The following is a 57,671-nucleotide window of genomic DNA, read 5'->3' as shown; positions in this document are numbered from 1 at the left end:
TGGGAATACATCTTTTGAACTCCCCGTTCCTGCTGTATATGTTGTCAATAAAGAGCTGGAAATTGTCTTTGTACACTTTGAAGAAGATTATATGACACGGTTAGAACCTAAAAAATTAGTAAACATACTTAAAAACAACACAAAATAATATCATATGAAAACAACAAGAATCATCTACTGGATTACAACGGGTTTACTATGTGCCTTATTTTTTATGGGCGCAATGATGTATATTTTTAATTACCCAAGAGCAGAAAGTTTTTTTATCAATTTAGGATTTCCAACTTGGATCATATACCCTCTAGCAACGCTTAAAATTTTAGGAGTACTTACCATATTGACTAGAAAATCAATCTTTCTAAAAGAAATGGCCTATGCAGGATTCTTATTTGATGCCATTCTCGCGTTATTTGCACACATTATAGTCATAGATGGAGAGCATATGCCTGCAGTTTTCGCTATTATATTCACGATTCTTTCATGGGTATATGATCGCAAGTATTTTGGAGCATATACCCAAAATAGCAAACCTATTTCTAACTAATTGTATATTGCTTCTTTATACGCTTTCGCGAAATCGAACCTATGAGACCTGCCGGCAGGCAGGTTTACGACCGTAGGGAGGTCGAAGCGTTAAAGCGTGTAAAGCAATAAATTCATTTAAAATGAACAAACGCATTCATCATAAGAATCCGTAAGGAATCACACACCTAAACTACTAAGGCTTTTATAACGTTAAATATTCCATCTATGAATACCTCAACAGAAACACCTATAAAAATAGATATCGTATCAGACGTAGCCTGTCCTTGGTGTTATGTAGGGAAACGCAGACTTGAAAAAGCACTTGCACAATGGGATGGTGCTCCTGTAGAAATAGAATGGCATCCGTATCAACTAGATCCCAATATGCCTAAAGACGGCCTTACAAGGGATACGTATCTAGGGAATAAATTTGGGGATATAGCACGTGCAAAACAAATGACAGATCATTTGACTAATGTAGGGAAAGAAGAAGGTATTGATTTTGATTTTGGCGATACATGGCTTGCTGTAAACACATTACCTTTACATCAAATGCTAGCGATTGCAGGGCAAGAAGGTTTTAAAAACGAACTCAAGGAACGTTTCTTAAAAGCTTATTTTGTAGAAACACTACATCTTAATGATGTCACAGTATTGGAAGCTATCGGAGCAGAATTTGGCTGGTCTACAGAAAAAGTACAACATATCATCCAAAATAAGGAATTAGGAAAAGTAATACAGCAAAAAATTGCACAATACCAAGAACGTGGTGTGTCTGGAGTTCCATTTTTTATTATCAATAATACATATGGAATTAGTGGTGCACAACCAGCAGAAGTATTTCTAAATGCTTTTAAGCAAATCACTACTTTAGAAAACACACCAGAAGGAGAAAGCTGTGATATAAACGGAGAGAACTGTTAAGTTCAAAAGATTCAATGTATACTATATATAGAACCACTTCTTTTTAGGAGTGGTTTTTTTATACGCTTATGTAGGCAGGCAGGTTTGTAAAATCGAGCCTGTGAGATACACGGTCATTAGGAGAGCGAAGCATTAATGCAAAAAATAAAGAGTTTCATGCTAAGTTAAGTAAGTCGCAAAAATATATTGAAATCATAAAACAATCTCATAAAATAACAACAGCCTCTTTATGTATAATTCCTGCTTTTGAAAAAAATTAATTTAAATTTGAAAAGAAGATAGATTACATTTAAGCTATAATGATGCTATTAAAAAATATCCATTAGTACAGTATACACTCATGATGCGATTATTACCGCTATATACATCTTATAAATTTCATGTGATGATAGGAGCCATCATAAGCCTATGGCTAGTCGTTTTTTTAGTTCTTATTGCACCTTTTGATGCCTCAGACCTATCTTTTATGATTAGACTACAAATACTACCATTTTATGGAGTGATCTCATTTATAGGCTATATGATGCTCATTCCTTTGCAAAATTGGGTGTTTAGAACCAAGAATCGTTGGACGCTTATTTCTGAAATCCTTTTTATTTTCACTTTTAATATCCTTGTCCTTATAGGAAGTTTCTGGTATTATAAGACTGGAATCATTAATGGCGATTATTCTTTTTCAAAATTTTCTTTGGAAGTCTATAACCCTATCTGTTTTATCTTATTATCCATTTTAATCTTTTCAAGATGGTTTCTCAATAGAAAAGCCCCGACAAAACCCATTTCAAAAATCACATTAACAGGCGATAATAAATTAGATATTTTACAAATCTACCCTGCTGATCTTATCAGTATTTCTAGTGCCGATAATTATATTGAGGTGAGTTACCTCAAAGGAAATGTACTTCAAAAAAAACTATTGAGGAATACCTTAAAAAATATACAAGAAGAAATCCCTAGTTTAGTGAGAGTACACCGATCACATCTAATGAACCCTATTCATTTTAAAGAATGGAAGAGTGCTTCTGTAGTAGGATTGACTCAAAGTGAAATTCCCGTTTCAAAAAAATACAAACAAGCCGTTTTAGATCTAAATCATTCATCCCTAAAAACAGATCATTCGCCCCAAACCCTTTAGAATAGGAAGTTTTGCTGATTTTCGTTACTACTTTTGAGGCATCGTTTAATTCTTAAAAATTCAGACCATGCAAAAATATTTTATACTTATAAGCGCTTTGTTTATGTTAAATAATGTCGCTGCACAAACTCAAAGTGAAAAAGCAGATACGATACTTTCATCTCTCATCTCAGAAAACACCGTAGTAGGAGTTGTCGCTGGATATTCCATAAATGGAACTGTAAAATGGCAATCAGCTTTAGGATATTCAGATCTTGAGAATACTAAAAAGATGGAATTAACTACCGTCACAAGACCTGCCTCTATTGCAAAGTCAATGACTGCAATTGCTGTCATGCAATTGGTAGAACAAGGCCTCATAGATCTTGACAAACCTATACAAACCTATATTCCTGATTTTCCAACACAAAAAAACACTCAAATTACGACCAGACATTTATTATCACATACCTCTGGAATAGCAGGTTATAAAAATGGAAAAGAAGCACAGACCACAAAAGAGTATGCTACGATGGCAGCCGCTGTAGATCTTTTTAAAAATAGAAAGCTACTTTTTGAACCAGGTACACGGTTTAGTTATACAACCTATGGGTATACTGTTTTAGGATTGCTTATCGAAAACGTTTCTGGAAGTACGTATGAACAATACATGCAAAAGAATATTTGGGATAAAGCAGGAATGAAACATACAGGCATCGAAAAATATGGTGTGACTATGCCTAATAAATCAGAACTATATCATCGTAGAAAAGGAAAAATAAAAAAATCTACACCAAACAATTTGAGTAATAGAATCCCTGGAGGTGGTTTTTATATCACTTTAGAAGACATGTTTCTTTTTGGAAATGCTGTTTTAGAAAATAAACTTGTTTCTGAAAGCACTTTAGACTTGATGAGGCAGCATCATAGCTTAGAAAAAGAAGCAAACGCCTATGGCTTTGGTTGGTATTTATACAATCCTAAGCCAGATGAAGGTGCCATTATTGGTCATAGTGGGGAGCAATCAGGATCTGCATCGCAACTCTTTATCATTCCAAGTACAAAAACAGTGGTCGTCACCTTATCTAATACAGCCTTATCATGGAAAGATGTATTTGTTGTTACCGCAAAATTGATGAAGTTATCACAAAAAGAAGTTACTAATGAGTAGGTATTGTGATTATTTTGAATGGTATAACCACTTCTTTATAGGGAATAGTTTTTTTACGCTTTCGCGAAAGCGTAAAAAATCACCTCCCCTATTGTAACGATATTCGATAAACATGGCCATTGAATAAATCTTCTTTAAAGAAACATGGCACATTGCCTTAGAAAAGATCAAAGAGATGTGCGAATAATTGATTTACTACTTATCGCCTATTCTAAATCAGTAATCCATTTAATACCTCTGGAGGTAAGTTGATAATCTTTAAGTGTCTTTGCTTTTGTTTGTATCCATAAGGTGTCTTCAAAATGAATTCCTTCAAAAACATACGCCTTATCTGCTAGCGTTTTATAGGTAAACTGATATACATCATTTGTATCTCCTCGCATTGGGTGAAATCGCAGAGTTTTAGCAAGCGTATCTGCTTCAAAAGAATAATTGGCACCATATCCACCTCCCTTTGTAATCATTAAGGTTTCAGGAATATAAGAAGATCCATTAATAGATATTGTTTTCCATACACGATCACTTGTATCCAAAGGAATGGTATCTCCATTTTTGACAAAGAGTTGAACGGTATGATAGCTTGTTAAAGAAGGATACCTATTGGTTGTTTGGTTCTCCAAACGGTCTGAAAAATGAGTAGTACATGACACTACATAATAGGTAAGCAATACTCCTTTTAACACATAGCCAATTTTCTTAGATTTCTTAGTGGTAAATAAAGAAGCTAATTCGCTAGGTTTCGTAGCCCTATTACTTATAAAAAAGCGTAATATTCGTCTATAATCATATGCTAATAGTAAGAGTGTCATTAAGAACAGATGTATGGCAAACATCTTCACACGCACATCATACCCTATATCTATAAGTACCACATTAGCCATGGCTATAAACAAAATAAAAGCACCTATAAAGGTAGTCTTTCTAAACAATAAAAACACACCACCTATCACTTCTATCCAACCACTAGTCTTGGTATAAAATTCAGAATAACTCATAAATGTCCATAAGTAACGCATCCCATTTTGATTCCCTATCGTACCTTCCAATCTGTTTAAATCCATTTCGCCAAACTGAAGCATAAACACTTTTGAAAGTCCATAAATAATAAGAGTGAGCGCTACATGGTATCGCAGTATGGTATACAAAAGCACTTTCAGTTTTTGCGTATACGATACGTTGATTTTAGTATCTATAAATAACCAAATCGCTGTTCCTATAACAGATAGTACTGCTATCAAAGTAAAACGACTATAATCATACTTAGAATCAAAACCGTTCATGAGATTAGACGTATTAAACTCCCATCCAAAAACTGTCTCGCCAAACCATATAGTCATCCCTTTCCAAAAAGAAATATCACTCGTGGTTAATTCCTGAATATATTCAAATCCATACGGATATATATACAACACAATGTATAGAAATAAGAACCTATAACCTGCTTTCTTAAAAAATGTAACTTTGTGAGACGCCTTTGAATCAATCATATATAGATTTTAGTATTACGAATGTACTAAATGATTTTATGTGAAAAAGTTAATGTTTTATACGCTTTCGCAAAAAAATGGAAGAAAGATATTCTTAGAAACGACAGGAAAATAAAAAAATTAAATGATCAAAAATATACTTAAAACATCATTCCTAATTCATTTCGGAATCCCATCAGATAGGTTAATACATATACTGAGAAACTGAAACAAGTTCAGTTTGACGAATATTCTATTCTACATAACCTATTCTACATTTTGAAAAAACAGCTATTATATATTCTGATTATCTTCATTATTTTTCTCAAACCTTAAAACGCTTTCGCGAAAGCGTATAAAGTATATGCGCATTTCTTATAAAACCATATTCTAACGATAGTAATCTTTAAGAAGATAACTCTATAGATTATCAAAAGTTAACGTTGTATTATTCAATATAATTACATTTAATTTTCAATAAAACGATTCAAAGAGCCAAAACGCTATTAATCACACTTATGAAGCCATCTATAACACATATGATAAGTTTGCTTACACTTTTACATGTGTCCTCATTTTATGATTTTAATACCCTAAGTTAGGTACTTATTAATCATGAAATTAGATCATATGTTAAAGAACATTTCTAACTTAGGTAGTATCTTAAGTAACGCTCAATTAAAAAATATTCAAGGAAGTAGTGCTAATTCTTTTGCTAATACGGGAGGTGCATGTTCTGCAGGCAATTGGTGTCCTGTAGGAGAAATATGTCGTTGTGATGACAATGAATGTTCATCTGGAACGTGTGAATATGCAAGAGAAAGGTAATTGATTATTATCTAAAGTATACTGTATAATGACGATGACTGTAGCTACAGCAATTGTCAGTTAACATGATTAAGTAAAAGTCGTCTACTTTTAAGGCGACTTTCTTTTTTAAGAAGATGTGTTTTAATCAAAAAATGAGTACTCAACCCTAAAATCAAGTACTTATACGGTAGTACTAATACTATCAAGCTATTATATTGAACCTCTTAATGATAAACCCACTATAATAGATATATCATGGCAAGTAATACAGACATCTTTAAAAGCATATCAACCCTACACGGAGAGACCTTAGAAATACAACTTAATGAAAATTTTCAATGTTCTTTAGACGGATTTCGCAAGGCAACCTCTCGAATCAGATATATCAATAATGAAGCATATCCCGCTATATATTTATTGGCGAGTGATTTTGGAGGATTGACAATTACATTTGGAGACAACAAAAAATTACAACTCATTATCAATTTAGAGTTCTATTATGTCTATGGCTTCTTGATAGGTAATGATGTATACGGATTTCAAGGAGAAGGGATTTCTGGTTTAGAAAAATTAGGATTTGATGTAACGCCTATTTCATATGGAGATGGCTATTCAGACATTAGACGGCAATCTCAAAAAGAACACTTACCAGATGTTACAACGATGAATGTGCGTTTAAGTACTTTACTCACAAGTATGGAAAACATTATCAATCCAGATATCTCTTTTGATCAAAAAAGCAATGATATTCTAGTTACTTTTTGGTCACTCGTAGAAGGGATTCGTTTTGCAAAAATATCAAATACCATAGAAGACCTTATAGAAAATCAACCTGTATCTGCTATTTATGACGATTTCTATAAATTAGCTGTTATATGGGCAAAACTATCGGTTACGGCTGCAGATAAAGGGGTGTTAAATCCTGATATTGCCGTATATGAGTTACACAGAATACATCGTCATACTGGAGAATTAAAGAGCTAATTATCTTCACATATAAAATCAGGTAGATTTACGGGTATTTCGATAGTTAGAAAATAAGTATTTTAAGGGTGTATAATTAATCAATTGATTTTAGCAGGCATATGGATACTACAGCTACACAGACAAAAGACAGAATAAAACTTCCTTTTACTTTTGATACAGCAAAAATGCTGGAAGAATTTAAAAATTTACAGTTTGGGCAGTTTGAGTATTATAATGTAATTCCTTTACGTGCACCTGCTCATGAAGTAGATACGACACTTCCTTTTCCACCTCCAGCAATGGATTATGCAGATGGCTCATGGACTGACTGGATGGATACGCCTGCTTTAAATGCATCTCCGTACTTTCAAAGTATTATTAATACTTTTAAGGAACATACGAAAGTTACTTTAGTACGCTTACTAAGACTGGCACCCAATTCTAATGTGAGAGAACATACCGATCCTACATTAGGATTAGAAGTAGAACGCTCAGTCATTAGACTCACCATCCCTATTTTGAACAATGATGATGTTGTCTTTTTCCTGAATGGAACACCAGTGCCTATGATACCTGGTGAATGTTGGTACTTACGCCTTACTGATCCGCATAAAGTAGTTAATGCAGGTGCCGAAGAGCGCATCAACCTAACCATTGATATGATTCCAAATGATTGGATCAGAAAAGTGATTGCAGATAGCGAAAACGCTTAGTATATAACACCAGAAGCCCAACACTCCCTATCATTAAATAATTTACAGTAGATTATAAGTATATCTAAGCAATAACAGCTACTTATAAAACACCTAAAATAAAAAGGAGTATGAGTTCCATTACACAAATAGATGCATATCAAAAAGAATCATTTACCAGTAGATTACGCAACGGAAAAGTAGTAACCAATACCATCTACACACAAGGCAGTGGTTCTAAAGTAGTCATCATCATTCAAGAGTTGCCCGGTATAGGACAAGAAACACTTGCTTTATCCGATCGTTTTGTAAATGAAGGATATACTGTTGTACTCCCGCACCTTTTTGGTAAAATTGGAAAAACAGCCACCTTTGCAAATTTTGGAAAGGTTCTTTTCTGTATGCGCCGTCAATTTAGTGCTCTTGCAAGAAATCATTCAAGTCCCATCGTAGACTTCTTATCAGACCTCTGCACGTATACAAAAGAAAAACACCAGGTACAAGGTGTTGCGGTGATTGGGATGTGTCTCACAGGCAATTTTGCAATTTCACTCATGGCAAATCAAGCTGTGCTTGCTGGATTTGCAAGTCAACCATCTCTTCCATTTAAAAGAAGAGGTATACATATGAGTCCCGAAGAAATAACACAAGTCAAAAATAGATTGGATGATATAGGTCCAATGCATTGTGCGCGTTTTAAAGAAGATGGAATGTGTCCTGCATCACGTTTTGACCTTTACAAAAAAACATTTAATACAGATCGAGAACGCATCATACTTCATGAACTACCAGGAGATGGGCATGCGATATTAACTTTAGATTTTGTAGACGAAGAAGGACATGCCACTAAAGATGCACTTAATGATGTAATTACATATTTTGATAGTCAGTTAAACTAATGTTCTTATTTCGGAATTCTACGTTTCATTTCCTCTACAATATTGAATGCAGCTGGACACATCGCTACATTTTTAAGCGTAAGATTAGAAATTTGCTGAAATTTTTTACGATCCGTATGTGGAAACTCTCTACATGCTTTAGGACGTACCTCATAAATAGAACAGTAATTATCGGCGCCTAAAAAAGTACAAGGCACACTTTGCAATACATAATCATTATCTTCATCAATACGCAAATACGTATCTATAAATGCTTGTTCTTTCATTCTGAAATGCTTCGCAATACGTGTAATATCCTTATCTGTAAACAGTGGGCCTGTTGTTTTACAACAATTGGCGCATGATAAACAATCAGTACGTTCAAACTCTTCTTCATGCAATTCTTGCATTAAGTAATCTAACTTCTTAGGTGTTTTTTTGCGCAACTTTGCAAAGAACTTTTTGTTCTCGTTATGTTTATCTTTGGCAAGTTGTGGTAAAGATTTGAGCAAGTCTTCCATAACACAAATGTAAGTACTATTTTATGGATATAGATATATTCGGTCAGGCCGTTAATGATTACTTTGATAAACAGTATACAGAAGATATCATTGTACATTCTTCTATCGCTGAAGATGATCATATACCAATCCCTTATCTGTTCCGCACTTACGATGAGATGCCAGCAATAGAGCAAAAAGCATTGCAATTATGCAAAGGGAAAACGTTAGATATAGGTAGTGGTGCTGGAAGTCACAGTCTTTGGTTACAAGAACATGATATTGAGGTAACTGCTCTGGATATTTCAAAGGGCTGTGGTACGCTTTCGCGAAAGCGTACACTGAAACATGCTATTACATCATCTATATTAGATCATAACGACACTTACGACACCTTACTTTTACTGATGAACGGTACTGGAATTTTTGAAGAAATATCAAAAATTGATACTTATTTACAACACCTAAAAAAGCTACTACGGCCAGCAGGTCAAATCCTAATAGATGGATCTGATATAAAATACATGTTTGAAACTGATGATGGAGGCTATTGGATAGATCTACACAGCACATATTATGGTGAAGTTGTTATGGGAATGAGTTATAAAGGACAACGCTCTGAAGACTTTAAATGGCTATACTTAGACTTTGAGACTCTAGCACACTACGCAAAAAAAAATGAGCTCAATTGTGAACTCATTTTAGAAGGTGATCATTATGATTATTTAGCGCAACTTACTGTTGCATGACATATCCTTTTTCTGCAAGTTTATCAACTAAGCTTCTATATAAATCACGACTCCAAATTTCAGATACTTCGCCTACACGACTTGATATCTGTTGCTCTGACGTCAAGATTTTTTGACCTGTTGGCGAGTTATAAAATACAGATGCTTCCTTTTGTTGTTCATAATTTAAAGCTGTTTTATCTGCTATGAGTTGTTTACCTGTTGAGGTTTCATAAAACGCAATCATGTTCTTAATATCTTCATGTTCATATGTACCTCTATAGGCAGAAACCAGCATATTTAAAATCTTATTTAATTCAGGTGTTGTCTCTTTTCTAAGTTCACTCCAAACATCACTCGGCACATTATATTCTTGATATTGCTTACCAAGAAGTTCAAATAATTGATCAATAGCTGCACTATATTGATTGGCAGTTCCATTCATTGTAAGATATCGCATAACATCGCCATGATAGGTAGATTCTTGCGCATTGAAATGTAATGAACTTAAAAAAAATAGTACAAAAAGTAATTTTTTCATCATTTTTACGATTAAATTAGAGGTTTAAATATATAAAAAATGATATTGAAAAGATTAAGATTCCCTTTTTTAGTGCTTTTATGTGTTGCTTTTACCGTTGTAAGTTGTGGAAATGACGATGAAGAGACACCTCCTGATACAAATCCAAATGCTAGTGCAAACCAACAACCGTTAGGTTCTTCTGCAAATGAATTACTTTCTGCAACAGATTTTAAAAGTTTGCGATTAGAACTTGCCTATGTAGAAGGTTTTAGACCTACACAAACCACCATAGATCTTATCCAAAGTTTTCTTGAAGAACGTTTAGATAAACCAGATGGAATTACTATTGTTGAGAGTATGATTACTCCTACTGAAACAGCTCCATATGATATTAATGAGATTGTTGCTATTGAAGATGATAATCGTACGGTATTTAATGATGGGGATGAAATAGGAGTTTGGATGTTTTTCTCTGATGGAATCTCAGCATCCAATTCTGGTAATTCATTTGTCTTAGGTACAGCCTATCGCAACACTTCTATGGTGATTTATGAAAAAACATTTATAGATCTTGCAAATACCTCTCCTACTCCAATCAATAGAACATTACTTGAGACGTCTACACTACGTCATGAGTTTGGACATATATTTGGCCTTGTAAACTCAGGAACGCCACTTACATCAGATCATGAAGATGAAAATAATGAAAGACATTGTAATGTAGATGGATGTTTAATGTTTTTCCAAACAGTGACAAGTATATTTAATACCAGTGATATTGCTACTATTCCAGAGTTTGATCCGTTATGTATAGCAGATTTACAAGCAAATGGAGGTTTATAATACCTATTTAAAAATAAACACATAAAAAAAGCAGTAACAAAGGTTACTGCTTTTTTTATGTGTTACAATGGGTTGTTTTCTCTAATCTTCTACTTCTTCTAGAGGTTCTTGAGAAATCTCTTCTAGCATCAGCCCTTCTGAATATTTTATAAGATATATCGCATTATTATAAAAACCGCCTGAGCTCTTTTGATCATATCGAAATTTATTTTCTATATAACTTGTTTCTAAACCAGAACTAGCGGCATCATACAAGTTTTCAGCAAATGCTAAACGAAGTAAGGTATCATACATAATATCATACCCACGTATTGCTTCTTTACTAGGCGTAATATCATACCGATCTTCATACATATCTACAAACTCTTTTGTGACGCTATATGTATATTCTTTATTCATAGAAGGGTAATGAAAATGAAGATGCATTAAATCCATATGCTGTATTGCATCACTGTCATAAGCTCTTCCTTTTTTAGTAGTAAATAATGTTATTTTACTGGTTATTAACGATGTATTAAGTCTCGTGGTAGCTGAACTTATAAGTGGTACATCATCTGTTTCTATAATGACCCAATTTTCAATAGTTTCTGATAGTTTATCAGTAATATCATACCGCCCTAAATATGGCCCATCATCACCTTCTGTAACCTTTACTATTTTAGCGTTAGGAAAAAGAGATTGTAATCTCGTTTTTATCTTAGCATTCTTTTGGTCAGCTATAATGATGATATTTTTTCCAGCTGCTCTAGGTTTTAAATAATCTATCATGACCTCACGCATTTGAGCTTCACTAGGTCTAGATTGGAAGACATTAGATCTAAAATCAACATGTTGTGTTATAGGAGATATTAAAGGAACTCTCTGACGTGCCAATAACGTAGATGCTCTATTAAAATTACTTGCTAATAAAGGTCCTATCACCACATCTACATCAGAAAAATCATTAGATGAGATAAGACGTTCTACTTTTCTAGCATTGGTAGCATCACCATCTGCCTTTATATACTCTGTATCATATATTTTTAAATCTGTAGAAATTCCTTTTTGCTTTGCATGATCTAATGCGATTAATACACCGCTATAAAAATCTAATGAAACTCTAAGGGCTCTATCATTTTTAATGATTTCCTCTCCATTAGATAGTGAATCTGCTGTGGTACGATTGACTCCAAAAGGTAGCATTAATACTACTTTCTTTGTCGAGAAATTAGATAAACTATCTAATAAGCTTGCTTTCGCTGTATCTGTATTAATAGCAATGATAGCTCCTGCATCTGCCGTTGTTTCTGAAATGGTTCCTGAAACACCCTTAGGAACTTTAAGGATCATTCCTTCTTTAAGTCCTTCGGCTACAGTTGGGTTTAATTCTACAAGTTTATCTGCATTGATATTAAACTCTTTTAGAAGACTATAAATTGTATTTCCTTTCTTTACTTCATAAAAGGCATATACTTCTTCGTTTATAACGGCAGTATCATTCTTTTCTAAGGTAGTATTAGGCACTTTAATAGTCTGTCCTACTTTCAGCCCATCTTTCATTTCTGGATTGATAGCTTCTAGTTCTGAAATGGTAATTCCATATAGACGTGCAATACCGTATTTAGTTTCTTTTGCTTTTACTACATAAGGAACAAAAGCAGGTCCTCCATCTCTTGGTCCTTCTTCTTGAGAAACACCCCCACCTGTATTTGTAATGGTTACTTTTTCTTCTACAACACCTACATAATTTAAAGGAATTCTAATTTTATCACCTTTACGTAATGTCTCGCTATACAAACGCTTATTATATTTCTTGATAGCATCTTGCGTTACATCGTATTTTTTAGAAATACTATATAACGTTTCTTTACGCTTTACTTTATGTGTTTTAAAACGAACATCTTCTTGAGGAGTAGCTGTTGTTTCTTTTGAAGTTGCCGCAGTAGCTGGAAGGATCAATACCAATCCTTCGTACACTCTTTCTTTTGCATCAGGATTTAATTTAATAATATCCTTTTCCTTCAGTTTATACTTTCGGGCGATACTATATAAAGTTTCTCCTTCGGTAACTTGATGTGAAATAAATTCTTGAAAATATACGGATGCTTCAGATTCCGCTTTCGCGAAAGCAAAAGACAACACACATATACAAATTAAAAAAAGATGTTTCAATTTCATAATCTTGGTTTATTCCCACTCTATAGTGGCTGGCGGTTTAGAGCTAATATCGTACACTACTCTATTAACGCCTTTTACTTTGTTTATTATATCATTAGACACTTTCTGCATAAAATCATAAGGTAAATGTACCCAATCTGCAGTCATGCCATCTGTACTTTCTACAGCTCTTAAAGCCACACATTTTTCATAGGTACGCTCATCTCCCATAACGCCTACAGAGTTTACAGGTAGTAACATTGCACCTGCTTGCCATATTTTATCATACAGTCCCCATTCTCTAAGGCTACTAATAAAAATATGGTCTACCTCCTGTAATATACGTACTTTTTCTGGAGTGATATCTCCAAGAATTCGTATCGCCAATCCAGGGCCTGGAAATGGGTGTCTACCGAGTAATGTTGCCGATAATCCCATACTTGCACCTACTCTACGCACCTCATCCTTAAAAATCATACGAAGCGGTTCTACAACTTTAAGTTTCATATAATCAGGTAATCCTCCTACATTGTGATGTGATTTTATTGTAGCGCTTGGTCCTCCAGTGGCGCTAACAGATTCTATCACATCTGGATAAATAGTTCCTTGTGCAAGCCACGTTGCATTTTCAACTAATTTACTTTCATCATCAAAGACCTCTACAAAAACACGTCCAATTGCTTTGCGTTTGGTCTCTGGATCACTTTCTCCTTCTAAGGCATCCAAGAAGCGTGCCGAAGCATCTACCCCTTTTACATTAAGCCCTAAACCTTCATATTGTTTGAGTACATCTGTATACTCATTTTTACGGAGTAAACCGTTATTTACAAAAATACAGTGTAGATTTTTTCCAATTGCTTTATGTAATAATGTTGCTGCCACTGTACTATCTACGCCGCCAGAGAGTCCAAGGATCACACGATCATCACCTATTTTTGATTTTAAGTCGGCTACTGTCGTCTCTACAAACGCGTCAGGCGTCCATGTCTGGGCAACGCCAGCGATTTTAACTAAGAAATTTTCTAGTATTTTTTTTCCATCAGTAGAGTGATATACTTCAGGATGAAACTGTATTGCATAAGTATCTTCTCCTTCTATTCGGTAGCCTGCATTTTCTACGTCATGTGTAGATGCTATACGAACAGCGCCTTCTGGAAGCTTCTTTATCGTATCACTATGACTCATCCATACTTGACTATTCATAGATACACCTTCAAGAAAAGTTTCTCCTTCTTTTACCATAGAAAGATTTGCTCTTCCATACTCACGTGTATTAGACTGCCCAACTTCACCGCCATGAAAATGCGCTAAATATTGAGCTCCATAACATACACCTAATAAGGGTTTTTTACCTTTAATCTCAGAGAGATCTGGATGTGGCGGGGTTTCTCCTCTTACTGAATGCGGTGATCCAGATAAAATAACAGCTTTGTAGCTAGATAAGTCTTTAGGAGGGTTGTTATAAGGTTTAATTTCTGAGTAAATGTTAAGCTCACGTACACGACGCGCTATTAACTGTGTATACTGAGACCCGAAGTCTAAAATAAGGACGTTGTTTTGCATAGGCAAAAATACCAATTTTAACATCAGTATTTCAAAATTATAAACCACAAAATGAAGGAGTTTTTAACATCTTTTTATAGCAGTATTTGTAACATTTTAAAGATTAAATCTTCTACTATTCATATACAGTAAACTAACCATACGTATGAAAGCCAAAATCTCTCTTATTCCTCTTTATATCTTTGTTATACTACTTATTCTTATCATAGTTAGTAGGGAGTGGACTACTAACTTACTTATAGGTCAGGGGATTACTTCTTATAGAAGTCACACTTTATTTTCAACAGGAGTGAATGTGCTTATGAGTCTTATAGCCTATCTCTTTATAAAGAAATATCACTTACAAACGCTGGCTGGGATTCATACGGAAAAAGTACAGCATCAATGGTTATTACTATATCCGCTCTATTTGATTCTTATAAATGTTTTATTTATGGATGAGATGGTCACAGATAATTTATTAATGAATAGCATTTTATTACTTATCTATTGTATTAGTATTGGCTATTCTGAAGAATTGAGTTTACGTGGATTTATGCAATCGTATCTTATAAAAGCATATGGTCATTCTAAAAAAGGTATTGTTTTTTCAGTGTTTGGCGCAGGGTTCATTTTTGGATTATTACACCTTCTTAAATTTGATAAGGGAATTTATGGAGAAGTGTCTCAAGTATTTTTCGCCTTGTTTATAGGAGTCCTTTTTGGTGCTTTATTACTACGTACCAAACGACTTTATCCTCTTATCATCATTCATGCACTTATTGACTTTTTTGCAAAACTAGATAGTATGGGAATTTCAGAAACAACTACTGAAGCAACAAAACAAGCAACGTCACTAACAAGCGCTATCGTAATAACTCTTGTCGTATTACCATGTCTCATTTTTGGGATGATTATGTTACGAAAAGTAACTGTCGAAGAAGTGCAATAGCTTCTTATATTTCACTCAATGTGAACGATAAATCTTGCGTATCTAAGGTATTGCATTCATCATCAAGACGTCCTACAGTAATGGCATCTGTAACCACTGTTTGAAAACCATCTAATTCAACCACAAGTACATAAGAACCTTCTCTTTCTAAAACCCCTTGATAAGTTCCTGGAATAGTAGATACTTCCATAAGTACTTCTTCAAAGATGTTACCTTCTCTAGCAGTAATGGTTACTCCAGATAAAGGACCACTTGTTGTTCCATTAATTACGCGAATTTCAAAACCTGCAAGATCAACTGTTGGACATACTACTTCTGGATCTACAGTTTCTCCTCCATCATCACTTCCACAAGACATTAAAAAAGCACAACATAAAATGGCAAACAAGATTCTCATAACTTTTGATTTTTTGCTAATATAATAGATTAGAGATATAAAAATAGTAACTTTAGTTGCTATTGTACTTCTATTAAACATTATTTTATGAAATCTATTTTATATGTCTTTAGTTTTCTGGCAATTGTATCTTGTCAAAAAAACAAAGAAAAATTGCCCAAAGGAGATTTCGACTACCTCATTGGAAATTGGGAACGTACCAATGAACAAGATGGAAAAGAAACTTTTGAAGTATGGGAACAAACTGCTCAAAATAGTTATAAAGGCATGGGATATACGTTACAAGAAAAAGATACCACTTGGAAAGAACAAATGCGACTTGTACAACGAGATACTATGTGGATCTTAGAAATTAACAATGGTGTTGAACCTATGGTTCCATTTACAGTACTAAAAAAAACAGCAACTAGTTTTGTTGCTCATAATCCTTCTAATGAATTTCCTACCCACATACAGTATCGTTATTTTGATGATACGATCACTGCCGTCGTTTCTTCTGAAGACATGGAAATTCCTTTTGTTTTTTGGAAAGTAGAAGAGTAATACTACTCGCATCTTTTAAGATAAAGCTCCATTATCTATTGGGATACCTCTAAAAGTACATTATTTTTGAGAATCCTTTTTTTAAATAATAATAATGATCATCATGCGCTATATCATCCTTTTTTTATGTATTCTTATGACTACCATTTCTTGCAAAAAGCAACCAGACTATATTCCTGAAGTACATGAATCTTATACTGATTATCAAGGGCCTGATGACAAAAATTTATGGTTAACGTATAGCAAGGAAGCAACTACTTTTAAAATGTGGTCACCTGTAGCAACAAAGGTACAAGTACATTTATATAAAAACGGTCACGAAGGAAAACCCTTTGAAACACATCCATTAGAGCCATCTACAGATGGTAAATGGTCAAAAACACTTACTGGGGATTATGATGGCACCTATTATACGTATCAGATACAGGTAGATAGTACATGGTTAAAAGAAACACCTGGTATTTATGCTCAAGCTGTTGGGGTAAATGGTCATAGAGCGATGGTTTTAGATTTGGAACGTACCAATCCTGAAGGATGGACAACAGATAAAAGGCTTTCTTTAAGAAGTCCTAATGATGCTGTGATATACGAACTACACATTCGAGATATGACTATACATCCACAATCAGGATCTTCGATGCCAGGGAAGTATCTAGGATTGGTAGAAGAAGGAACCAAGGGACCTAATGGAGAAGCTACAGGATTTGATCATATGCGTGATTTAGGGATTACCCATGTGCACCTTTTACCTACCTACGATCATTATTCTATAGACGAAACCAATTTAGGCACGCCACAATTCAACTGGGGATATGATCCGCAGAACTATAATGTACCAGAAGGGTCGTTCTCTTCAGATCCTTATCATGCCGAAGTACGCATCAAAGAATTTAAAGAGATGGTCTTACGTTTTCACGAAAGTGGAATAGGCGTCATCCTCGATGTTGTGTATAATCATACAGGAATGCCTAATGATAAAGGTGATACTAATAGTTCTAATTTCAGTTTGGAATTTCCTGGGTATTATTACCGTCAAAATGAAGATGGTTCGTATGCAAATGCCTCTGCTTGTGGAAATGAAACAGCCTCAGATCGCAAGATGATGCGAGAATTCATCGTGCAGTCTGTCTCGTATTGGGCAGAAGAATATCACTTGGATGGATTCCGTTTTGATCTCATGGGGATTCATGATATTGAAACTATGAATACGGTCACTGAAACCTTAAAGGAAATACACCCCGATATTTTTGTGTATGGTGAAGGTTGGACAGCAGGTGATTCTCCTCTACCGCTTGAGGACAGAGCACTCAAAGCACATATACAGAAAATGCCAGCTGTGACTGCTTTTAGTGATGATATCCGAGATGGATTAAAAGGGTCTGTATTTGATGATCAAAGTACTGGTTTTGTGAGTGGAGCTAAAGATACAGAGGAATCTATAAAATTTGGCGTTGTAGGTTCCATCCAACATCCACAGATTGATTATAAAGCGGTCAACTATTCAGATGCGCCATGGACAAATGAACCATGGCAAGCTATTTCCTATGTGTCCTGCCATGATAATCATACATTATATGATAAACTACAGGTCTCTCGAAGAGATGCTACCGAAGAAGATATTATTAAAATGGATAAACTAGCCAATGCAGTTGTGCTTACGTCTCAAGGAATTCCATTTATTCATGCAGGTGCAGAACTGTTACGTACAAAAAATGAAGAACATAATTCTTATAATTTACCTGATAACATTAATCAGATAGATTGGGATCGTAAAACGGAACATGCTGACGTTGTCAATTATTATAAAAACCTTATCGCCTTACGAAAGGCACATCCTGCTTTTAGAATGTCCACAGCCGATGAAGTTCGTAAAAACCTTACGTTTAAAACACAAGTAAATGGATTGGTAAGTTACCAACTTAGCAATCATGCAAATGGAGATACATGGGCAACCATCTATGTGATATACAATGCACAAACAACGCCTCACACATATCCATTAGAAGGTACTTGGAAAACAGCCGTCATTGGTGATGATTTCAATACTCAAACAGCAGTTTCAGGTTCTATTACCGTTCCAGAACTATCTATGCTTGTTTTATATCAGGAGTAGTATTAGGTAAAAGAGCGCCTACTTCAAATTCTTGAGTATAAAATCTAGCTTGGTATTTGTATTTAGATTTTTAGCATAAGAATCGGTGATATGCTTACTAGGAATTGCTAAACCTACATCCATCATCTTCTTAATGACTGGTAAGTTTTCTAGCGTTACTTTTCCCGTAAGTAATAAGGATAGATCTTCGCCTTTTTGATAGTATTCATATACTTTTTTAAGTCCTGTTAAGTACAAGAAATCTTTTGTAAAACCACCTCCTCTGTGTACACGTAAGGTAATTTGCCATGCTTTATCCTTAGGCACTTTATATTGATTAAAAAGTAAATCAAAGGTATCTACAAAACTATATCCTTTGATAAGGCTATCTGCTGCAATCACACGGTGTGCAAGTTCTTTAAGACGGCTTAACGTCAAATTACCACTCATGTATTCGCTAAACACTGCTAGTCCTTCTTGCGTCTCTGTATTATTGACAAAGCCATTCGAAAATATTTTTAAGGGTTGTGACTTTCCATTGTGTGTCGTCACTAAGTGAACCCCTATTTCATGATTTGCGAGTACTTCTATCTGATTTTTACAGAAAGAATGATTCTTCTTTAATAACATGGTATCTGATGCATTGAGCACCATAGCAGCCGCAGAGATATGACTACTTTGTTTGATATTAAAATCAAAATCATATCGCTTTCCAAACTCTTCAAAATACGCTTGTGCTTCTTTCACATTGTATTTTGCAACCATATCCTCTCCTTCATTTTCATCTGCAAAATGAAGAATAAAACGTGCATTTTCTACATCCCGTTCTTTAGGAGTTCCAAAGACCTTAAGATTGTTATAATAAAACTGCTTCCCTTTCCCTATAGTTTCTATACAGGCAATCAATCCAGAATATTCATATATAATATCGCGATACAAACGTCGGATCTCATCATCTTCTATACGTTCCAAACGCTGATTAAAAAATAAACGTTGTAATTTAAAAGGACTGAATTTAATTTTACGATACTTAAACTGTGGTTCTACGGTGTACTTACTTGCAAAAAAACGTTTCTTCTCCACCTCTATGTTCAGTGGATTTAGGTAATTAAGAAGTTCTATATTATGAACTAATCGATCGAGGTTTTGATCGATTTCAAAAATGGCGGCATTGGTATCAACAGCTTGAAAGTGCATAAAATCATTTAGATCGTCAAAAATATAAAATTCTTACAGACTAGACTAGCGAGATGGCTGTCCATTTTTCAAGATAAAATCATTGTAAAAAGTTGTCGCATGGTTGCGTAAGATAAGTTTTAGCTGTTGTTCTATCGCATCTACCACTTCTGGATACAGGATATAATCATACTCATCGCAGTAGATTTTTGAAAATTCTGTCGCTAGTACTAAGGTGTTTTGGGTGTTTTCTGTGATAAATTTTAAGAAATATCCATTGCCTTGAAACGTATCATTAATAGCTGCGGTGGTTGCTATGTCATGTGGGAGTTCTATATGTTTGAGTGCGTCGCACCACGCTTTCGCGAAAGCGGAAAAACGATCATTATCAATGTTTTTAGTCCCTAAATTTATAACAGGCACAGGTCTGTCCCAGCGTTTCCAATTGTAAGAATGCATATCATAAACAATAGCACCTCCAAACTTTTCTTCCATTTTTGAAACTAATGCACGGACTACCTTATAAAACGTTGCATGTTTGGAAAGGCTTTTTTGTTTTTGATCTTCGGGTAAAGGTGTGCACCATAATTGTTTTCCCCATGCATCGTCATAGATGGCGGTTTCTGGTGCGCGATTTAGGTCATATTCGAATCGACTATCCATTCCTGCAATGACCATCGGATTGGATTGCACCATTTGCTTGGTACACGGATCTTCTTCATACCAACGATCGTACTCAGAGTGTAAGCAATTGTTCCACAATTCTTTTCGAAACTGATGGCCGTCATGTACAGCTCCACAAAGGAAATAAGTATACTCTTCTATTTTAAGCGTAAATGAATAATCGTCAGAAACAGCATGAAACGGCTCTTCCTTTTCGATTTTTGAAATCATTTCGTCACTTGAAAGTCTAAGCATCTGCAACAGTTTTTCTGAGTTTGGCTCTTCGTTCTATACGACTTACGCGTTCTAATACTTTATCTTCTACAAAATTGATCACCTTCTCTTGAAGTTTGGTTTTGTAAACTTTATTGATATAAGTAATACCACCTGGACTCATCACATTTACTTCAACGAGCATTCCATTAATGACATCAATACCCACAAAATACAATCCGTCTTTTACCAATTTAGGGCCTATACGACGACACAATTCTTTTTCTTGTTTGGTGAGTGAATGTTTCTGTACAGAACCTCCTGCCGATACATTAGATCTATGATCGTCTGTACCAGGAACACGTTTCATGGCGCCTATAGGTTTACCATTAAGAATCAGAATACGAACATCTCCTTGGTCTGCACCCGGTATATAGTCCTGAAGAATCACATAATTGGTGGTTCCATCTTTATTATCTATATAAAAATCTAATAAAGAACGAATACTTGACATGGCACGTTTTTCTATCAAAATCACTCCTGATCCTCCAAAACCATTCAGTGGTTTTAGAATCATTTTATCCTCATCTGACTCTTTAATCATTTTAATTAAGTAGTCTTTGTTTTTGGTCACATGCGTACGTGGAATAAAATCACGGGTATTATCTTCAAAAGCAGCAGTATACAATTTATTATTTGCACGACGAATCCCATCTACATCATTCATAATAAAGACATCATCTTTTACTGAGTCTAAGAAGTTAAGCATGATCATATCCAACGGCGGATTGCTACGTAAAATAATCACATCAAATCCTGCTAATGGTAGCATCTCTTCTCGTAAAGTGGCTTTTTTATGAAATGATTTCAAGTTACTAGGAACTTTCTCCATTTTATTAATAGCTCTACAAAAAGCAAATGTCTCACTATCTCTAATGGTCAAATTTGCTGGAGTTGTTATAGCGACACCGTGCTCACGTTTTACACACTCATGGATTAAAGAAAGGGTCGTATCATTTTCTGGGTCCATTTCTTCCCACGGATACATTATGTAGCAAACATTCATAAAGTCAAGTTTTAGTATACCTAAAATACTAAAATTGATTGAAAAACAAAGATTAATTTTATTTTCTAATTAATTAATAGTTTGTCCTGTATTAATTAAGCCTGGTGACTCTGTAGAAGGAGCATTCCATGTAAAATCATCATACGTATTTCCAGTTCCCGTAAGTTGTAATGATTCTCCCTCTGGAGTTCCTGGATCTTGTTCAGACACTCCTACGTCAATAGATATCATGGAATTAGCGCTTCCATTTGTTGCCATAAAAGTTCCTTCATAACTTAAGAACTGAATTACATTTCCTAGATTATCTACAAGTGCAAAACCATCTGGGTCTCCATTTTGAATTGTTCCTGCAGATAGACTAACCGCTCCAAAGCCTGCACCTTCATCCGGTATAGAAGTTCCTCCAGTAAAACTTAAGGTATTGTATACCTCTCCATTATTACCATTATAAAGTTCTATCGTATATCCTGTTAAATCTGTACCCGCAACTCCAGCAATTTCTACAAATTCACCTATATCTGCACCATTATCATTATAATGAAACTCATTAATCCAAATAGTTAATGCCGCTGCATCATTATCATTAATAGTAACCGTTTGTCCCGTATTTGTACCTAACATAATGGTTCCTGATCCTCCAGCTGGGGCACTTAAAGTAAAGTCTAGTGTTTCTATACCTTCATCTAGTGCATCATCAGTTAATGTAAATACATTAGTAGCCGTATGCGTAGTCACATTCGCAGGAATTGTAATTATAGTTCCTGTAGTCTCATCTATATCATCAAAGCTTGCTGGAGTAATCGTAACTGTAATAGTATTTGTAGGTGATGGATTTGTAATTGTAAAGTCAAAACTAATGCCTCCATCTCCTTCATCTACAGTTTGTGAAGTTCCTGCAAACTCTACTGAAGAATTTGTTGGAGCTCCTAGGCAATGTACATCTTCCCAAGCACTACCATTCCACATTTGAAGGCAATTTGCACTTTGTAAAAAGATTAATAATCCTATATCTGATACTGTTGGATTTATTGTATTCCTATCGGTTACTGTAGGTACTCGAGGGGGCATAAAACCTTTATAACTTGTGCCTCCATTTGTTGTTCCACTTACTTCTAGCATAGCGGAAGCAGACGGATTTGTTGTACCAATTCCTACTTGAGCGTAAGACATTGTTATACTAAAAAACAAAAGAAATATTCGTAATACATTATTTTTCATACTTATGATATTTATATCATTGCATGGTAAAGCATATTAAGTCATTATAAAATTTGGGATTAGCAATTTACATAAATTAAAAGGGTAAAAAGAAATAATACATTACCTTTTCGTTAAGTAGTAGTATTAAGCTGATTAAAGACCAAATTATTGCTTTTTCAGGTTTAAAAACTACTTCACAATATTTTTTTTAATACGCTTTCGCGAAAGTGTTCTTATGATGTTATAAAGTCAGTAAAACGCATATAACATAGCTAGCGGAATCTTGATTTAATACCTTGGGCCTTAAGTCGACTCTTTTATAGGGTCCAAAACTTGTCCTAAGATTAAATAGCTTTTATTGAAATATCCCATCTTTTTTCTTTTCCTCAAATCCTAAAGGATAGAATGAAGGCCCATATGTGTGTTTAATTCTTTTCCTCAAATCCTAAAGTATGGAATGAAGGCCCATATGTGTTTAGCATTAAAATCATTCAAATACTCTAAAGTTATCGAATCCTGCTTTATCTTCATTTCCATTTTGATTTATAATAACTGTGATGCGAACATTAGTAACGGTATTGGGAATATTAATTGTTTCTGTTCCGCTTAAAGAGGCATCAGCATTTCCTACAAGAATTGTAAATACCCCTTGACTTACATCATCATAAAACAATTCATAGGAGACACGATCACCTGTATCAAATTCAAAAATATCATAATCAAAACTTAGTTTTGCAGCTGTTGCAGAAGATATATCTACATTATCAAATACAATCATATGATCTACATTCATACCAGCAATAGGATTATCTAAATCACTACATCCTAAAAAACTACCCGTAAAATCAGTGATGTTATCTAAGCTTCCTACAACAGCCCATATATCTTCTAAAGCTGGGACACTATAACTCGTTGGAGTTAAGGTGAAATTCCAAGAAGTGGTTGCATCAAAATCCTGTGCTGCAAATACAGTAAACCCAGGAAAAAAAGGATCATCTGTACACACCCAAGCAGTTCCTGTAAAAAATTGCAAACATTGCACCCCTTCCACAGAGTCATTAATAAACACAAGTAAGCCTACATCTGTAGTCGCTGTGTTGATTAAGTTTCTTTGTGCAATGGTCATGACGGGAGGCATGAAGCCTTTAAAAGAAGCCCCACCATTAGAGGTAGCACTTACGTCTAGCATAGAAGCTGGAGATGGTGTTGTAGTTCCTATACCAACTTGAGCATAAGAAATTGAAATAAAAAATAAGAAGATAAAGTGTACTATATTTTTTTGCATGGCTATATACGATTAAGTAACGTCCACGCATATAGACATCTAAACTTTAATTAATACAATAATACAAATAATATTGAATATCATGAGATCTTTTTAATGTTTTCATAAGTACTATTTTAATTCATTTCCGCGAAGGCGGAAATCTCATACTGTATATTCTTCTTCATCCGCTTTCGCGAAAGCGGTTTCAGTCTAATGATAGCCTGATCGTGGAAAACCGTAAAGGAAGTTGGATGGAAATAGGTCTGTTTAGGCATTATACATATCACTAAATTTTTATATTCTTGTACTAAGAATTTTGTATCAAAAGCTCAATTGTCCATTAACATGAACTTATTATAGATGAATTTTTATACTCATTGTGATCTATGTGAACATGAAAAAACAAGTCTTAAGATAGGCGTAACGTGTACATTGACCAAAAGAAAACCTGATTTTAAAAACACCTGTACTACTATAAAACTTGATCAAAAATTTCAAGAGAAATTAGAAATTGCCTACCTCGAATTAGAAGAAATACGCAGTCATAAAAAATCAGCATATCTATTTTTTTGTCTTTTGATGATCATTGGTGTAACAATACTTATTAAAAGTGATTACTTAGCTGGACCGATTTATGATGACACCTACTTCTGGGTACATAAAACTGGAATAATCGCTTTAGGTATTTCAATATTAACAGGTACTAATTTTCAACTATATAGATTCAGAAAAAAACTTAAAGACGCACAACAGAAAAAAGACAAAATAGACGTAGTGATAGAAAAATATGGTATTAGTTATAAACCTGAACTTGATTTTAAAGAAAAAGTCCACGGTACCCAACAGGTAGACGTCAAATTAGAATTTAAAAATTGGACAAGAAAAAATACGATAACAACCTATGAGATTGATGACTAAATTTTATGTTTAACAAACATAAACTCAATTCAAAACCTCAATCTACTTTCCAAACCGCTTAGCAATCATTTTTTGTTTCCAGACTTCACCAAAGAAATCAAAAACATTCAGTGAGTAAATACTTAGGATAAGTACCCAAGAAAATACGAACCATAAAAAGATAAACCAATAGGAAGCATCGTTAATGGCAATGATTAATGGTGCAACTAAGCTAAATACTGCAATTGCAACAAGTTTATAGAGTCCTTTTAGGTTTTGGATATACGCTTCTTCTTTTCGGATCTGTGCTATTTTTTCTTGTGTATCTGGATCGGCAATGATCGTTTCAAAAACGGCTGCCAACGACTTTAAGGATTCTAGACCTGCATTCTCTCCCTTTTCAATTCGCTGAATCGTTCGGATGCTTAACCCGCTCATTTCTGCCAACTGCTCTTGTGACCAATGACGTTCTAAGCGTAGTTTTTTAATATCCCGTAATGTAATGGGAGTCTGATTCATAGTTATATACATATTTGCTATTTCTTTCAGCAAAGGTATGCAAGTACCTACCTTTAAGACCTGTAACTCATATGACACCTATATGACAGTATCCTGACACTAATATTCTTATTCATAAATAACCATGAATATTATGATGATACTGCCTATATATGTATCTATACGAGGAAAACTCAGTACTACTCCTTAAACAAATATATTTCTAAAATCAGAAGATTATTCTTTATGATAGTTATCATCCCAATCTTTACGCTTAGGTTCTCCTAATTTATCTACAGATTTTGCAACCACCATAGAGACCGTAGCATCACCTGTAACATTTACAACGGTACGACACATATCTAGAGGTCTATCTACAGCAAAAATAAGTGCTAAACCTGCTTCTGGAATCCCAGCATACCCAAGTACACCTACCAACATTACCATTCCTGCCCCCGGCACTGCAGCACTTCCTATAGACGCTAGTGTTGCCGTGGCAATAATTCCTAATTGCGTACTTAAAGTAAGATCCATTCCAAATGCTTGTGCAATAAAAACGGCCGCTACTGCTTGATAAAGACTCGTACCATCCATATTAATCGTTGCACCGATAGGTAATACAAAGCTCGCAACTTCTTCCTCTACTCCTAAATGTTCGGTTACACGTTCCATAGTGACTGGAAGTGTCGCTGCACTTGAACTTGTAGAAAAAGCTAATAATTGTGCTGGTGAAATTCCTTTAAGAAAAAAGCTCGGTTTCTTTTTTGTAAACGTCATGACAATAAGCATATACACCCCTATCATTACTAATAATCCAGCAACAACCGTAATCGCATACTTTCCTAATGCAATAAATAAATCGGTATTAGGAGCTTCTACTACTAATGCCGCAAGAAGTGCAAAAACACCATACGGTGCCGCAAGCATAATTAAGTCTACCATCTTTAAAATAACCTCATTAACGCCATCAAAGAAATCTTTAACAGGCTTTGATTTTTTTTCTGGGATTAGGATTAAACCAATACCAAAAAATACAGCGAAAAAGATAACCTGCAACATATTACGATTACTCGTAGACGCTGAAAATATATTTTGAGGAACCAAATCAACAAGTGCTTGTAGAGGTCCGCTATCTTTTTGCATTGCGGCAGTTTCCTTATACTTAGCAGTACTATCTGTATATCCTTCTACTAACTCTGTTCGCGTATCTTCTGTGATTGATTTTCCAGGATTAAAAACATTCACCAATGCCAATCCTATAGAAACTGCAATGACTGTAGTCATAAGATACATAACAATGGTACGCCCTCCCATTTTAGAAAGCTTGGAAATATCTTTTAGGTCAGATACTCCCTTAATAAGAGCAGCTAGTATTAATGGAATTGCAATGAGTTTAAGCGAGTTTATAAAGATCGTTCCAAATGGTTTTATCCAATCACTTATAAAACCTCCACCCCATTCGAAGTTTGTCATAATCAAAGCAAAGACAACTCCTAAAACCATCCCAATTAAAATCTTCCAGTGCAGCGCTAGTTTTTTCATATATCATATATTTCCGTGAAGGCGGAAATCTCATCCACCTTAACGTATTATTCTCATTAATTATACAGGCTTCCAACTTTATGGAAACTCTCTGAATCACGAAGGCGGAAATCTCTTCTACCTTAACGTACTATTTATTGTTGAACCTCCCTATCCTTAGTGGAAGCTATTTTTTTTCGCGAAAGCGGAAATCTCATCCACCTCAACACATCCCTTCATTTCTTATAAATTCCCATCTTCACGAGAACTATTTTTGAATGTTCTAAAGATACGCTATAACTTGATTGATTTATCTCTCAACATAAAATCGGCAATGACCAACGCTGCCATAGCATCTACAATGGGTACTGCTCTAGGTACGACACAAGGGTCATGTCTTCCTTTTCCTTGCATCTCGACCACATTGCCCTCTGCATCTATCGTTTCTTGTTTTTGCATGATGGTCGCCACAGGTTTGAAAGCTACCTTAAAATAGATATCCATCCCATTACTGATTCCCCCTTGCACACCACCACTTAAATTGGTCTTTGTACTTCCGTCAGCATTAAAAATATCATTATGCGTACTTCCTTTCATTTTTGCACCTTCAAAACCACTTCCATATTCAAAACCTTTAACGGCATTAATGGATAGCATGGCTTTTCCTAATTCAGCATGGAGTTTATCAAATACAGGTTCTCCTAATCCCACAGGCACATTTTGTATCACGCACGTAATCACGCCTCCAATGGTATCACCTTCTTTTCTAATTTCTTTAATTCTATCTATAAACGCTTTCGCGAAAGCGTCATCAGGACATCTCACATCATTACTATCAATCTTACTAAAATCGAGCTTTTGGTAGGGAATGTCCATTTCTAATTCGCCTACCGAAGAGGTATACGAATAAATTTTAATGTCTTTTAAAAATTGCTTAGCAATTGCTCCTGCCACTACTCTACTCGCGGTTTCTCGCGCCGATGAACGTCCGCCACCACGATAATCACGGGTACCATACTTTTGATCGTAGGTATAATCTGCATGACTAGGACGATAAGTATCTTTGATGTGCGAATAATCTTTAGATTTCTGATTGGTATTTACAATTTCAAAACCTATGGGAGTTCCTGTGGTAGTCCCTTCAAAGATTCCAGATAAGAAATCTACCGTATCAGGTTCTTTACGTTGAGTAACAATTTTGGATTGTCCCGGTTTGCGACGTTCGAGTTCTTTTTGGATAGCCTCAAAGTCGAGTGCTAGACCCGCAGGACAACCATCTATGATTCCTCCAATAGCTTTTCCGTGTGATTCTCCAAAAGTAGTGAGTTTGAATAGTGTTCCGTAGGTATTTCCAGCCATAAATTTAAGAATCGTGCGTTTATTCTAGGTTTAGAAACAAATGTAATTTTAATATACGACACTTAAAAATGGATTCCTTGTTTTAAGGCGTTTCCTTTTGAAAATACGCATATGCGAATTCTAGCATTTCTACAAGCACTTTATTTTCTTGCGATTTGAGGTCAGAAATTAAATATTTTACGGGATATGCATTTACAAATTCCCAACTCATGAATACCTCTCCATTTTGATTCATTAACTCAATTGTGGTGTTTTTCGTTTGAATGGATTGGGACAAGCCTCCCTCTAAGGTATCTTTACACCATTTAAGTAATGGAGATTCACTAGAAAACATCCCCCTTTTAAAGAGTAAATTTTTATTTGAAATCGTAGTAGGGAGTTTATACTTAAAACGGTTTTCTCCACCTCCTAAGACCTCTTCTACATTCATTTCATTTGAAATCCCTGAGACTTCTTGAAAAACACCTTGTTCTGTACCATCAAGTGCTATTGAGAAATAGAATCCTACTGGGTATTGATTTTCATTTTCTCCCATTAGCCATTTGTTACTATGAGTTGTTCATGAGCGATTTCTAAAGTATCAACTGCAACTTCATTCCCATCAGATTTTAAATCTGTACTGGTTATTTTTGTAGGCCAAGCATTATCTAATCGCCATTGCATGGTGGTTTCACCAGCTTCATCTAAGAGTTTAATAAAAATCGTTCCTCTGGTAATCGTATTCATCTTTATTTGATCATACCAATTCCAGAAAGTCGAATCATTTGTAAAAACACCCCGTTTCATCGTTACGTTTCCATATTTTACAATGCCTGGTACTTCCTCTGTTGAAAAAAGAGGACTGTTACTGTTACGATATTCTATGATTTGGTTTTCAACATCTAGTCCAGATACTTCCTGAAATGCGACATTACGTAATCCATCACCTAAATCTACTTCAAAACGAAATTTTGGTAAAGGCCAAGCTGAGCCGTCTGTGTTTTCTTCATTTGCCATACATATATGTTTTTAAAATTAATTTAATCAACTTGATGTCGCCATTTGTTGTTGGAATGAGATCACTATAAATTCTGCAGGATGTACAACAGCTACTTTAATGGTTACATTCATGAAGCCATTTAGAATATCTTGAGAGGTCATTGTACTTCCTAATCCACACTCAACAGAAAATGCATCAGATGGACTTGCACCTTGAAGTCCTCCTTGTTTCCATATATTGTTTAAAAAGCTTCCTATCATTGCTTTTACAGCTTCCCACGTATTTTTAGTATTAGGGCTAAATACATATGCTTGTGCAGCCAATTTACATGATTGTTCGATAAAGGTCATTGTTCTTCGCACTGAAATATAACGCCAATCTTGACTATTTCCATCTAGTGTTCTGGCTCCCCATACTAAAATTCCTAATCCATGAAAATAGCGAATCGCATTAATAGATTTTCCAGAAACAGCATCCACATTCAGGTCTCCTTGTTGTTTTTCAGATAGGTTAATAGGTAAATTTGACACTCCAACAATAGAGGTATTTGCAGGCGCTTGCCAAGGTCCTACTTCATTATCTACATTTGTAATCACACCAGCCATTCCGCCACTAGGTGGCAACATATTAACATCGGCTAACACATGATTTATAATAGCTGCATATGTTGGACTTGCCATTAATAATGCTTTATTGTATTCGCTTACTTTATGTAGATTTCCTGAAGGATTTTCTATCTCAGAAAGAATGGTAGCTGCATTCTGATTAGGATCTGATGGTGGATTTAAAAGGGGATCTAATTGTTTGACATCCCCTCCAAAAAGATTGGTGTAATCAATATCATTCTGCTGCATGATCGTCGTTCCTACAAAAGGATAATAAGCAGTTCCATAATCCAATCCATTAGTTCCTGTATTATTTCTAAAGGTTGTAATGTCATTCATGTACAGTATGGGATCTGGATTACGACCTCCTATGATATCAAAAATACTGATGCCCGTTTGCATTTCAGTATTTTGCAATAGCATTTCTTGCATTAACGTACCGTTTTCAGCGACCGATAATAAGGTCGCTTCAGGACAAATATACATGGTGGGTTCAACTTCATTTTTTAATAAAGCGAGTCCATCTGTAAGATCACTCAAGCTTACATTAGGGTTTACAATCTGATCTCCTGGTTTCATAGGAACACCAGATGAAGGTCCATATGTTCCTACAGATACGATATACGCATCTCCTCCTCCATTCTCATAAAATAATTTTACACTATTGTACAAATAATAAATCGTATTAGGGTCTGGCACAATCGAATAATATGCACTTTCAATCAGTATATAATCGCCTTTATCTGGTTGAGCATTTTGCTTTACTAAATAGTATTGAGGGTTATACTGTTTTGCTGGATCGGCTGGTGCTGGCGGAGCTGGATAACAAAATATTGCTTGAAACTCAGTAAAAGATGAAATTTTCTTAGGTATGTTTGTATAAGATTTCCCCTCATACATAGCTTGGGGTGTGTATCCTATAAATGCAGGCACGGCAGTAGGCACTGGCACTACTGAATTTCCAAAAGCATTCATTTCATCAATATAAACACCTGGGCTTTTTATGTTAGAAATATTCATAGTACGTTATTATTTTTGTGTTGTATCAACGATTACAGGTCCTAAAACTCCTTTGTAATCTGATACTGAACAGTATTTATAAGTATGTGTTATTTTTTTAAAATATGCTATTCTCGGATTGTGATATGATAATTTCACATCCTTTCCCGTGATGAGTTTTATTAAATCATAATCTTGTAATTGATGCATTGTAAACATCTTATTTTGATTACTTGAATTAAATATCTTATTTCCATTTGCATGCTGTATATGTTTTAAATGTGCATCGACACTTAATGTTATTTGCTCTGAAAGAAATTCAAGTGCCAATTTTAAGGAATCCTTATAAGATGTCATCACAAGATATAAGGTGGTTGCTGTTATTAAATATCCTTTGATCTTAATTTTCTTATCACAAACACAATGATTTAAAGCTATAGATATACAAATTAACAGCTCATTTTCTGGTACTTCTTTTGTCCAATCTCCAAAATGTAACAGAAGATTATGTGTATCAATCGTATTTGTATCTTTTTTACTCATATGTTACTATTTGATGTATGGCTTCTTAAGTGACCTAATCTTCATACATCATAAACAATTTTTCTACATCATCAAGGTTGGCATTTTCCCATCTAAAGTATGATAATGCTGTATTTGGATTCAATTGATTTGCCTGTAACATATCTAGCACACACATTTGTGCATTCATAGATGTTGCTCCTGAAAATTGTTCTAAATCAGTTTCAAAATCATAGGCATAGAAGCTTTTTACCCAATTAGTTTTTTGTGAATTTTGCACACTAAATTCGCTTATAAAATGCTCTAGTTTTTCTTGTTGTACTGCTAGTTTTTTTGCTTTAAAAAACACAGGTTTCTTTTTTGATTCTCTATGATGATATTCAATATCTTTTGCCTGAATTGTTTTTGAACTAGTATCTCCAAAGATGTCTACTAAACCAAAATTTTCTGCCTCTGTAGCAATTTCTAATTCTGCTTTATCTGTTCCTGCAATAGCAAGCGTCCAATTTGAAGCAACTACACTTTCTGTAACCACATATACTTCTCTAAAAGAATACATTGTTTGGGTTAATTTGATGATAAGCTGTTGTTCTATTTCATTCCAATTTGCAATTTTTACAGTTTCTGGCGTCTTTGTATGAAACATAAAACTTCCTCTAGCATCAAACGTTAGTATTTGTTTCGTGTATTTAAAATCTCCAGCTATAGGGTTATTCCCTTGATCTCTTCCTGAATAAGGTTTTGTAACACCTTCACTGAAATTCCATTGCGCTTCATGTAAGGCAATACCATTTTGTATTTTACATTCTTCTTTTGCGATCACTCCATTGCGAAAAATGTTTCCCAGTATAATAATCTCCCCATTACGTATCTGAAAAAAATCTCCTGGATACATATTTTGATGCAAAGGTTTTGAAGGCATAAAACCGCCTGTTCTATTATAAAAGGATCTATAAAATTTTTTAAATACAGTATTGCTCATGATATATTTCGTTTTAATTAGGTATGGTTATCACTTTTCACATTCTGAAAGGTATTTTCTATTCAATCGTTTCTGTGTACGCTTTCGCGAAAGCGTATATAACAGTATTCTGATTTAAAATAATCATCTAATCAAACCTCAAGAAGCCAACATTGCTGCATTTGCTGCTGCTAATGCTGCCTCTAATGATTCTAAATTTGTTTTTGCCGTGGCTAAATCTGCTTTAGCATGATGTAATTGTTTTGTGATATCTGTACTCGCAGCTAATGTACTCGTGTATTGATCAAGTGTATTTTCATACACTTGATCAATACATTGTTTTATATTCTTTTCAGATGTGTCTCCAATTTTATGTATATGCGACGCTGTCAAAGATTCATATAGTTGTGTTACTTGCTTATTTTCTAAAACAACAATCGCATCAGAATTAATCGTAGGTGTTTGTGCTGTGAATATGCTATTTAATGCAGTAAGTGTTAATGATACTGCATTATTTGCATCTACACTTGCTGTTGTAACTAAGCTAATTAATTCGTCAGATATCAATGGGTCGACAGCTTTTTTTCTTATCACTAGATTGGACAGTTTAGTACTAAGCTCGGCTGCATATATTAATTTACGGGTTACCATTGTAATAGTTTGGCTAACCTCATTAATTTTTGAAGTTGCATCTTCAGTTTGTACAGCCACTTCCTTGGAATTAGCAAGTAACTCTTCAACTTGAAGCATCACCGTATTTAATAAGTTTTTAGTAGTAAGTGCGTTGTTTTTATTCGTCTCGCTTATCGCTAAGTCTTTTTCTATTCTTACTGATTTCGTTTTTAGAGCTCCAACAATTGCTTGCTGTTTTCCTAATGTATTTTGAGCCGCTAATATCTCAGATTCTAATGTTTTTATATTTTCTTTCTTCACTTCTACTACTCCAAATATTTTTTTAGTATTCATAATTCCTATGGGTTTAAATAGATTTGTATTCCTTGTTTACCCTAGGTAAGTAAATGATTGGGTATTTTTAAAATCTGATAATGCATTGGTGATTGTCTTATTGATAGAGGGTATATCATCAGAAATGGATAGAATAACAGGTATATAGGTATTCCCTTTAATCAGTCTATCTCCAAAGTTATCTGTCATCGTATTTGTGAGTTCCAATGTTCCTTCCAATAATGCGTCTGTATTTCCTTTAAGAGGACTCACATTTTTTACAATCGTATAACTTCCTGCAGGAATGTGTTCTGCAAGATCAAGATTAAAACAAATTTCTGATTTTTCATTTTTATTTTCTGTAGCATCTAATGCAATTGTCACTAAATACTTTTTAGTAATCGACATAGTATCAAGAAGGAAAATACATCTATATGTTACTTTAGAAGAACATATCTTATTTACCTGAAAATATAACTGTTGCTTGGTTGATGATTTGGATGCAGGGTTAACTGCAATATCAAAAGCTGGTGTCAAATGATTGGTCATTGTAAAAGAAGCTGACGGTGCCGTTAAATAACCTTCAAACACATTGACACTTTTTTTATACTTTTCTGATAAATCAGCATACACAAAAACAACGTAGTTATCTCCTAATTGAAAAGAATCTCCATTTACATCCTTTAATGTATTTGTTGTTATCAATTGAACATAAGGAACTGTTGAATTAGTAGCCTCAATTTTTACGAATTTTTCTTTATTTACATCAGGAGCAGCAATAATAGATGCAGCATTTTCTGTAGTGAAAGCACTTTGTGCACTATGCATTACTAAGAATATATAATATGCCGCTACTGGATATGTCGTTGTATCTTCATTTTCTTCCTTAAAAGGGCTTATAAACGGATTAAAAGAAACCCTATATTGATGTTTTTGGCCTTTTTTATCTTTTATTTCTGAGACATTCAGTGAGAGATTAAGTTCTTCATTGAAGAGTTGATATGCAACTTCTGAAGCATTACATACTACATTTGCATTTTCAAAATTTCCTTCGGCACTTTTTGCTGCTTCGCTGGCACTTTTACATGTTTGATCTATGGTAGTTACTTGTTCATTTGCATTGTTAAAGTCTGCTGTAACAATATTCAATAAGTTTTTAATATCTGTATCAGTACTTGTTGCTTTATTTCCTAAACTAGCTGTAGACACTGCAGCTATAGAAGAAGAAGCTTCCATACTTTGTTGAGAAGCCTTTTCTGCTAGGAATGCAGTTTCTTTCATGAGCTTATTTACTTTTTCAGCTTCAGTATATATTTCTCCACCAATATCTTCAGCACTAATAATATTATAAATAGCACCTATATCACTAGCTAGTCTTAAAATAGCATTAGCCGCTATTTGAACATTGGCGGCTGCAACAGATGTATTAGTAATTGTATCTTCTACACTTTCTTTTGCATTCTTAGCAGATTGCAGTACGTTTGTAGACATATCATTACTTACAGTGACTAGAGAAAAAATCTCTTTTTGAGCGTCATATTGTTCATTAGCAAGCTGCAACTTCTCGGCTGTTGTCCTATAATCCCCTTGCGCATAATAAAGTGAAAACAAAGAAGCATGATACTGTGACTTTAGACTGTCAAGTTCTAATTCTTGATCCCCTAATATATCAACAACTGTAGCGTGTAAGTTTTTAGTATAAGAATTCATAAAATAATGATGTTTGTAATATTCTTAATTTATATATAAATGTATATAGAGGAAACAGCCTGTATCGTATCACCTTCTTCATACGTCTCAGAAATGGTCGGGTTTGCCATTGGCAATCCTCTTACAATAGTCTCATTAATGCCGTTGTTAACATTAATTAAATCAAAAGAGTATTCTGATCTTTCTTTTAAAGATAACAATATAGAACCCGAAGAAAACTTATACGCTGTCTCTCCATTTTGGAGGGTAACTTCTGTAGGATGTCCAAATGAAATTTCTGAATCGCCTTTGATTTCTAATCTTTCAAACGTTTTATTACTTTTATTAATAATGTAATAATTCCATTTCGTTTTCCGAGCCTCTAATTTAATGTTGTAATTAGGGCTGTTTCCGCTTTCGCGAAAGCGTATAATAGCATCAAAATCTATTGTAATCTTAAAAGATTTTGTATAGGTACTATTAGATATGAATTTTCTTTCTAAAATAGTTACATCTCCTTCTGTAGGTGTATAAAATGAAAATATACCTAACTCTGAAATTGGGTAGTCTGTAAATGCTTTAAAATGAGGATCAGTACTTATAACATCAAAAGAAAATGAAGTTATTGCATAGGTTGACTTTAAGTGCGTTAAAAAGTCTTTGATTTCTTGATCTGTAGATATGAGTAATGAAAAACCTTGCGGTGTTTGATGCAGATATAAAACCTTCTGATTTATTAATTTTTGAATTGGTTGAGATATTAAATATTGTATATTTTCACAAATACCACTTGCATAGTAACTATGATGAATATCTATAGAAAATAATTCTGAACATTGATTAGATGACATGTGTTATTATTTTAAAAAGACCATGTAACATGTAATGGTTTTTCCATCCAAGGAAATTTAATTATGGAGAATGAAAAAGGAGATTTAAGCATTAAAATATCATATGATCTTTTTTCAACCGTTAACGTCCATCGATCTGCTTCCTCTTTTAAAACACCATCGCGCACCAACCAATTCCCTCTAAATCCTTCTATAGAAGTGTCTCCTATAGCTGGCCAATACCCTATAGCAGCTGTTAAAAGACCTTCCATTAATTCTTTATCACTAGTAGATATTTCGATTCCTAATCTTATAGGAGTTTCTATAGCTAATCCACAAAGTACTTTATTTAACACAAGTAATGATTCTTCTGTCTGGCTCAATCCCGTTACTAGGTATTGTAAATAATGTACAGCATCATTTTGTGTTTCTTCCGAGACAAAGACATTGTCTCTTACTAGATCTAGTCTTGCTAGCAGCATAGGTAAATAGGAATTCAAAATCACTAATCCTGCGTTAGGAACCATTAAACCTTCTTCTGATATAGTATTGAATTCCGCCATAATCTCAATTGAATTATAAAACTCCTAAAATATTTATTTTCGAGCAATTTTATACAAGTATAAATACCCTATTATACATTGTATAGAACACATTTTAACACAGAGAGCCTAGAAAGAAACTTCTGTAAAAAATCGATCGTAATTAACTGCTTATGAAGCTATAGTTATGGATCTCATTTTATAGATCAAAGAGGGTTGATATTTTGCGCCTAATGCATTCCATAAATTATGCATTTGTGTATAATCAGTTCCTTTTTGTAAATCAAAGCTTAATTTCTGAAGCCCTTCCGGAAAATCTGAGTGTGTTGTTATATCTAATACAGCATAAGCTTGAAAAAACTGAATGGATGCATTTAAAAATTTTAATGCTTCACTATAATCATCAAAACAAGGAGTCACTAACATATCTATAGTATAATTTTCTGTCTCTAACATTGATGTATGATTGGTATCAAATCCTTTACGATCTTTTGTATAAAAAGGTTTTGTAATTTCTTGATCAATATGTATCAAAGAGAGTACAATTTTGTTTTGATTTTCTAAAGGAGTATTTCCTTCATTATCTATAATGCTATTAATAACAACGATGTTTTCATCTAAATCGAACTTTCTTTTGATATACTGATTAAAGACGTTTTGTGTGTACTGAAATGCTTCTTGTATCATTGTTTTATTTTAGAGTTTGTTAGAATTATTGTATTCCTATTAGACATATAACCACGAAATGTAACCTAAAAACAAAGGGCATACATACGCAAAATCTCCTAATTGTTTTAGTAATACATTCAGGAGACAAGAGAGTATAATGAATTGATTTTAATACTTGTATTTCCTAAAAATACTAAAATTCATTTTAGTCAGTCTAAAAAGTCTAAATCATTTTAATAAAAGGTAATAAACCCTAAGACGAGCCCTGAACTCGATAAAAGAATCAATCCAAGGGTAGAGATATTACACCGAGATTTCGCTAAAGACTGAACCGAGTTTCGTAAACAAAAGGATGAGCCTTTCTCCTGGCAGAGGTAGGTTTGGCGATCTATCAGGCAGATGTTGTCTTAGATACTTTATAAAAGTACTGTTTCACTAATAAAAAAAGCCCCTATTAAGGGGCTTTTTACTATTTAAAAGTTATAAACTTACTTTACAATAAGTTTCTTTACAATGGTTTGATCTTCACTTACTATCTGCATAAAATAAACACCTTTAGAAAGGTCGTTTATAGCAATTTGTTGTGATTGATTGAAATTACTAAGATCTAGTTGTTTTACAATTTGTCCATTCACATTTATAATACTTGCATTTTCTAATTGCTTGGTACCTGTATATCCGATCGTAATTTCTGAAGAAGCTGGGTTAGGGAATACTGAAATTTCATTGGTATTTATCACTACTTCTTCTGTACTTAACACCTCTCTTTCTTCAAATACAACAATAAATCGATCTGGTTGGATTCCTTTTGTTGCTGTAAATGTATATGGAGCATCTTTAAGGTTTGTTATAGTGTTCAGTTCGTTGTCTATGATATACACTGGTGCATTTTCAAGACCAGCACCTTCTAGGTGATCTATACTAATGGTATAGGTTTCTTCAGTTTCTACTGTTGTAGAAAAACCTACACTAAGTTCCATTTGCGTATGAAAAGCTTCACGTCCTTGTATGGCTAAATACTCTCCTTCTAAGTTTGTAAATAGCGATAAGAATGTTCCTAAACGTTGTGTGTCATATCCCGCATCATAACCTGCCGTAGCGTTTTCTGTAAATCCAACCCCAATTTGTGATGTTGCATTATCATAAGCCGAAGTTGTTAGATTTAACCAAAGTTTATCTGTATTAGAAGTATTTTCGTTATTTCTAAATCCATCATTATTTCCAGTAACTCGCATACTATTTGTAAATACAACAGGTGTATTACTAGCAGCTTCAGTTTGTAATGCTTTAATTCCAAACCCTTGTGTAGAAGCCATAAATTGCCCTGGAGCAGCTGGTCCTCCCATATTTACTGCAGCAGTTCCCATCATAGCATTTCTTATAGAAATATCATTCATAGAGAAATTACTTGTCCCAGGTCCTGGTAATGTTGAATTTGGATTAGTAATATGATCCCAATAATATACAGCGTCTACAGCATCATTTGCATTGATAAATGCAGTAACATCTATTGCTGAAGCATACGGGTTACCTAATAAGTTATAATTATTAACCGTTGCTGGACCATTATAATTAATAGGTACTGTAATGGTTCCTGAGTTTAATGTTCCTGGATTCATGGCATCTTGTGTATATGTAAGTGTATAAGAGCCATCACCTACATTAGGTGCTGGCTGCGGAAATACCAACTGTCCTATACCTGCACTAGGTAGCGCTGTGCTTCCCATTACTGGCAATAAGTAATCATTATTATCATCTAAGAAATTTTCTGCACCAGCAAACTCTGGGAATGTCATTAAGTCTATATCAAAAGGTACAAAGTTACTTGGGATAATACTAAACACAGCTCTAGAATTTCCATACACTCTATCTCTAGCCTCTGCAGTGACAGGACTACTCATAGCTACATAATTACGATCATCTATAGTAGGTGTAATCTTCTCTACACTAATACTTCCATTATTAAATGTTTCTGCAGCTTCATTTACTTGTACTAAACTACCTTCATTAGATATGTCTAACGTTCCATTTACTGTAATATCGTTTAATACACTTACAAAATTCCCATCTTCTACTGTTAGTATAGCTCCTGCATTAATAGTTAGTGTACATGCTGTGATATCGCCTAAGCTCATATCTGAAGTATCATAATCATCTGCTATAATAGCTCTTACAGATGCTGTAGGAGCTCCATTATCCCATCCACCTGCAGTTGTATATGTTGTAGTTGTAGGGCAAGAATCTAAGTTTACTTGATACATTCCGTTACCATGTGTTCCTATAAGCATTACACCATCATCTGGACGATATACTAAACTACTTACAATAGCTAGTGCTATATCATTTGGAGATTCTAATGTCCAATCTGTTGTAATAGGGTTTGTACTAGAATATAAACCTCTTGCAGTACCTACAAAATAAGTAATCACTCCACCTGTTTCTGTAATCGCTGCAGATCGTATAGAGTGTGACGACAAATTACGCTCAGCCAATGTCCACGTTGGATTAACTGCCGTAAGATTTGATGTGACATATATATTATTAATACCATAATTCGAATATACTACCATTCCTATATCAGGATCTGTAGGATGTATAGCAACACCACTTACAATAGAACCTGCTACTGCAGCTCCACTAGGCGTAATATTAACTGCTGTATTCAGATTCGTTCCACGAGGATCTACATGTTTAAACACACCTCCATTTTGCCCTCCTATCAATGTAAAACTACTCGTAGTATATGTGCCTCTTGTTGAGGCCATACTACGTATATTTTGACTCGTAGATAAATTTCCTATGTCTACCCATGAAGCTGCATCAACTAACGAGGTAACAGTAGCTGCATTAAGTGTTCTATAAATAGTAGCTCCATCTGCATAATACAATGTATTTGTATCTGGATCTAAGTAAAAATAGGTTACAAAAATACTGCTGTTTGTTCCTGTAGGTCTAATATTAGCAAAAAATGCTCCTGAATCTCTAAATGTAAAAATATCCCCACCTTGAGCTCCAAAGTATAATTGAAGATCATTTAAGTTTAAAGGACCGTTACCAGTTCTTCCTATAGCTGCAGCAACACCATCTCCTCCAAAAAAGTCAAGATGTTCTGTACTACTACCTACACCTGTAAGAGCTGCTGCTCCCCCTAGTGAAGTACCGTTATCTTGTGCACCTCCTATCACAAAATCTGTTCCTGCCAAAGGATCCATTCCTACGTGATAGTATTGATAGGTTTGATAATTATTATTAAGTGTAGTCCAACGTACCGTGCCTGAAGTGACATTTGTCGTATGCACACCACCATCAGTTCCAGAAAGTAATGTGTTTGCGTTAAAAGGACTAAAAACTAGATCATGAATATCTGGATGATGTGTATCTCCATCATTAGCAGCTGCATCTCCAGATCCATAAGATGCAAAACTTGTATTATCAATATATCCGCCTATACGTTCAAAGGTCGCATCATTTACAATATCTGCTATGCGATATAAATTAACACCTCCTAAAACAACAAAATCTGCATTATCTGGTTTTACAGATACTTCAAGATCATATCCTTGTTGTATAGAGAAAGGATCATTACCTCCTAAATCTCCTCCTGGTTCGTCAGGAAGCTTTCCTGAGAAATCTGTCCATGTTCCTGTTCCCAAATCATATCTCCACAAATCGGCTTCTATTTGAATAGGTGCTTGATTTGTTGTCTGTCCGTTATTATATAGTGCATACACTACATCTGTATCTGAAGGAGCTATCCCTAAAACAACTCTTCCTACAGATGCCCATCCAGCTGGTGATCCATTCTGTGCGATGCGTGTATAACTACCTGTTCCCGTTGGCGAAGTATACACTCCGTTTTGAGCACCATTAGTTCCTCCAACTGCAGCAAATACTCTTCCTGTAGAAGTGACCTTAACATCTGTGTCTTGTGTTGATGAAGCATTTACTTCTAAATTAAAGTTAGTACCATCATATCTAAATATACCTTGAATAGCAGCTATAAATAAATCTCCAGTTGTTGGGTGTACTGCTAAAGAGTTTATAATATCAAAATTAGAATTAAAATCTTCAAATGTAGAATCTGTTCCTGGAATTTGTGTCCATGTCTGTCCACTATCTATAGACCTCCAAATTCCCTGTCCTAAATAAAATGCATTTCCTAGCGTTGCACTATTTCCAAAAACTTCACCAGTACCATAGTACCATATGTTTTGAAATCCAGCTCTTGGATCTTGTGCAATAGCTGTCACATTATGTATTTCATTATTTGGAGATACTTTGACCCAAGAAGTTCCTCCATCAGTTGTTCTAAACATACCACTACTCACACCACCTGCTAGCATAGTGTCTCCTGTAGCATCACTTAAATCTACTGCTAGTGCTCTTGTGCGTCCTCCAAGATTTGAAGGCCCTCTTGATTCATAAGGTACTGTAAAAGCTCTTGAATCTGAACCAGCAGTTAAACTATTTGTTCTTTCTCTAAGAGCAGTTTCAAATTCTAATGCTTTTTCTTCTTTCGATATCAATCCTGTTACAGGATCCTTTTGCATATCAAATTCAAACTGATTTCTTTGCTCAATGGTACGTCTTTTTTCTTCTAAAGATTTCTTCTCCTTTTTTTCTTCTTTAAGAGAAGTTAATGTTTCGGATTTAAGTTCCTGTTCTTTTTCTGTCTCTGATTCTCCATCATAAAGAAATAGGAAACAAAATATTCCAAGTAGAATAATAGATACGGTTAGTATTTTTTTGTTCATAATTAAGTTGATTTAAGAGTTATAAGGGGGCTTATATAAAATGTATTTGATTTAATAATAATTATCAGAATTCAAAGCTTAGTAGCATCCTAACATTATCAAATGTGCGAGGTTCTAAAAAACTAAATTTGTTAAAAATACATATTTCATAAAAAACATCGACAAAACATCAATAAAAATCGACGAAATACGCATTTTATTTTTCGTATTTTACTTAATATCATTAAATATACACATAATATTCTAAAAACCAACACATTAACTATTTGTGAAGAAAAACATAATAATAAGGTTACTTATATAGATAAAAAAAGAGAGCTATCTAAATATATAGATAGCTCTCTTTTAACTATTACGAGTAAATAAATTACTCTATTATTTTTTGACTACAGGGGCATTAAGTTTACTACTCATTTCTATAGAAATAGCAGAGCGCTCAAATTTCATTTTTCCTGCTCCAGTTTCTAAAACAAATGTAGTGTCATTTAATTCTAAAACTTTCCCATGTAAACCACTTTTGGTAATTACTTTATCACCTTTTTTGAGGGCTTTATCAAAAGCCTTTTCTTGCTTATTTTTTTTCTGTTGTGGTAATACTATAAAAAATATAATAAACACCGCAAATAGCAAGATGGGTCCTAATAGTTCACTCATATATTACTTACTAGCTCCAGCTGTTGGTGCATTTACAAAAGCTTTAATACGTAAAGTTTCAGTTCCTTTTTCTGTATTAGCTTTGATAGTGATTGTCTTTGTAATTGCATTCGTTCCACTAGCGTTATATTTTACTAATAATTCACCTTTTTCTCCTGGTGCTACTGGGTTTTTAGAATACTCAGGAACAGTACATCCACAAGAACTCTTAGCGTCTACAATTACTAAAGGAGCTTTTCCTGTATTTGTAAAAGTAAATTTATGCTCTACTGGGTTTCCTTTATCAATAGTACCAAAATCATATTCAGCTTCATCAAAAGCCATCACAGGAAATTCAGTTGCTTGTGCATCACGTGCTGCAGCTACTTCTACATTTGCTTCATTTACTTTACTTGTTGCATCTTCTTTACAAGATGTAAAGATCATAGCAGTTAGTACACCTAATACTAGAATACCTTTTTTCATTTTTTATAATTTTTAATTAATATAGTTCTGCAACAAAAATAGTAAAAATACTCATAACCTAAAGTTAAGAAAACAGGTTTCTAAAACAATGCCATTTTAGAATAAAAAAACATTTAAAATTCTAATTTACAGAATTTTACATTTAAAATTTATTAAAAAACTTATTCAAGCCCTCTTCCTTCTTTCTTAAATTTGTTTGTTTTTTCGTATTCTTTAACCAATTTATCTAATATCCCATTAATAAATATACTACTCTTTGGCGTAGAGTATTCTTTGGCTATTTCTAGATACTCATTGATGGTAGCCTTTACTGGAATAGATGGGAATTTCAAAAATTCACACAATGCCATTTTGATCAATACAAAATCTACATCGGCAATACGTTCTTTATCCCAATTAGGTGTGTTTTTTTCGATTTCGGCACTCAAAAAAGCATTATTACCAAATGTTTGCTCTAGTAAAGAGATACTAAACATTTTATCATCTTCATTTTTAAACAAACTAGGAAGAAAAAGACTTTCTGGAGAATTTGGTTTTACTTTTTGTAATCTTTTTAAGACTGTCATATTTACAATAGGAAGATCATCTATCCAGGTAATTCTACTATCTTCAATATAATCATACAACTTATCATTAGGGGCAATTAATTCTGTATACCATTGTATGACAAAATCTTTTGCATTTTTAAAGTCAGCTGTAGTATCATTCATATAATTCTCATAGAGCTCACTTGCAATAAGCTCATTAAAGATAACAGCAACATACTCATCATCCATACGCCAATTTTTCAATTTGCGTTTGTCAAGTTCATCTTGTAACAAAGCATTATCACTTAGTTTTACAAGAACTTCGTTGGTAATGAATTTTTTGTTTGGATTTTTTTCTTCTTCAGTAGCGAGAATTTTTTTAGATAGTTTTTCTGAGTGCGCTTTCGCGAAAGCGTGTACCTCTACCATCATATCTAGCATCAAAAGATATAGGTTATATACCTGTGCTATACTTTCGTTTACAAATTTACCTTCTACTTGGAGATTATTATTCTCCTTGCATCCCATAGCGTATATGGTTTGCATCACCTTCACTCGAATGTGTCTTCTATTAAGCATAGCTACAAAGAACTTTTTTCTTTTAAATAAATTAAAAAAGGGATTTTACCTTTTTGATAAAATCCCTGCGAAAATACATATTTTTAATAGTAGTATTCCTACTTATTTTTGATTTTTACGAGCTTCGATACGTTCTACTGCAACTTTAAGGGCTGCTTGATGTGTTGTAATATTACTAGTTTCCGCTGTCTGCATGATTTCTAGTGTTGTATCGTAAATATTTTCTGTCTTACGGATGATCTCTTGTTTTCCGTATTTTTCAAGTTCTGCATATACATTAATAATCCCTCCAGCATTAATTAGAAAATCTGGTGCATATACAATACCTCTTTCTTTTAGTAAGGTTCCGTGTACATTTTCATCAGCCAATTGATTATTTGCTGCTCCTGCAATTACTTTTGCTTGTAACTTATTGATCGTATTGTCATTTACAGTAGCTCCTAGTGCACAAGGAGCATAAATATCCATAGGAACACTATAAACATCATCTCCTCTATAAATTTCTGCTCCGTACTTCTTACTAACTTCTTCTAAACGAGCTTCATTTATATCACTTATAATTACCTTACCTCCTTCTTTGGTAACATGATCAACAAGTACTTCTCCTACATGTCCAATTCCTTGTACTAAGACAGTACGTCCATCTAAATTATCAGAACCAAATGTATATTTTGAAGCTGCTTTCATTCCCATAAAAACACCATAAGCAGTAATAGGAGAAGGATTACCTGCACCTCCTTTACTTTCTGATATACCAGTTACATATGGAGTCACTTCACGAACTAAGTCCATGTCTGCTGTTTCCATTCCTACATCTTCAGCAGTGATATATTTTCCACTTAGAGAATGTACAAATTCTCCAAAACGTTTCATTAATTCAGGTGTTTTTTGAGTTTTAGCATCTCCTATAATAACAGCTTTACCTCCACCTAGATTAAGTCCTGTAATAGCACTTTTAAAAGACATTCCTCTAGAGAGGCGAAGTACATCATTTAATGCATCCCATTCGGTAGTATAGTTCCACATACGAGTACCTCCAAGTGCAGGTCCTAGAACTGTATTATGAATCCCAATGATTGCTTTTAAACCTGTATCTTTGTCATTGCAAAAAACAATTTGCTCGTGATCATTGAAAGAAAGTTGTCCAAAAACTGGATCTGCCTTTTTTAGTTCTTGCGGGGTAAGTATATCTGCAGTCATAACTATTTTTATAAAGTGAATATTTTATCTTTTTGGTAAAAAGATCGTGCAAAAATAACGAATAGTTCAATTTGTAGATGTAAAATTGTCGTTAAAATGAGAATTTGTTAATAAAATAAATGTATGTCATTTATAAATGAAAGCGCTTAAATCCCTAAATCACTACTTTTTACGTTATAAATGGAGGCTTATTATTGGTTTTTTTACCATTATCATTGCCCGTTTATTTGCTGTAACTGTTGTCACTCTTGTTGGTAAATCTGTTGATGTAATTGAAGCTTATTGTAATATTGAGATTACTACAGCTCAATTTAAAAGCAATCTTCAGTACCAACTCCTTCTTTTACTCGGTGCCGTAATTTTATCAGGTTTCTTTACTTTTTTAATGAGACAACTAGTCATTGTAGTATCTCGTTATATAGAAGCAGATCTTAAAGATGATATTTATGCACAATACCAAAGACTATCTTTAAACTTTTATAAAAAAAACAGAACAGGTGATTTAATGAACCGCATTAGTGAAGATGTAAGTAAAGTCCGTATGTATATAGGACCTGCTATCATGTATATGCTTACAGCTTTAGTTCTTTTTGCAACAGTAATACCATATATGTATTCTACGGCATCTAGTTTAACATTATACACTCTCATACCCTTACCTATACTATCTATAGCCATTTACAAGTTAAGTCGTGAGATTCATAAACGAAGCACGATTGTACAAGAATACTTATCAAAATTAACTACGTTTACCCAAGAATCTTTCAGCGGAATTTCAGTGATCAAAGCCTATACCTTAGAAGGATATACACATCAAGGATTTACACAGTTAAGTGATGATAGTAAAAACAAAAATCTAGATTTAGTAAAAGTACAAGCCTTCTTTTTTCCATTAATGATTGGATTAATTGGCGCTAGTAACTTATTGGTTATTTACATTGGAGGCAATCAATACATTAATGATCAAATAGAGCTCAAAACCTTAATAGAATTTATCATGTTTGTAAACATGCTTACTTGGCCTGTAGCTACTGTAGGATGGGTAACTTCAATTATAAAAGCAGCAGAAGCCTCACAAATTAGAATCAATGAGTTTTTAAAAATTGAACCTGAAATTAAAAATAATACAGACACTGCGACTCCAATTAAAGGTAACATTGAATTTGATAATGTAACTTTAACCTACGAGGATACAAATATAACGGCGCTTAATAATATAAGTTTCTCTATTGAAAAAGGAAAAACGCTTGCCATCATAGGTCGTACTGGATCTGGAAAATCTACCATACTAGAACTCATAGGAAGACTCTATGATGTCACTTCTGGAGAAATTCGTATAGATGCTACTTCTATAGCTTCACTGAACTTAAATGACTTACGTGCCTCTATAGGGTATGTACCACAAGACGCTTTTTTATTTTCAGATAGTATAAAAGAAAACATCAAATTTGGCGCTCCAAACGCTACAGATGAAGAGGTAATTACCTATGCTAAAGCAGCAGTGGTACATCAAAATATTGTAGACTTCAAAGAAGGTTATGATACTATTTTAGGAGAACGAGGTATTACATTATCAGGTGGTCAAAAACAACGTGTATCCATAGCAAGAGCACTTATTAATAAGCCAAAATTAATTTTACTAGATGATTCGTTGAGCGCTGTAGATACAGAAACTGAAGAACAAATTCTAGAGAATTTAGATCAAATAAGTAAAGATGCCACCACAATCATCGTAAGTCATAGGATTTCTTCTGCAAAAAATGCAGATCAAATCATAATTCTTGATGAAGGCAAAATAACACAGCAAGGCTCTCATAATCAGCTAATAAAAGAAGAAGGATATTACAAAGAGTTATATATAAAACAATTAGATGAGAAAGAAATGTAAAAAAAAATTGGGCGACATTCTTTTTTTTATCATTTTTGAGCTAGGAATTACTAAAAACTAAAACTACAAATTGACTATGGGTGATTATGATTCGAGGGATAATGAAGAGATTTTCTCAAAAGTATTAAGAGCTGGAAGGAGAACATATTTCTTTGATGTGCGCTCTACAAAAGCAGGAGATTACTATTTAACCATTACTGAAAGCAAGAAATTCACAAACGATGATGGCTCTTTTCATTTCAAAAAACACAAAATTTATCTTTACAAAGAAGATTTTTCTGGGTTTACAGACATTTTAAATGAAATGACTTCATACATCCTCCAAGAAAAAGGAGAAGAGGTGATCAGTGATCGTCATCAGAGTAACTACCAACGTCCTGAAGTCGTTGAAGATAACGATGGAACTACAGATGAAGCTGATGCTCCTAACGCGGAAAGCTTTACAAATGTAAATTTTGAAGATATATAATATATTTTTACATATATAATACAGAAAAGCCTATCAAAATTGATAGGCTTTTTTTGATAAAAACAATGAATATCTTTTCAAATTCATAGCATGTATATGCATAATTTGGGTTAAAAAGAATTTACTTGTTAAAAGCATTCTAAACTTTAGTATATACAGAGAATTTTAGCTTATTTTTAACGTCTCAGGAATAAACCAAACAGACAACTCACTAATAATAAACTAAATACGTTATGCGTTTACTTTACGTTTTTCTTTTTTTAACAATTACCTCCTCCTTTGCTCAAACTGGCAATGTAGATATGTCTTACTATTTACCACAAGATGTATCTTATAACAAAGAAATACCAACACCAGAAAGTATCATAGGATTTGTTCCTGGTGAATGGCACGTAAGTCATGATAAATTATCTGAATATATGCGCACATTAGCAGCTGCTAGTGATCGTATTACTATAGAAAATAGAGGAACAACCTTTGAAGGAAGACCTATTTTATTACTTACCATTACGTCTCCGGCTAACCATAATCGTATTGAAGACATACGCAAAGAACACGTAAAGCTTACTGAAACAGGAAGCTCTTCTCTGGGTACTTCAAATATGCCTATTGTAGTATACCAAGGATTATCGATACACGGTAATGAACCTTCTGGAGCGAATGCTGGTTTAGTAGCTGCTTATTATCTAGCTGCTGCACAAGGCTCAAAAATTGATGCATTATTAGAAAACACTGTTATTTTATTTGATCCGTCTTTTAATCCTGATGGCTTACAACGCTTTGCATATTGGGCAAATACTAATAAAAGTATTAATATCAATCCAGACCCTCAAGATCGTGAGTATAGTGAAGTATGGCCTGGTGGTCGCACAAATCACTATTGGTTTGATATGAATCGTGACTGGTTACCAGTACAATTACCAGAATCTAGAGCACGTATTAAAACATTTCATCACTGGTATCCTAATATCTTAACAGATCATCACGAAATGGGAAGTAATGCTACCTTCTTTTTCCAACCAGGTATACAATCACGTACACACCCATTAACACCAAAATTAAATCAAGAGCTCACAAAAAAGATAGGAAACTATCATGCAAAAGCACTTGATAAAATAGGAAGCCTATATTACACAGAAGAGAGTTTTGATGATTTCTATTATGGAAAAGGTTCTACTTTCCCTGATATTAATGGAGGGATTGGGATTTTATTTGAACAAGCAAGTTCGCGAGGACATGCACAAGAAACAGACAACGGACTTTTAGAGTTCCCATTTACCATTAGAAATCAGTTTACCGCAATTTTATCTACGCTAGAGGCTGCACAAGGCATGCGTACAGAACTATTAGACTATCAAAGAGATTTCTTTAATAAAGCGCGTAGCGAATCAAAAGGCGGTGCATACGCATTTGGTAGTGAAAAAGATGCCGCAAGCGCTTATCACCTTGCTGAAATATTGAAACGACACAAGGTTCAAATTCATGAAGTTAGTAATAGCTTTCGCGAAAGCGGAAAAGAATACAAAAAAGGCTACAGTTACATTGTACCTAAGAACCAACGCCAGAGTAGACTTATCAAAGCAATGTTTGAAAAGAGGACAAAGTTTCAAGACAGTCTGTTTTATGACATTTCCGCATGGTCTTTTCCTCTCGCGTTTGGTCTAAATATTACCGAAAATGCATCTACTTCAAATGCAGGACCTGCCATTCAGGAATTACAAAAACGTACCCCCAATACTGTAAGTAGAAGTACTTATGGATATTTAATGGAATGGCATGAATACTATACTCCAAAAGCACTTAACAAAATTCTTAACGCAGGATTACGTGCTAAAGTAGGGATGAAACAATTCAGTCTAGAAGGTAATTCATATGATTATGGAACCATCCTTATTCCTGTTCAAAATCAACAAATGAACGCCCAAGAACTCAATGCTTTTTTAAGTGACTTATCCAAAGAAACAGCTGTAGATATAACTGCTGTAGGAACAGGTCTTACAAAAGGAATTGATTTAGGAAGTAATCAGTTTAGAGCAATAGAACCCGCTAAAGTAGCCATCATTGTAGGAGATAGAATGAATCCATATGATGCTGGAGAAATATGGCATTTGTTTGACACACGTTACGATATGAAAATTACAAAGCTTAATGTTACAAATTTGAACAGAGCAGACTTAAGCCGCTATACTGATATTATCGTGCCGCATTCTTTTGGAAATGCCTTAGATAAAGCCAAAACTGAAAAACTGAAAAGTTGGGTAAGAAATGGTGGGACACTCATAGGATATCGTAATGCAGCCAATTGGATGGAAAGAAATAAAATGTTGAATATCAGTTTTGAAAAAACTAAAAATCCCGCAAATGGGATTAATTTTGAGCAACGTGGTGATTTTAATGGTGCGCAAGTAATAGGAGGTGCTATTTTTGAAGCAAAACAAGATCGCTCACACCCTGTAAACTTTGGTTATGAAGACAATCGTATTTCTATGTTTAGAAACACAACCATTTTTATAAAACCAGATTCAACAAGTTATAGAAATCCAATCCAGTACACTAAAAATCCATTACAGTCTGGATATATTAGTAAGATCAACCTAAAAGCTATATCTGAAACAAGACCATTTGTACATCAAGGGTCTGGAAGAGGTGAAGTTATTTTATTTACGGATAATACAAACTTTAGAGCCTTTTGGTATGGAACGAATAAACTCCTAATGAATGCTATTTTCTTTGGAAGTGAAATGTAATATGTAATGATGGCTATTAAAACTCCTAAATTTCCAGTACATATATCAGGAACTCATGGGGTGCATATTCCTGAAGAATATGCCGTTCAATTCATAAACGCTGGTCAAAAACGTGTTCAAGTAAAAGCATTTTTTAAAGAAAACACCATTGATTTTCATGGTGCTATACAAAAATACCAAGGGCAATACCTCATTAGTTTCGGAAAACGCTATCAAAAAGAATTAGGAATATTTCCTACGGATTTTTTTGAATTTCAGCTTATTGAAAATACAACTACCTACGGTGTTGAAATTCCTAATGCTCTAAAAGAAGTAATGGAAAGTGATCCAGAAGGTTTTTCGTATTTTCAAAAACTTACAGATGGAAGAAAAAGAGGCCTCATTTATTATGTAAAACGTTTTAAAAATGAACAGACTCAAGTAGATAAGTCACTTATAATTTTTGAAAACTTAAAACGAGGAATTACAGACCCAAGAGAATTAATCAAGCCTATATAACATCTACTTTGGCATCAATTGAAAAACCTGTATATTAGAGTCCATTTTTTAACCGAACCATTAATCTCAAAAGAAAATCGCATGAAAACAAAATATATAGCTACTGCTATAATCGCTATGACTTTAGTTGCAAGTTGTAAAAATGAAACCAAAACTGTTGAAACGGAAGCAGTAAAAGAAGTAGAAAAGAAAGTTGAAAAAGTAGAAGAAGAAGTAGTTACAAAAAGGGTAAAAATGGCCCTAGAATCTAAAAGTGATAGTAAAGCTACGGGAAGTGTTGTTTTTGAAGAATCTAATGGTACTGTAAAAATGATTGCTTCAATAAATGGATTATCGCCAGGAACACATGCTATTCATATCCATGCAAAAGCAGATTGCTCATCGGCAGATGGAAAATCTACAGGAGGACACTGGAATCCTACAGCACAACCACATGGAGCTTGGGGAGCAGCAGAAGGATATCATAAAGGAGATATCGGAAACTTTGAAGCTGATGCAAAAGGAAATGGCGCAAAAGAGTTTTCTACTGATGAATGGTGTATTGGATGTGGAGATGAAAAGAAAGATATTCTTGGAAAAGCAATTATAGTGCACGCAGGTACAGATGACCTTACATCTCAACCAAGTGGAGCTGCTGGAAAACGTGTAAGTTGTGGAGGAATTATTATGTAATTCATACCATTTCAACATAAACATAAAAGCCTCAATGCTAGTCATAGTATTGAGGCTTTTATCATGAAATAGAAAAAAGTCAAGATGAGTTCGTATATTTAAAATCAAATAGCTTGTTGTGCATTTTGAATAGGTTTATTGATTTTTACATTCCCTTACGTATAGATCATAGAAATCTTCATTACTTCCTTTTAAGATTTGAAAAAATAATGAAGATCACCAGAATATATAACAGTTATCACATTAAAAAGCATAACAGGTTCGAATAATCTATGAAGTATTTATTTTTAATATTGTTGGGACTTTGTCCTTTTTTATTTATGCTCAACAATGCTTCTACTGTAGCTTCTAAAGGAAAACAACACAACTACTTCCCTAAAGAACTTGCAAAAAAAGGAGTGTATTTAGGAATGTCACTGAAAAAATTAAAGAAAAAATGTAAAGGGATACAAAAAATAGATACCACTTCTGTTTTTAAAATAGAAGCTATAGAAACAAGTACTACAGATACTATTGTTTCGTTCACCTATTTATTTACAAAATCAGAAGAACCCCTACTCTATCAAATTACCATTACCTATACGTCTATGGAAGGAGTTCAAGACAAAGCCGTTGCGATGCTAGGTGAACCTAATCATCAAGGAGAGTGGCGTATCCAGCCCGAAATGATAAAAGAAGATTTTACTATGGGTATATGGACATTTGGTCCAAAATGGGTCATAAGTGGTACCTTAAAAGGAAGTGAATGGGAAAAAGGATTTTCAAATTAAATTTATAGAATGACGCTTATCACTACTTGGTTTATCAACCTAATATTACTTCCTGGTAAAATGCTACATACGGTAATTACGAAAAACCTCACCTATCGCTATGATTTAAAAATACATTCTCTAAATTATCTAGAAATAGCATCCGACAGATCTCAAATAGTATATGACTCTCCTATGAGTTTAAAAGAAAAATATGTACTCGGATTAGGGCCATGTATGCTGTTAAACAGTTTTGCTATTATGATGTATTACTTTGCTCTTACAGCAGATCACAACGCGTTATTTTTACTATTTGCATATCTAGGACTAGCAACATCATATGCCTCATTTCCTGCTACAGATATTTCATATGAACTTTGGAAGGCAACCATACACAACATCAAAAAAGGAGAAATACTTGCTATTATTTTCTTTTTCCCTGTAGCAATCATAAACCTCATGAAGATACTCTCTATATTTAGTATGGAATTTTTATTTGCCATAGGTCTATTCTTGTTGGTTTCGATAGCAATAAACACGAACTTTTTTGAAGCATACTAATTATGAGTACAATTCCTGAATTATATTTTCCGCAGGATATAGAATGGCGAGAATGGCTACATGAAAACTATGCAAATTATGGTGGCATTTACTTGATCTTTTATAAAGTAGATACAAAAGTTCCTAGCATGCGTTGGGAAGAAGCTGTCAAGGTAGCGCTTTGTTATGGCTGGATTGATAGCACCGTTAAAAGTCTAGGAGATGGAAAAAGAAGACAATATTTCTGCCCTCGCAAACCTAAAAGTGTATGGAGTAAGCTCAATAAAACCTATATCATAGATCTCAAAAAACAAGGACTCATTCACGAAAGTGGAAAAAAGGTGATCGCCGAAGCAAAAAAGAATGGTTCATGGACAACACTAGATGGTCCTGAAAATGGTATCATTCCAGACAATTTACAAAAGGCATTTGATCAAAATCCTGTTGCATTTGAAAACTATCAGAACTTTGCACCAAGTTATCGCAAGAGTTATTTATACTGGTTAAATCAAGCAAAACGCGAAGAAACTCAGCAAAAAAGAATACAAGAAATTATTCGCCTCTGTAAAGCAAATGAGAAATCCCGAGACGGTGGTGGTTGGGGGCGAAAAAAGAAATAACTACTTAATAAAAGTTGAGATAATACTAAATGAGATTTCCGCTTTCGGCACAGCCGAAGTTTATACTGAGCTTAGTCGAAGTACGAAAGCGTACACAAAACGAATACCAGCTATGAGATTTCCACCTTTGTGGAAATATAAAGAATAATACAGATGAAAAAAATAGGATACTTACTACTCATATTATGCTTCACACAACTTTACGCACAAACCACTCTACAACCAGATGCCGTCTTTGATGGGGAGACCCTTCATAAAAATTGGGTGGTAGTCGTAACCGATAGTATTATCACCTATGCAGGTGTTTCAACTGCTGAAACAGATCGTTATTTTAGAATTCCGCTAGAAGGAATGACGCTCATGCCTGGACTTATAGAAGGACATTCACATCTCTTATTACACCCTTATAATGAGACCAACTGGAACGATCAAGTACTCAAAGAATCCCATACAGAAAGAGCCATACGAGCGACCGTTCATGCAAAAAACTCCTTATTAGCAGGGGTGACAACCATGCGAGACTTAGGTTCTGAAGGGGCTGGATATAGTGATGTATATCTAAAGAAAATGATTGATGAAGGTGTTATCCCTGGTCCTCGCTTGCTCGTTGCAGGACCTGCTATTGTCGCTACGGGAGCCTATGGCCCCAAAGGATTTCACGAAGGAGTTAGCGTACCACTTGGAGCCGAATCAGCTAGTGGCACCACCGAAGTTATCAAAGCCGTACGCAGGCAAATAGGAAACGGGGCTGATTTCATAAAAATTTATGCCGACTATCGTTGGCGCTCTGGAGAACCCTCACAAGCCACTTTTTTACAGGAAGAATTAGACGCTATGATTGCAGCTACAGAAAGCGCTGGAAGATATGCCGTGGCACATGCAGGTACACCCGAAGGAATGAAAAGAGCCATTCTCGCAGGTGTAGAAACTATTGAACACGGAGACGGCGGCACCTTAGAAATCTTCAAACTTATGAAAGAAAAAGACGTTGCCTTCTACCCTACACTTGCAGCAGGAGATGCCATTACGCGTTATAAAGGTTGGCGAAAAGGCATTGACCCAGATCCCGATCGCATTCGTACCAAGAAAAAAACATTTGCACTCGCATTACAATCAGGTGTAATAATTGGTTTTGGAGGTGATGTTGGTGTGTATACGCATGGAGAAAACTATCGCGAACTCGAACTCATGGTCGAATATGGAATGACACCTATACAAACCTTAAAAGCGGCCACCTCTATCAATGCAAACGTATTTCATTTAGAAAAACTAGGCAATATCAAAGAAAGTTTTTGGGCAGATCTCATTGCGGTTTCAGGCGATCCTACCAAAGATATTACTGTAATGAGAAACGTCACCTTTGTCATGAAAAATGGAAAAGTGTATAAACAATCAAAAGCTTTATAAAACGATGAAAGTTTTTTTAATTAGTATACTAATAACACTAAGTATTAGTTGTTCAAAAAAAGAATCTGAGGTTGTATATGACATTGAAATAGGTCAAATTAATATTATAAAGAATGATGGTACTATATTAGAAGAACAAACAATATATATAAATGCAGATACCATTGCCGCAATTTTACCTCCTAGAAATATTTTTTACTTAAAATCAAAGAGATATATAAATGGGGAGAACAATTATCTACTTCCTGGTTTTTGGGATAACCACGTACATTTTCGCGGAGGCGAACAACTCATTACTCAAAACGAGAAATTTCTAGAACAATACATCAACTATGGAATCACAACCGTACGTGATGCTGGGGGTGATCTCACGCCCCAAGTACAACAATGGAATAAACAGATTCAAAACGGTACTCGTGTAGGACCAACGATCTATACCTCAGGCCCTAAATTAGATGGACCCAATGCCCGTTGGGAAGGTTCGCTTCCTGTAGATTCTCAAGAAAGTATTAACGATGCGTTAGACTCTTTGCAATCCCTACACACCGATTATGTGAAAATTTATGATAGTACGCTTTCGCGAAAGCAATACCTAGATATTATCAAAACGGCAGAAACACGAGCTATGATCACATCTGGACATATGCCATTTACCGTCGAATTACAGGAGGCTATTGATGCTGGTCTCGATAATATTGAACATTTATATTATGTATTAAAAGGGTGCTCTTCTCAGGAAAAAGAAATCACCCAACAGATTATTGAGGGCACGCTTGGTTTTTGGGGAAGTATGGAACAACTCATTGCGACCTATGATGAGACCACTGCACAACAAACGTTTGCGCGTCTAAAAGCAAGCAATACATTTGTCACGCCTACGCTTCATATTGGAGATGTATTAAGCTATTTGGATGAAGTAGATCATTCACAAGACACTTATCTTTCACATTTGGAAGATGCCTTTATCAAAACGTATGAAGGCCGTAATAAAAGGGCTATAAACGCTTCCGCGAAAGCGAAAAAAGACAGAAAAGAACTGCAAACATTCTTTATCAAACTCACGAAATCCTTACACGATGCTGGTGTGCAACTCTTGGCTGGGTCTGATTGTGGTGCCTATAATTCCTATACCTATCCAGGACCTTCATTACATAAAGAATTGGAACAGTTAGTAAAGGCGGGCTTAACGCCGCTACAAGCTTTACGAACTTCTGGATACAACGGAAGCCAATTTTTACAGAAAGAAGGCTATGGTATTGCCATCGGTAATAAAGCCGATTTGGTGATATTAGAAAAAAATCCACTAGAAAACATTAGGAATACGCAAAGCATACGACATACCATCAAAAATGGAGTTGTATACACCATCTCCAGAGATTAACGCGTCCATTTATTCTTTAAAAAACACTCATGAATACCATCAAAGCCTTTGCACTTAGTATCCTATGTACTGTATCAATGATCAGTACAGCACAAATTACCAAACCTAGTTTAAGTCCTAAAATAATGACACAACAACAAGTAGGATTGGCTAATTTCGCTTTAGAATATGGACAACCTAACAAACAAGGAAGGACTATTTTTGGTGGTTTGATTCCGTATAACAAACTATGGCGTACAGGAGCGAATGCCTCTACAAAAATCACAGTAGATACAGATGTTACTTTTGCAGGAAATCCCATTCCTGCTGGCACGTATGGATTATATAGTATTCCTACAGAAAAAAAATGGACGATTATTTTAAGCAAAAATAGTAAACGTTGGGGCGCTGGTGGATATGATGCATCGGAAGATTTGGTACGTTTTAAAGTTCCTTCTATTCCTTTAGAAGATACGCTAGAAACTTTTACCATCCATTTTGAAAACTTCAATACCAATGGTGGTGACTTGATCATTGCATGGGAAAATACAAAAGTGAAAATCCCTGTTTTCGTAGATTCAGACAAAGCAATCTTTTCAGAAATAGAAGCTAAAATCACCAACGCAACAGGAGACATTACAGCAGCTACCTATTTTGATGCTGCACAATTTTATTATCTTAAAGGAAAAGATCTAGACAAAGCGGTTACTTGGTTTGACAAAGCCATCGAATTACGTCCAGGTGCTTTTTGGTATGTGTATTACAGAGGTGAATTGGCACTACAACTTAACGATGTTAAAACAGCAAAAGCATATGCAACAAACTGTCTAGAAGCTGCTAAAAAAAGTACCGCGAGTGATTTTGGATATATTGCAAAAGCTACATTGCTTCTAGAAAAGATCGAAGCTACTGGGAGGTAGTTTTTATTTTAAATAAAACTTGTCAAGTCATTTCGACAAAGCGTAGCGCCGAGAAATCCCATAAGTGGCTCTATTCAATTTCAATTTCTAAGAACTCACTGTTATGTGATTTCTCGTCACTCGTTCCTCGCTCTGTCGAAATTGTAAAGGTTACCTAATTCGTTGACAAAAATGTATATTTTGTTATGCGAATAAATACCAATGATTTAACCTTAGCTA

Annotated in this window: 55 protein-coding genes (1 of these 55 running past the window's edge); 26 read left to right on the top strand and 29 right to left on the bottom strand. The window is 34.5% G+C overall.

Annotated elements, in window-relative coordinates; genetic code table 11:
* The 5 genes from Q1A01_RS17495 to Q1A01_RS17475 form a co-directional block, all read left to right on the top strand.
* Positions 1–148: the end of a peroxiredoxin-like family protein gene (locus Q1A01_RS17495; RefSeq protein WP_299683559.1), read on the top strand. It extends 503 nt beyond the left edge of the window; 148 of the gene's 651 nt are visible here — the last part of the coding sequence; the start codon falls outside the window, past its left edge; the stop codon is at positions 146–148.
* 6 nt (positions 149–154) lie between these two features.
* Positions 155–544: a DoxX family protein gene (locus Q1A01_RS17490; protein ID WP_299683557.1), complete on the top strand. Its 390-nt coding sequence runs from the start codon at positions 155–157 to the stop codon at positions 542–544.
* A 206-nt stretch (positions 545–750) separates the two neighbouring features.
* The gene (locus Q1A01_RS17485) at positions 751–1,449 is read left to right on the top strand and encodes a DsbA family oxidoreductase (RefSeq protein ID WP_299683555.1); all 699 of its coding nucleotides are present in this window, start codon (positions 751–753) and stop codon (positions 1,447–1,449) included.
* Between the two features lie 340 nt (positions 1,450–1,789).
* Positions 1,790–2,584 carry a LytTR family DNA-binding domain-containing protein gene (locus Q1A01_RS17480; protein WP_299683553.1) on the top strand — a complete coding sequence of 265 codons (795 nt, stop codon included), beginning with the start codon at positions 1,790–1,792 and terminating at the stop codon, positions 2,582–2,584.
* Between the two features lie 67 nt (positions 2,585–2,651).
* Positions 2,652–3,734 (top strand): serine hydrolase domain-containing protein, encoded by a 1,083-nt coding sequence (locus Q1A01_RS17475; RefSeq protein ID WP_299683552.1) that lies wholly within the window; start codon positions 2,652–2,654, stop codon positions 3,732–3,734.
* A gap of 206 nt (positions 3,735–3,940) precedes the next feature.
* On the opposite strand, the gene Q1A01_RS17470 is transcribed toward Q1A01_RS17475, so the two are convergent.
* The gene (locus tag Q1A01_RS17470; protein ID WP_299683551.1) at positions 3,941–5,221 is read right to left on the bottom strand and encodes a hypothetical protein; all 1,281 of its coding nucleotides are present in this window, start codon (positions 5,219–5,221) and stop codon (positions 3,941–3,943) included.
* 609 nt (positions 5,222–5,830) lie between these two features.
* Here Q1A01_RS17470 and Q1A01_RS17465 point away from each other — a divergent pair.
* The 4 genes from Q1A01_RS17465 to Q1A01_RS17450 all read left to right on the top strand — a co-directional run bounded on the left by Q1A01_RS17465 (position 5,831) and on the right by Q1A01_RS17450 (position 8,567).
* On the top strand, positions 5,831–6,028 hold the full coding sequence (locus Q1A01_RS17465) for a hypothetical protein (protein WP_299683550.1): 198 nt from the start codon (positions 5,831–5,833) through the stop codon (positions 6,026–6,028).
* Between the two features lie 237 nt (positions 6,029–6,265).
* Positions 6,266–6,994 carry a ribosome-inactivating family protein gene (locus Q1A01_RS17460; protein WP_299683549.1) on the top strand — a complete coding sequence of 243 codons (729 nt, stop codon included), beginning with the start codon at positions 6,266–6,268 and terminating at the stop codon, positions 6,992–6,994.
* 101 nt (positions 6,995–7,095) lie between these two features.
* On the top strand, positions 7,096–7,689 hold the full coding sequence (locus Q1A01_RS17455; RefSeq protein WP_299683547.1) for an aspartyl/asparaginyl beta-hydroxylase domain-containing protein: 594 nt from the start codon (positions 7,096–7,098) through the stop codon (positions 7,687–7,689).
* Between the two features lie 110 nt (positions 7,690–7,799).
* The gene (locus Q1A01_RS17450; protein WP_299683545.1) at positions 7,800–8,567 is read left to right on the top strand and encodes a dienelactone hydrolase family protein; all 768 of its coding nucleotides are present in this window, start codon (positions 7,800–7,802) and stop codon (positions 8,565–8,567) included.
* 5 nt (positions 8,568–8,572) lie between these two features.
* On the opposite strand, the gene Q1A01_RS17445 is transcribed toward Q1A01_RS17450, so the two are convergent.
* Positions 8,573–9,067, bottom strand: coding sequence for a YkgJ family cysteine cluster protein (locus Q1A01_RS17445; RefSeq protein ID WP_299683543.1), 495 nt, complete (start codon positions 9,065–9,067; stop codon positions 8,573–8,575).
* Positions 9,068–9,090: 23 nt separating this feature from the next.
* Here Q1A01_RS17445 and Q1A01_RS17440 point away from each other — a divergent pair, with 23 nt between their 5' ends.
* Positions 9,091–9,795, top strand: coding sequence for a methyltransferase domain-containing protein (locus Q1A01_RS17440; protein WP_299683541.1), 705 nt, complete (start codon positions 9,091–9,093; stop codon positions 9,793–9,795).
* Here Q1A01_RS17440 and Q1A01_RS17435 read toward each other — a convergent pair.
* Positions 9,782–10,318 (bottom strand): DUF2059 domain-containing protein, encoded by a 537-nt coding sequence (locus Q1A01_RS17435; RefSeq protein ID WP_299683539.1) that lies wholly within the window; start codon positions 10,316–10,318, stop codon positions 9,782–9,784. The two genes, Q1A01_RS17440 and Q1A01_RS17435, sit on opposite strands and share 14 nt — an antisense overlap.
* A gap of 36 nt (positions 10,319–10,354) precedes the next feature.
* On the opposite strand from Q1A01_RS17435, the gene Q1A01_RS17430 reads away from it, so the two are divergent.
* Positions 10,355–11,140 (top strand): membrane metalloprotease, encoded by a 786-nt coding sequence (locus Q1A01_RS17430; RefSeq protein WP_299683537.1) that lies wholly within the window; start codon positions 10,355–10,357, stop codon positions 11,138–11,140.
* An 81-nt stretch (positions 11,141–11,221) separates the two neighbouring features.
* Here the strand turns inward: Q1A01_RS17430 and Q1A01_RS17425 are convergent, their stop codons facing one another.
* Complete coding sequence (locus Q1A01_RS17425; protein ID WP_299683535.1) at positions 11,222–13,297, bottom strand: LysM peptidoglycan-binding domain-containing protein; 2,076 nt, start codon at positions 13,295–13,297, stop codon at positions 11,222–11,224.
* Positions 13,298–13,306: 9 nt separating this feature from the next.
* On the bottom strand, positions 13,307–14,839 hold the full coding sequence (gene guaA, locus Q1A01_RS17420; RefSeq protein ID WP_299683533.1) for a glutamine-hydrolyzing GMP synthase: 1,533 nt from the start codon (positions 14,837–14,839) through the stop codon (positions 13,307–13,309).
* A 145-nt stretch (positions 14,840–14,984) separates the two neighbouring features.
* On the opposite strand from guaA, the gene Q1A01_RS17415 reads away from it, so the two are divergent.
* Positions 14,985–15,770, top strand: a complete 786-nt coding sequence (locus Q1A01_RS17415) for a CPBP family intramembrane glutamic endopeptidase (RefSeq protein WP_299683531.1) — start codon at positions 14,985–14,987, stop codon at positions 15,768–15,770.
* A gap of 4 nt (positions 15,771–15,774) precedes the next feature.
* Here the strand turns inward: Q1A01_RS17415 and Q1A01_RS17410 are convergent, their stop codons facing one another.
* Positions 15,775–16,167, bottom strand: coding sequence for a hypothetical protein (locus Q1A01_RS17410; RefSeq protein ID WP_299683529.1), 393 nt, complete (start codon positions 16,165–16,167; stop codon positions 15,775–15,777).
* Positions 16,168–16,254: 87 nt separating this feature from the next.
* Between Q1A01_RS17410 and Q1A01_RS17405 the strand changes: the two genes are divergently transcribed.
* Positions 16,255–16,710 (top strand): DUF6265 family protein, encoded by a 456-nt coding sequence (locus tag Q1A01_RS17405; protein WP_299683527.1) that lies wholly within the window; start codon positions 16,255–16,257, stop codon positions 16,708–16,710.
* Positions 16,711–16,813: 103 nt separating this feature from the next.
* A complete protein-coding gene (gene pulA / locus Q1A01_RS17400; RefSeq protein ID WP_299683526.1) occupies positions 16,814–18,823 on the top strand; it encodes a type I pullulanase in 2,010 nt (669 codons plus the stop codon).
* A gap of 18 nt (positions 18,824–18,841) precedes the next feature.
* Here the strand turns inward: pulA and Q1A01_RS17395 are convergent, their stop codons facing one another.
* The 5 genes from Q1A01_RS17395 to Q1A01_RS17375 all read right to left on the bottom strand — a co-directional run bounded on the left by Q1A01_RS17395 (position 18,842) and on the right by Q1A01_RS17375 (position 24,405).
* Positions 18,842–19,999: a flavohemoglobin expression-modulating QEGLA motif protein gene (locus Q1A01_RS17395; RefSeq protein WP_299683524.1), complete on the bottom strand. Its 1,158-nt coding sequence runs from the start codon at positions 19,997–19,999 to the stop codon at positions 18,842–18,844.
* Positions 20,000–20,044: 45 nt separating this feature from the next.
* Positions 20,045–20,896, bottom strand: a complete 852-nt coding sequence (locus tag Q1A01_RS17390; protein WP_299683522.1) for an N-formylglutamate amidohydrolase — start codon at positions 20,894–20,896, stop codon at positions 20,045–20,047.
* Positions 20,889–21,920, bottom strand: a complete 1,032-nt coding sequence (gshB, locus tag Q1A01_RS17385) for a glutathione synthase (RefSeq protein ID WP_299683520.1) — start codon at positions 21,918–21,920, stop codon at positions 20,889–20,891. Before gshB ends, Q1A01_RS17390 begins: the two co-directional genes overlap by 8 nt.
* A gap of 69 nt (positions 21,921–21,989) precedes the next feature.
* Positions 21,990–23,090: a hypothetical protein gene (locus Q1A01_RS17380; RefSeq protein WP_299683518.1), complete on the bottom strand. Its 1,101-nt coding sequence runs from the start codon at positions 23,088–23,090 to the stop codon at positions 21,990–21,992.
* A gap of 517 nt (positions 23,091–23,607) precedes the next feature.
* Positions 23,608–24,405 (bottom strand): hypothetical protein, encoded by a 798-nt coding sequence (locus Q1A01_RS17375; RefSeq protein WP_299683517.1) that lies wholly within the window; start codon positions 24,403–24,405, stop codon positions 23,608–23,610.
* 342 nt (positions 24,406–24,747) lie between these two features.
* On the opposite strand from Q1A01_RS17375, the gene Q1A01_RS17370 reads away from it, so the two are divergent.
* A complete protein-coding gene (locus Q1A01_RS17370) occupies positions 24,748–25,305 on the top strand; it encodes a hypothetical protein (RefSeq protein ID WP_299683515.1) in 558 nt (185 codons plus the stop codon).
* Positions 25,306–25,347: 42 nt separating this feature from the next.
* Here the strand turns inward: Q1A01_RS17370 and Q1A01_RS17365 are convergent, their stop codons facing one another.
* From Q1A01_RS17365 to Q1A01_RS17280, 18 genes are all read right to left on the bottom strand, one after another.
* Positions 25,348–25,803 carry a helix-turn-helix domain-containing protein gene (locus tag Q1A01_RS17365; protein ID WP_299683513.1) on the bottom strand — a complete coding sequence of 152 codons (456 nt, stop codon included), beginning with the start codon at positions 25,801–25,803 and terminating at the stop codon, positions 25,348–25,350.
* A 216-nt stretch (positions 25,804–26,019) separates the two neighbouring features.
* Positions 26,020–27,324, bottom strand: a complete 1,305-nt coding sequence (locus tag Q1A01_RS17360; protein WP_299683512.1) for a dicarboxylate/amino acid:cation symporter — start codon at positions 27,322–27,324, stop codon at positions 26,020–26,022.
* A 273-nt stretch (positions 27,325–27,597) separates the two neighbouring features.
* Positions 27,598–28,662, bottom strand: a complete 1,065-nt coding sequence (gene aroC, locus Q1A01_RS17355) for a chorismate synthase (protein WP_299683511.1) — start codon at positions 28,660–28,662, stop codon at positions 27,598–27,600.
* 82 nt (positions 28,663–28,744) lie between these two features.
* Positions 28,745–29,197, bottom strand: coding sequence for a phage tail protein (locus tag Q1A01_RS17350; RefSeq protein ID WP_299683510.1), 453 nt, complete (start codon positions 29,195–29,197; stop codon positions 28,745–28,747).
* On the bottom strand, positions 29,197–29,658 hold the full coding sequence (locus Q1A01_RS17345; RefSeq protein ID WP_299683509.1) for a phage tail protein: 462 nt from the start codon (positions 29,656–29,658) through the stop codon (positions 29,197–29,199). The genes Q1A01_RS17350 and Q1A01_RS17345 overlap by 1 nt, the downstream gene beginning before the upstream one ends.
* A gap of 27 nt (positions 29,659–29,685) precedes the next feature.
* The gene (locus Q1A01_RS17340) at positions 29,686–31,266 is read right to left on the bottom strand and encodes a phage tail sheath C-terminal domain-containing protein (protein WP_299683508.1); all 1,581 of its coding nucleotides are present in this window, start codon (positions 31,264–31,266) and stop codon (positions 29,686–29,688) included.
* Positions 31,267–31,275: 9 nt separating this feature from the next.
* Positions 31,276–31,788, bottom strand: coding sequence for a hypothetical protein (locus Q1A01_RS17335; RefSeq protein WP_299683506.1), 513 nt, complete (start codon positions 31,786–31,788; stop codon positions 31,276–31,278).
* A gap of 34 nt (positions 31,789–31,822) precedes the next feature.
* Complete coding sequence (locus Q1A01_RS17330; RefSeq protein ID WP_299683505.1) at positions 31,823–32,749, bottom strand: hypothetical protein; 927 nt, start codon at positions 32,747–32,749, stop codon at positions 31,823–31,825.
* Between the two features lie 138 nt (positions 32,750–32,887).
* A complete protein-coding gene (locus Q1A01_RS17325; RefSeq protein WP_299683504.1) occupies positions 32,888–33,694 on the bottom strand; it encodes a hypothetical protein in 807 nt (268 codons plus the stop codon).
* Between the two features lie 36 nt (positions 33,695–33,730).
* On the bottom strand, positions 33,731–35,383 hold the full coding sequence (locus Q1A01_RS17320) for a hypothetical protein (RefSeq protein WP_299683503.1): 1,653 nt from the start codon (positions 35,381–35,383) through the stop codon (positions 33,731–33,733).
* 29 nt (positions 35,384–35,412) lie between these two features.
* Positions 35,413–36,213 carry a hypothetical protein gene (locus Q1A01_RS17315; protein ID WP_299683501.1) on the bottom strand — a complete coding sequence of 267 codons (801 nt, stop codon included), beginning with the start codon at positions 36,211–36,213 and terminating at the stop codon, positions 35,413–35,415.
* A gap of 11 nt (positions 36,214–36,224) precedes the next feature.
* Complete coding sequence (locus tag Q1A01_RS17310) at positions 36,225–36,755, bottom strand: contractile injection system tape measure protein (RefSeq protein ID WP_299683499.1); 531 nt, start codon at positions 36,753–36,755, stop codon at positions 36,225–36,227.
* Positions 36,756–36,905: 150 nt separating this feature from the next.
* On the bottom strand, positions 36,906–37,421 hold the full coding sequence (locus tag Q1A01_RS17305; RefSeq protein WP_299683497.1) for a Pvc16 family protein: 516 nt from the start codon (positions 37,419–37,421) through the stop codon (positions 36,906–36,908).
* Between the two features lie 470 nt (positions 37,422–37,891).
* Positions 37,892–42,157: a T9SS type A sorting domain-containing protein gene (locus Q1A01_RS17300; RefSeq protein ID WP_299683495.1), complete on the bottom strand. Its 4,266-nt coding sequence runs from the start codon at positions 42,155–42,157 to the stop codon at positions 37,892–37,894.
* 375 nt (positions 42,158–42,532) lie between these two features.
* On the bottom strand, positions 42,533–42,811 hold the full coding sequence (gene yajC / locus Q1A01_RS17295) for a preprotein translocase subunit YajC (protein ID WP_299683493.1): 279 nt from the start codon (positions 42,809–42,811) through the stop codon (positions 42,533–42,535).
* A gap of 3 nt (positions 42,812–42,814) precedes the next feature.
* Entirely contained in the window at positions 42,815–43,276 is a 462-nt protein-coding gene (locus Q1A01_RS17290) for a DUF1573 domain-containing protein (protein ID WP_299683491.1), read from the bottom strand.
* A 161-nt stretch (positions 43,277–43,437) separates the two neighbouring features.
* Entirely contained in the window at positions 43,438–44,382 is a 945-nt protein-coding gene (locus Q1A01_RS17285; protein ID WP_299683489.1) for a transcription antitermination protein NusB, read from the bottom strand.
* Positions 44,383–44,484: 102 nt separating this feature from the next.
* Complete coding sequence (locus tag Q1A01_RS17280; protein ID WP_299683487.1) at positions 44,485–45,582, bottom strand: Glu/Leu/Phe/Val dehydrogenase; 1,098 nt, start codon at positions 45,580–45,582, stop codon at positions 44,485–44,487.
* A gap of 136 nt (positions 45,583–45,718) precedes the next feature.
* Here Q1A01_RS17280 and Q1A01_RS17275 point away from each other — a divergent pair, with 136 nt between their 5' ends.
* The 11 genes from Q1A01_RS17275 (at position 45,719) to Q1A01_RS17225 (ending at position 57,452) form a co-directional block, all read left to right on the top strand.
* Positions 45,719–47,470: an ABC transporter ATP-binding protein gene (locus Q1A01_RS17275; RefSeq protein WP_299683485.1), complete on the top strand. Its 1,752-nt coding sequence runs from the start codon at positions 45,719–45,721 to the stop codon at positions 47,468–47,470.
* Positions 47,471–47,546: 76 nt separating this feature from the next.
* Positions 47,547–47,939: a PUR family DNA/RNA-binding protein gene (locus Q1A01_RS17270; protein WP_299683484.1), complete on the top strand. Its 393-nt coding sequence runs from the start codon at positions 47,547–47,549 to the stop codon at positions 47,937–47,939.
* Between the two features lie 233 nt (positions 47,940–48,172).
* Complete coding sequence (locus Q1A01_RS17265; protein WP_299683482.1) at positions 48,173–50,686, top strand: M14 family zinc carboxypeptidase; 2,514 nt, start codon at positions 48,173–48,175, stop codon at positions 50,684–50,686.
* Between the two features lie 6 nt (positions 50,687–50,692).
* Entirely contained in the window at positions 50,693–51,184 is a 492-nt protein-coding gene (locus Q1A01_RS17260; protein WP_299683480.1) for a YdeI/OmpD-associated family protein, read from the top strand.
* Between the two features lie 81 nt (positions 51,185–51,265).
* Positions 51,266–51,856 carry a superoxide dismutase family protein gene (locus tag Q1A01_RS17255; protein WP_299683478.1) on the top strand — a complete coding sequence of 197 codons (591 nt, stop codon included), beginning with the start codon at positions 51,266–51,268 and terminating at the stop codon, positions 51,854–51,856.
* Between the two features lie 272 nt (positions 51,857–52,128).
* A complete protein-coding gene (locus Q1A01_RS17250; protein ID WP_299683476.1) occupies positions 52,129–52,626 on the top strand; it encodes a hypothetical protein in 498 nt (165 codons plus the stop codon).
* 9 nt (positions 52,627–52,635) lie between these two features.
* Positions 52,636–53,166 carry a hypothetical protein gene (locus Q1A01_RS17245; protein ID WP_299683474.1) on the top strand — a complete coding sequence of 177 codons (531 nt, stop codon included), beginning with the start codon at positions 52,636–52,638 and terminating at the stop codon, positions 53,164–53,166.
* A gap of 2 nt (positions 53,167–53,168) precedes the next feature.
* Positions 53,169–53,765: a YdeI/OmpD-associated family protein gene (locus Q1A01_RS17240; RefSeq protein WP_299683472.1), complete on the top strand. Its 597-nt coding sequence runs from the start codon at positions 53,169–53,171 to the stop codon at positions 53,763–53,765.
* 153 nt (positions 53,766–53,918) lie between these two features.
* The gene (locus Q1A01_RS17235) at positions 53,919–55,172 is read left to right on the top strand and encodes an amidohydrolase family protein (protein ID WP_299683470.1); all 1,254 of its coding nucleotides are present in this window, start codon (positions 53,919–53,921) and stop codon (positions 55,170–55,172) included.
* Between the two features lie 4 nt (positions 55,173–55,176).
* On the top strand, positions 55,177–56,553 hold the full coding sequence (locus tag Q1A01_RS17230; RefSeq protein ID WP_299683468.1) for an amidohydrolase family protein: 1,377 nt from the start codon (positions 55,177–55,179) through the stop codon (positions 56,551–56,553).
* 29 nt (positions 56,554–56,582) lie between these two features.
* Positions 56,583–57,452, top strand: a complete 870-nt coding sequence (locus Q1A01_RS17225; RefSeq protein WP_299683466.1) for a DUF2911 domain-containing protein — start codon at positions 56,583–56,585, stop codon at positions 57,450–57,452.
* Positions 57,453–57,671 lie beyond the last annotated feature (219 nt).

The sequence above is a fragment of the uncultured Dokdonia sp. genome, from assembly GCF_947492815.1.
Taxonomy (GTDB): Bacteria; Bacteroidota; Bacteroidia; order Flavobacteriales; family Flavobacteriaceae; genus Dokdonia.
The sequence above is the reverse complement of the archived record's forward strand: the minus strand, read 5'-3'. Positions and strand labels throughout refer to the sequence as shown.

Excerpts from the sequence above, each read along its gene's own strand:
- Q1A01_RS17490 (WP_299683557.1), top strand. The coding sequence starts at position 155 with ATGAAAACAACAAGAATCATCTACTGGATTACAACGGGTTTACTATGT.
- Q1A01_RS17485 (WP_299683555.1), top strand. The coding sequence starts at position 751 with ATGAATACCTCAACAGAAACACCTATAAAAATAGATATCGTATCAGAC.
- Q1A01_RS17480 (WP_299683553.1), top strand. The coding sequence starts at position 1,790 with ATGATGCGATTATTACCGCTATATACATCTTATAAATTTCATGTGATG.
- Q1A01_RS17475 (WP_299683552.1), top strand. The coding sequence starts at position 2,652 with ATGCAAAAATATTTTATACTTATAAGCGCTTTGTTTATGTTAAATAAT.
- Q1A01_RS17470 (WP_299683551.1), bottom strand. The coding sequence starts at position 5,221 with ATGATTGATTCAAAGGCGTCTCACAAAGTTACATTTTTTAAGAAAGCA.
- Q1A01_RS17465 (WP_299683550.1), top strand. The coding sequence starts at position 5,831 with ATGTTAAAGAACATTTCTAACTTAGGTAGTATCTTAAGTAACGCTCAA.
- Q1A01_RS17460 (WP_299683549.1), top strand. The coding sequence starts at position 6,266 with ATGGCAAGTAATACAGACATCTTTAAAAGCATATCAACCCTACACGGA.
- Q1A01_RS17455 (WP_299683547.1), top strand. The coding sequence starts at position 7,096 with ATGGATACTACAGCTACACAGACAAAAGACAGAATAAAACTTCCTTTT.
- Q1A01_RS17450 (WP_299683545.1), top strand. The coding sequence starts at position 7,800 with ATGAGTTCCATTACACAAATAGATGCATATCAAAAAGAATCATTTACC.
- Q1A01_RS17445 (WP_299683543.1), bottom strand. The coding sequence starts at position 9,067 with ATGGAAGACTTGCTCAAATCTTTACCACAACTTGCCAAAGATAAACAT.
- Q1A01_RS17440 (WP_299683541.1), top strand. The coding sequence starts at position 9,091 with ATGGATATAGATATATTCGGTCAGGCCGTTAATGATTACTTTGATAAA.
- Q1A01_RS17435 (WP_299683539.1), bottom strand. The coding sequence starts at position 10,318 with ATGATGAAAAAATTACTTTTTGTACTATTTTTTTTAAGTTCATTACAT.
- Q1A01_RS17430 (WP_299683537.1), top strand. The coding sequence starts at position 10,355 with ATGATATTGAAAAGATTAAGATTCCCTTTTTTAGTGCTTTTATGTGTT.
- Q1A01_RS17425 (WP_299683535.1), bottom strand. The coding sequence starts at position 13,297 with ATGAAATTGAAACATCTTTTTTTAATTTGTATATGTGTGTTGTCTTTT.
- guaA (WP_299683533.1), bottom strand. The coding sequence starts at position 14,839 with ATGCAAAACAACGTCCTTATTTTAGACTTCGGGTCTCAGTATACACAG.
- Q1A01_RS17415 (WP_299683531.1), top strand. The coding sequence starts at position 14,985 with ATGAAAGCCAAAATCTCTCTTATTCCTCTTTATATCTTTGTTATACTA.
- Q1A01_RS17410 (WP_299683529.1), bottom strand. The coding sequence starts at position 16,167 with ATGAGAATCTTGTTTGCCATTTTATGTTGTGCTTTTTTAATGTCTTGT.
- Q1A01_RS17405 (WP_299683527.1), top strand. The coding sequence starts at position 16,255 with ATGAAATCTATTTTATATGTCTTTAGTTTTCTGGCAATTGTATCTTGT.
- pulA (WP_299683526.1), top strand. The coding sequence starts at position 16,814 with ATGCGCTATATCATCCTTTTTTTATGTATTCTTATGACTACCATTTCT.
- Q1A01_RS17395 (WP_299683524.1), bottom strand. The coding sequence starts at position 19,999 with ATGCACTTTCAAGCTGTTGATACCAATGCCGCCATTTTTGAAATCGAT.
- Q1A01_RS17390 (WP_299683522.1), bottom strand. The coding sequence starts at position 20,896 with ATGCTTAGACTTTCAAGTGACGAAATGATTTCAAAAATCGAAAAGGAA.
- gshB (WP_299683520.1), bottom strand. The coding sequence starts at position 21,920 with ATGAATGTTTGCTACATAATGTATCCGTGGGAAGAAATGGACCCAGAA.
- Q1A01_RS17380 (WP_299683518.1), bottom strand. The coding sequence starts at position 23,090 with ATGTCTTACGCTCAAGTAGGAATTGGTACAACAAATCCGTCTGCTTCC.
- Q1A01_RS17375 (WP_299683517.1), bottom strand. The coding sequence starts at position 24,405 with ATGCAAAAAAATATAGTACACTTTATCTTCTTATTTTTTATTTCAATT.
- Q1A01_RS17370 (WP_299683515.1), top strand. The coding sequence starts at position 24,748 with ATGAATTTTTATACTCATTGTGATCTATGTGAACATGAAAAAACAAGT.
- Q1A01_RS17365 (WP_299683513.1), bottom strand. The coding sequence starts at position 25,803 with ATGAATCAGACTCCCATTACATTACGGGATATTAAAAAACTACGCTTA.
- Q1A01_RS17360 (WP_299683512.1), bottom strand. The coding sequence starts at position 27,324 with ATGAAAAAACTAGCGCTGCACTGGAAGATTTTAATTGGGATGGTTTTA.
- aroC (WP_299683511.1), bottom strand. The coding sequence starts at position 28,662 with ATGGCTGGAAATACCTACGGAACACTATTCAAACTCACTACTTTTGGA.
- Q1A01_RS17350 (WP_299683510.1), bottom strand. The coding sequence starts at position 29,197 with ATGGGAGAAAATGAAAATCAATACCCAGTAGGATTCTATTTCTCAATA.
- Q1A01_RS17345 (WP_299683509.1), bottom strand. The coding sequence starts at position 29,658 with ATGGCAAATGAAGAAAACACAGACGGCTCAGCTTGGCCTTTACCAAAA.
- Q1A01_RS17340 (WP_299683508.1), bottom strand. The coding sequence starts at position 31,266 with ATGAATATTTCTAACATAAAAAGCCCAGGTGTTTATATTGATGAAATG.
- Q1A01_RS17335 (WP_299683506.1), bottom strand. The coding sequence starts at position 31,788 with ATGAGTAAAAAAGATACAAATACGATTGATACACATAATCTTCTGTTA.
- Q1A01_RS17330 (WP_299683505.1), bottom strand. The coding sequence starts at position 32,749 with ATGAGCAATACTGTATTTAAAAAATTTTATAGATCCTTTTATAATAGA.
- Q1A01_RS17325 (WP_299683504.1), bottom strand. The coding sequence starts at position 33,694 with ATGAATACTAAAAAAATATTTGGAGTAGTAGAAGTGAAGAAAGAAAAT.
- Q1A01_RS17320 (WP_299683503.1), bottom strand. The coding sequence starts at position 35,383 with ATGAATTCTTATACTAAAAACTTACACGCTACAGTTGTTGATATATTA.
- Q1A01_RS17315 (WP_299683501.1), bottom strand. The coding sequence starts at position 36,213 with ATGTCATCTAATCAATGTTCAGAATTATTTTCTATAGATATTCATCAT.
- Q1A01_RS17310 (WP_299683499.1), bottom strand. The coding sequence starts at position 36,755 with ATGGCGGAATTCAATACTATATCAGAAGAAGGTTTAATGGTTCCTAAC.
- Q1A01_RS17305 (WP_299683497.1), bottom strand. The coding sequence starts at position 37,421 with ATGATACAAGAAGCATTTCAGTACACACAAAACGTCTTTAATCAGTAT.
- Q1A01_RS17300 (WP_299683495.1), bottom strand. The coding sequence starts at position 42,157 with ATGAACAAAAAAATACTAACCGTATCTATTATTCTACTTGGAATATTT.
- yajC (WP_299683493.1), bottom strand. The coding sequence starts at position 42,811 with ATGAGTGAACTATTAGGACCCATCTTGCTATTTGCGGTGTTTATTATA.
- Q1A01_RS17290 (WP_299683491.1), bottom strand. The coding sequence starts at position 43,276 with ATGAAAAAAGGTATTCTAGTATTAGGTGTACTAACTGCTATGATCTTT.
- Q1A01_RS17285 (WP_299683489.1), bottom strand. The coding sequence starts at position 44,382 with ATGCTTAATAGAAGACACATTCGAGTGAAGGTGATGCAAACCATATAC.
- Q1A01_RS17280 (WP_299683487.1), bottom strand. The coding sequence starts at position 45,582 with ATGACTGCAGATATACTTACCCCGCAAGAACTAAAAAAGGCAGATCCA.
- Q1A01_RS17275 (WP_299683485.1), top strand. The coding sequence starts at position 45,719 with ATGAAAGCGCTTAAATCCCTAAATCACTACTTTTTACGTTATAAATGG.
- Q1A01_RS17270 (WP_299683484.1), top strand. The coding sequence starts at position 47,547 with ATGGGTGATTATGATTCGAGGGATAATGAAGAGATTTTCTCAAAAGTA.
- Q1A01_RS17265 (WP_299683482.1), top strand. The coding sequence starts at position 48,173 with ATGCGTTTACTTTACGTTTTTCTTTTTTTAACAATTACCTCCTCCTTT.
- Q1A01_RS17260 (WP_299683480.1), top strand. The coding sequence starts at position 50,693 with ATGATGGCTATTAAAACTCCTAAATTTCCAGTACATATATCAGGAACT.
- Q1A01_RS17255 (WP_299683478.1), top strand. The coding sequence starts at position 51,266 with ATGAAAACAAAATATATAGCTACTGCTATAATCGCTATGACTTTAGTT.
- Q1A01_RS17250 (WP_299683476.1), top strand. The coding sequence starts at position 52,129 with ATGAAGTATTTATTTTTAATATTGTTGGGACTTTGTCCTTTTTTATTT.
- Q1A01_RS17245 (WP_299683474.1), top strand. The coding sequence starts at position 52,636 with ATGACGCTTATCACTACTTGGTTTATCAACCTAATATTACTTCCTGGT.
- Q1A01_RS17240 (WP_299683472.1), top strand. The coding sequence starts at position 53,169 with ATGAGTACAATTCCTGAATTATATTTTCCGCAGGATATAGAATGGCGA.
- Q1A01_RS17235 (WP_299683470.1), top strand. The coding sequence starts at position 53,919 with ATGAAAAAAATAGGATACTTACTACTCATATTATGCTTCACACAACTT.
- Q1A01_RS17230 (WP_299683468.1), top strand. The coding sequence starts at position 55,177 with ATGAAAGTTTTTTTAATTAGTATACTAATAACACTAAGTATTAGTTGT.
- Q1A01_RS17225 (WP_299683466.1), top strand. The coding sequence starts at position 56,583 with ATGAATACCATCAAAGCCTTTGCACTTAGTATCCTATGTACTGTATCA.